Source organism: Actinophytocola sp. NPDC049390, from assembly GCF_044466355.1.
In the GTDB taxonomy this organism is placed as follows: Bacteria; Actinomycetota; Actinomycetes; order Mycobacteriales; family Pseudonocardiaceae; genus Actinophytocola.
In genome coordinates this window covers 1-56,062 of sequence record NZ_JBITMQ010000019.1, presented here as the reverse complement: position 1 = coordinate 56,062, position 56,062 = coordinate 1, and the positions used below count along the sequence as shown (strand labels likewise).

Sequence of the window (56,062 nt, the reverse complement as noted above, 5' to 3'; positions counted from 1 at the left end):
CCGTTTCTCCGCGTAGCAACGTCCCCGGCGCGAGGTCCTTGACGCACCGTCGACCGAAGAAGTCGTAGTGATCCGGATCCGCTGCGAACGCCCGCGCACCACGAGGAAGTGCGCCGACCAGCGTGGGTAACAGACCAAGATACGCATCCGGATCGAGGAAGTTGCCAGTCCCGGTCGCCTCCACCCTGACGTGTTTCATCCGCTGTTCAACCTCTCCGCCGACCCGATCACCGTGCACCGGGTCCAGTGAGGATAAGCACCGGAGACCGAACGACAGCGCCCGCCACCGGGGGCCGGGGTGGCGGGCGCTCGTGTGTGGGTCACTCGTAGGCGATGGCGGCCAGGACGTTCACCTTCGCGGCGCGGCCCGATGGGGCCAGTGCCGCTACCAGGCCTGCGACCACGGCGAGGCCGAGGAACACCGCGAGCGACACCCACGGCACGGCGACCTGACCAAGGTCGGCCACCGCGACCACGGCGGCGCCCGCGAACCCGCCGAACAGCAGGCCCAGCAAGCCGCCGAACACGGCCATCACCAGCGACTCGGACACCACCATGTGCACCATGTGGGATCGCCGCATGCCGATCGCGCGGAGCAGTCCCAGTTCGCGGGTGCGTTCCAGGATGGACAGTGCCATCGTGTTGATGATGCCGAGCACGCCGATCACCACCGACAGTCCCAACAGGACGTAGAGCATCAGCTCGGCGATGTCGACCTGGCTGGACGCCTCGGCGGCGGCCTGGGTCTGGTCCTGTACCGACACCTCCGGGTTGTCGGCGACCAGCGCGGTCACCGCCTCCTTCGCCGCGGCGACATCGGCGCCGTCGGTGAGCTTGACGTAGCCGATGGCCGGCAGCGCCGACACGAACAGCTCCTTGGCGGTCTCCGGTGACAGCACCGGGCCCCGCAGCAGGAAGTTCGGTGCGTAGCTCCCGACGATCCGGTACTCCCGCCAGCCGCCGCGCTCGGTGGCCAGACGCACCTGGTCGCCCACCCGCAGACCGCGCTCGGTCAGCGTGCCGGTGTCCATGACGACCTCGTCGGCGCCGAGGTCGGACAGGCTCCCGGCCTCCTTCTTCAGGCCGAGCACACTGGTCAGCTCCGCGAGCGAACCCGCGTTGGCCGGGCTGCCGACCGGCTCCCTGCCACCCGCACCGGACACCTGCACGGTGTCGACGTACTGGGCGGTGGCCACATCGACGCCGTCGACCTCGCGGGCCCGGTCGAGCACCGACTCCTCGAACGTCGGCATGATCCGGCCGTCCGCGTCGGTGGGCGGTCCGCCGCCCGCGCCACCCGCCCGGCCGGTGACGCCGTCGCCCGCGATCACGAAGTCGGCGACGAGGTCCGAGCCGAGCCTGCTCGTCACGTCCGCGCGCAGCGACTCCGCCACCACGCCGACCCCGCCGACCAGGCCGAGGGTGACCACCATCGTGGCGACGGTGATCGCGGTGCGCCTCGGGTTCCGTGCCGCGTTGCGCCTGCCCAGCTTGGCCGGCATCGACCAGCCGAGCAGCCGCCCGACCCCGGGCAGCAGCACCCGGCTGGCCAGGGGCGTGAGCAGGGCCAGCCCGAACAGGCCGAGCACGATCCCGCCACCCAGCGCCGCCCACTTGGCGCCGCCGAGGTCGGTGACCATGCTCGTGACCACCGCGCCGAGACCGAGCACGGCGGGCACGGCACCGGCCCACGTGATCACCGTCAGCGAGCGCTGTTCGGCCGCGGCCCCGCGCATCGCCGCCACCGGCGGCACCCGCGAGGCGCGCACCGCGGGCAGCAGCGCGGCGAGCACGGTGACCCCGATGCCCACCGCGAAGGCCAGCACCATGCCGGACACGGGCACGGTCAACGACACCGGCAGCTGGGCCCCGCTGTTGGCCTCCATGACGTTCTTCAGCAGCACCGAGACGACGACGCCGAGCCCGAGCCCGATCGCGGACGCGACCGTGCCGACCAGCACGGCCTCGACCAGCACCGAGCCGATGATCTGCTTGCGGCGCGCGCCCAGCGCCGACATCAGCGCCAGCTCGCCGGTCCGCTGCGCCACCAGGATCGAGAAGGTGTTGAGGATCAGGAACACGCCGACCAGAAGCGACAGCCCGGAGAACCCGAGCAGCACGATCCGGACGATGTCGAGGAACGCCATCGCGTCGCCGGCGGTGGCGTCGGCGAGCTCGTCCCCGGTCCGCACCACGTAGTCCGTGCCGAGCGCCTCGGCGGCCTGGTCGCGCAGCTCCTCAGGGGACACGCCGTCCTTGGCGGTCAGGGTGACCGAGCTGAACACGCCCTCCTCGCCGAGCATCAGCCGCTGCGCCACCGGTTCGGTGAACGCGACCTCCGTGCTCCCGCCGAGCGTGTCGAGCCCGTTGGTGTACCCGAAGACGCCGACGATCTCGAAGCTCTGCCTCGGCGCCAGCGTCAGCACGTCGATGGTGTCGCCGACCGCGAACCCGCCGAGCTTGGCGAGCCCGCCGTTGATCGCGACCTCGCCGTCCTCGGCCGGGCCGCGGCCCTCGCGCAGCTGGATGTTCCCGGTCTCGCCGTGCCACGCCCGACCGTTGCGCGGCGGGCCCTGGACGCTGATCGTCTTGCCGTCCGGCCCGATCGGCCGCGCGCCGTCGGCCGTGACCTCGCCGACCACGTCCGCCGCCCCCGGCAGCTTCGACAGCTCGGCGACGACGGACTCCGGCACGGGCGGGGTGAACGCCTTGCCCTGGTACTCCGAGTCGATGTTGGACTTCCCGGACACCGAGACGTCCACATTGGACGCGATGGTGCGGAAGACGGAGTCGAAGCCGCTGCCGACCGTGGTCGTGGTGATCATCGCGGCGGACACCGACATCACGCCCAGCACCACCGCGAGTCCGGCCAGCGCCAGCCGCAGCTTCCTGGCCAGCAAACCCTTCAGGGTCGCCTTGAGCATTACGTCCTCATCTCACGCGCCGAGCGAGTCGAGCGCCTTCATGGTGTCCAGCACCTCGTCCGCGTCCGGGTCGGAGAGCTCGTGCACGAGCCTGCCGTCGAGCAGGAACACCACGCGGTCGGCGTAGGCGGCGGCGGTCGGGTCGTGGGTGACCATCACGATGGTCTGCCCGAACTCCTCCACGGACCGGCGCAGGAAGCGCAGGATCTCGGTGCCGGAACGGGAGTCGAGGTTCCCGGTCGGCTCGTCGGCGAAGATCACGTCCGGCTTCGGCAGCAGCGCACGGGCGGACGCGACACGCTGCTGCTGGCCGCCGGAGAGCTCGCTCGGCCGGTGGGTGAGCCGGTCGGCGAGGCCGAGCGCGTCCACCACCTTGGCGAACCAGTCCGGATCCGGCCTGCGCTTGGCGATCGCCAGCGGCAGCGTGATGTTCTCCTCCGCGGTGAGCGTCGGCAGCAGGTTGAACTGCTGGAAGATGAACCCGATCCGGTTGCGCCGCAGGTCGGCGAGGCCCCGGTCGCCGAGGTCGCCCAGCATGGTCTCGCCGACCCAGACCTCCCCGGAGTCCACAGTGTCCAGTCCGGCCAGGCAGTGCATCAGCGTGGACTTGCCGGAACCCGACGGCCCCATGATCGCGGTGAACTCGCCGCGCCGGACGTCGACCGAGATGTCGTCGAGCGCGACGACCGACGCGGCGCCGGTGCCGTAGGCCTTGGTCACACCGACCGCGCGCGCGGCCAGTCCGGTGATCGTGTCGTTGGAGGTCATGGTCATGACGTGGACTCCCGTACCTTCCTGGCCGCCGGCTTGTCGGTTCCGCCACGCCGCCAGTTGATCCGGCCCCACGGCTTCAACACCGACAGCAGCGCGGCGAAGACGCCCAGCGCGGCCATCACGCTCAGCATGCCGAACAGACTGACGTCGACACTGGAATCAAGGGGCTGGAGCTGGCCGGCCTTCTCCGCCGCGTTGTAGACGGCGAACCTCAGGTTGAACGCGCCCGCCGCGAACAACGCGAGACCGATGACGAGCTTGACCGCCACCCACCACCACTTCACGAGGCCCCACTTGGTGCCGAGCCCCAGCACCACGCCCGTGAGCACGAGCAGCAGCGTGCCGGGCAGGAAGAACGCGGTCGCCAGCACCTCCATGGCGACGTACAGCGAATTCACCCGATCGAGGTCATCGGTGTTCATGCCGGCGACGCTCAACGCGATCGCGGCGAGGATGACGCCGAGCCAGCCGATCGAACTGATGATGTGCAGCACCATCCAGACCTGCCGGACTCTGCGCTCCATCGGCGGGATGATGGTGCGAGTCCTGCGCTGTGCGGAGCTACTCATGCCCCTGCCCCTTCTCACGGTCCTGCGGACCGGCCGGACCGGCCGGATCGATGTCGTGTCGCGCCCCCGATGGTCCCAGCTCCCACCGACGAAAACCGGCTACTGCACCCCGGCTCGACCAGTTCACGAGTCGCGCGTGCAGCAGGAGGCTGCCGAACAGGAAGAACATCGGCCCCGCCGGCCAGAAGAACGGCGCGTCGGAGGCGACCCAGCGGGTGATGAGGAAGACCGACATCACCACCGCGATCGCGGCGTGCGCCCGCAACCGGGCGGGTGCCGCGGCGAGCGGGAACCCGGCGGGCCTGCCCGGCCGCCGGCGCCGCACCTCCTCCTCCTTGGCGGGCAGGTCGGCGACGAACGCGGCCAGCTCGTGCCGGTAGCGCGTCGCGTAGACGCGGTCCAGCCGCTCCTCTGCCTCGGCCAGGGTCAGCCTGCCCTCACCGGCGGCTTCGCTGACCAGCCTGGCGACCTGCTCTCGCTCGCTGTCCGACGCTCGCACCGCCGTCGCGGGCGGCATGTCGTCCCGTGGCTCGTTCATGTCACTCATCGTGCCCGGGACGGCCGTCGCGGGCATCGCACCGGGGACGGCTTTCCCCGTACTCCACCCGACCGGTGCCGCCCCCGTCGTCTGCGCCCCGTGGAGTACTGGTCGAGCCATCTCTCGTCCGGTGTCCGCCCCCACCTGCCTGATCTACTGTGCAGACATGGCAACTTCGCCACAGCGATCCCGCGGACCAGGGTGGGGGGCACTGCCCGCCATCGCGATCGTGGTGCCCACGTCGATCATCCAGGTCGCCGCGACCGTGCCGGCCGCCCACTTCCAGGGCGCGACCGACCGGTTCGGCCCCCTGACGGTCGCGCTGCTGCTCCTCGGGCCCGCCCTGCTCCTGCTGCGCCGCCGGTACCCCGTCCCCACGTTCGTCGCCGTGGCCCTGGTGACCTGCCTGTACCTGCTGCTCGAGTACCCGTACGGACCGGTGTTCCTCAGCGTGGTGGTCGCGTTGTTCAACGCCGTCCTCCACGGGCGACGGCTCCTGGCCTGGACGATCGGGCCGGCCGTGGTGCTCGGTCTGCTGGTCGTGATGGACGTCGTCACCGACCGGTACCGGCTCGGCCTCGGCGAGTTCGCGTTCGCGGTCGCCTGGCTCACCCTGATCATGGTGGTCGCCGAGATCGTCAAGATCCGCCGGGACCGGGCCGCGCAGGAGGAGGAGACCAGGGAGGAGCAGGCCAAGCGGCGCGCGGGCGAGGAACGGCTGCGCATCGCCCGCGAGGTGCACGACGTGCTGGCCCACCACGTCTCACTGATCAACGTGCAGTCCGGGGTGGCCCTCCACCTGATCGACGACCAGCCGGAGCAGGCCCGCCAGGCGCTGGCCGCGATCAAGCAGTCGAGCAAGGAGGTGCTGGTCGAGCTGCGCAACATCCTCGGCGTGCTCCGGGACGTCGACGGCACCGGCGCGGCACCCCGGCACCCGGTGGCGAGCCTCGACCAGCTGGACCCGTTGCTGGAGCGGATGCGCGCGGCGGGTCTGCGGGTGAAGCTGACGGTGACCGGGACACGGCGGCAGGTGCCGAGCGGGGTGGACGCGGCAGCCCTGCGGATCGTGCAGGAGTCGCTGACCAACACCTACCGCCACGCCGGCCCCGCCGAGGCGACCGTCCTTCTCGACTACCGCGACGACGAGCTGCGTGTCCGGATCGACGACGACGGCCGGGGCACCGGGGCGGCCGCCGCGAAGCTCGGCAGCGGCAGCGGTCTCACCGGCATGCGCCAGCGGGCGGAGGCGCTCGGCGGTACATTGGTCGCCGGTCCTCGGCCCGGGAACGGTTTCCGCGTCACCGCGACCCTGCCGACAGGCCCGTCCGGCGGCGCCGAGCCTGCCGAGCCCACCGACAGCGACGACACGAACAGCGACGACACGAACAGCGACGACACGAGCAGCGTCAGCACGAAGGCCGAGAACGGGGCGACATGATCCGAGTGGTGCTGGCCGACGACCAGGCACTGGTGCGTGCCGGCTTCCGCGCGTTGCTGAACGCGCAGGAGGACATCGAGGTCGTCGCCGAGGCGTCCGACGGAGAAGAGGCGGTGGCCACGGCGCGGACGCACCGGCCCGACGTGCTGCTCATGGACATCCGGATGCCGAACCTCGACGGGCTCGAGGCCACCAGGCGCATCTCCGACGCCCAGGGACTCGAGGGCGTGCACATCCTCATCCTCACCACGTTCGAGGAGGACGAGTACGTCTTCGAGGCGATCCGCGTCGGCGCGAGCGGGTTCCTGGTCAAGGACACCGAACCGGTCGAGCTCATCCGCGCGGTGCGCGTGGTGGCGGGCGGCGACGCGCTGCTGTCCCCCAGTGTGACGCGGCGGCTCATCGCCGAATTCGCCACCAGGGCCAAGAAAGTCCGGCAGCCTGCGCGGCTGGACCTGCTGACCGAACGCGAGCGCGAGGTGGTCGCCCTCGTCGGCGAAGGCCTGACGAACGACGAGATCGCCGACCGCCTCGTGGTCAGCCCGGCGACGGCCAAGACGCACGTCAGCCGCGCCATGACGAAACTGGCCGCACGCGACCGCGCGCAGCTGGTCGTGTTCGCGTACGAATCGGGGCTGGTACGCCCCGGATGGGCGCACTGAACGCGGCTCCGCGACGAATTTTCCCTACTACACGGGACCCGGTCGAGTACCACTCAAGAGGTACTCGCGAATACTCCGCCAGCTAGAGGTCTTTGTCAGTTCTAGCTGTCAGAGTGGGCACGAACACGGTCCGTACACACGACCACCCCGGACGAGACGGACGACGGCCGCGCGCCGGCGTCCTGAGGTGGGAGGGTGTCAAGAAAGGGAGAAGCAATGACTTCCACGCAAGGTGCCCGAAAAGCGAACCTTGGCGTGCTGGCCGGTGCGCTCTTCGCGCTGCTGTGGGTAGCCGGGACGTTCGCGCAGGATTTCGGCGCCGACTCCAGCATCGCGTACCCGCGGCCCACCGACGAGATGTCGGCCGCGCAGGAGTGGTTCAGCGCCAACGGTTCCGCCGCTGAGACCAACGCCGCCCTGCAGATCGTGGCCGCGATCGCACTGATCATCTTCGCCGGTGTGGTCGCCAACCTCATCCGTACGGTGCGTGGTTCCGGTGCCGCCGCGAGCGTCGCGAGCACCGCGGGCGCGGTGTCCGCCGCGATGCTCATGGTCGGTGCCGCGGCACAGGCCGGCCTCGCCACGGACGCCGCCTCGGAGGGCCCGACGGCCCAGGCGCTGTACCAGCTCGCTTTCTGGACCGGTGGCCCCCTGCACGTCGCCACGCTCGGCCTGGCCGTCGTCGCCGCCGCGGTCGGACTCGCCAACGTGCTGCCCAAGTGGCTGAAGATCACGGGCATCGTCGTCGGCTCGCTCGCGCTGCTCGCCGCGCTGTCCGGGTTCGGGCAGGCGTTCGTGGCGTTCACGCTCTTCGGCCGCTACCTCAGCTTCGTCTGGCTGCTGATCGTCGGCATCGCCGCCGCCTTCAAGCGCGCGCCCGCGGGCGCACCGGCCGGGGCCGACGCGGCGGCCCGGGTCTGAGCCACACGGACCGGAACCCGGCGCGGGGTCGGCTGTCTCGACGGCCGGCCCCGCGCCACCTCCCTGCCGGGCACCGGTAGGCACGCGGGAGCCAATCCCGGACGCATGGAGACTCGCGCCCCACGACGCCGGGACACTCCGAACAGATTCTTGGTCGCAGACTAGTTCCCCGAAGACCGGGCGGCTCGTCCACTTTCGACTTGCCAACGTCGGATCTTCCGTCCCCGCCGACGAAAGGTGCGGTACATTGTCTGCGACGAAGACCACCAGTCCGAGCGGATCGGACCAACCCGTCAAGTTACTCCAAGGCATGACGGGCTTCCGCTTCCCGATCGCGATCGGCATTTTCTTCATCCACGCCACCCACCTCTACAACCCGGCGTCCGGCTTCACCACCCCGGTCACGCCGTTCGCCGACCAGGGGTTCGCCACCTGGTTATCGGAGTTCATGATTCCGATCGGGCTGCCGTTCCTCTCCCTGTTCTTCATGCTCAGCGGGTTCGTGCTGGCGTGGTCGTCGAAACCGGGTGAGCGTCCCAGTTCGTTCTGGCGCCGCCGGTTCTTCCGCGTCTTCCCTAACCACGTCGTCACGTTCGTGCTGGCGCTGATCCTCATCACCGGCGCGACCACCAACTGGCTGCCGAACCTGCTGCTCGTGCACACCTGGGACCCCAACGAGCCGCATGGCGGAGCCAACGTCATCGTCTGGTCGCTGTGCGCCGAGCTGTTGTTCTACACGATGTTCCCGTTCCTGATCCGGCCGATCCGCCGCATCGCGGACAGCCGGCTGTGGCTGTGGGCCGGTGCCGCGGGTGCCGGTGTGGTGGCGATCCCGTTGGCCGCCAAGCTGTTCTTCCACGACCCGATCCTGCCCGGCATCCTGCCGATCTCGCCGAACCAGATGTGGTTCGCCTCGCTGTTCCCGCCGTCGCGGCTCTTCGAGTTCACGCTCGGCATGCTGCTCGCGGAGATCGTCCGGCGCGGCCTGTTCCCGCACATCCGCGTCCCCGTGCTGCTGGCGCTGTGGGCCGCGTCGTGGACCGTCGCGCAGTTCGTGACCGTGCCGTGGACCTACGCCGTCGTCGGGCTCCTGCCGAACTTCCTGACCCTGGGCGCCATCGCCACCGCTGACCTGCGTGGCGTGAAGAGCATTCTCACCAGCAGGCTCGCGGTGTGGGGCGGCAACATCTCCTACGCGTTCTTCATGGTGCAGATGGTCGTCCTCTACTGGGGACGGACGCAGTTCTCCGGTACCTACGACTACCTGCCCGCCATCGGGGTGTTCATCGGCTTCTTCTTCGCCACGTTGCTCGCGGCGTGGATCCTGTTCAAGTGCGTCGAGCAGCCGATCATGAAGCACCTCGCCCGCCCGAAGCGCAAGCCGCCGCAGGCGGTCTCGCTCCCCGTCACCGTCCCGTCCGGCGCCTCGGCGACCGGCAAGGAGGGTGCGGCCGCCTGACCGTGCGGTCAGCAGGACAGCCGGCGGTGTCCCGCGGATCCCATCCGCGGGACACCGCCTCATGTGGACAGTCGACGAAGAGGGTGTCATGACGGAAACCGCCGAACCGAAGATGCTCGAGCTGCTGTTCGACCGCGACGAGTACCGCAGACTGCGTGCCGAGCGGCCCGTCGCCAAGGTACGCCACTTCAACGGCGCCGCGGTCTGGCTGGTGACCCGGTACGACGACATCAAGGCGGTGCTGAGCGACCCGAGGGTGAGCAACAACCCCCGGCACCAGACCCGGGTCGACACCACGGCCGCCCCCGGCCTGCCACCGGAGTACCTGCGCTACCTCGGCCGGTCGGTGTCCATGATGGACCCACCGGACCACAACCGGGTGCGGCGGCTGGTGTCGAAGGTGTTCACCGCGCGGCGGGTGCAGCAGCTGCGGCCGAGGGTCCAGCAGCTCACCGACGAGCTCCTCGACGGTCTCGCGGACCGCGACGAGCTGGACCTGCTGGCCGACTTCGCCTACCCGTTGCCGTTCGCGGTGATCAGCGAGCTGCTCGGCGTCCCGGAGGAGTTCCGGGAAGACTGGCGCGAGGCGCTCGAGGGCATGATGTGGGGTGCGTGGGAACAGGTCGCGCCGGGCGCGCGAGCCATGGCCGACTACGCGGAACGCGTGGTCCGGCTGCGCCGCGCGGAGCCGGGCGACGACCTCATCTCCGCGCTGGTGCGCAGCAGGGACGCCGACGGCGACCAGCTCGACGACGACGAGCTGGTCTCGCTCGTCATCACCATCCTGAACGCGGGCCACGAGACCAGCGCACAGCTCATCGCCAACGGCACGTTCGCTTTGCTGTCCCATCCGGACCAGCTGGCACGGCTGCGTGCCGACCTGTCGCTCCTGCCCTCCGCGATCGAGGAGATGCTGCGGCTGTTCGGTCCCGCCGAGCTCGCCGGCCTGCGGTTCACGAAGGAACCCGTCGAGATCGGCGGGGTGTCCGTGCCCGCCGGCGAGGTCGTCCAGATCCTCTGGGCGTCGGCGAACCGGGACGACACCCAGTTCCCCGACGCGGAGCGTTTCGACGTCGCCAGGGGGAACAACGCGCACCTGTCGTTCGGGCACGGCATCCACTACTGCCTCGGTGCGGCACTGGCCAGAGTGGAGGCCGAGGTGGCGTTCGGCACGCTGCTGCGCCGCTTCCCCCATCTCTCGCTCAGCGTGCCCGAGGAGGAGGTCGTCTGGAAACGTGGCTTCCCGCGCGGCATCAACCGGCTGGAACGACTGCCGGTGACCCTCTCCGGCGACCTCGGCTGGAGCCGCGACGTGGCCTGAGCCGTCACTGTCGACAACGGACCCCGGGAGAACGCCCGGCCGGACTTTCCGGCCGGGCGTTTTCGCGTGTTCGCGGTCGTTCGCGTATTTCCCACTGACAGGTGACTCAAGACTCAAGGTAGCGGGTAGGTAAAAGGAGACAATTATTCGAGTAATACCCGACCAGTACTCGATGTGAGGTGCCGAGCCGATGAACAAGCGTGCCGTCTTCGGCCTCTTTTTACCCCTGTATGGCAGTCAGTTCCTGGCGATCGGATTCCTGTTCACGGCGCTCGCCGCCATCACCCGAGACCGAGGTGGTTCACTCGAGGACATCGGGATCATCTATGGCATCGGGTTCATCTGGGCCCTGAAATTCCTGTGGGCGCCCCTCGTGGACCGTTACGGCTCCCGCAAGCGCGGGCACTACCGGTCCTGGCTCGTGGTCACCCAGCCGGCGGCCGCGCTCGGCATCGTGGCGCTCGCCCCGCTCGACGTCGGTGAGAACCTCGGGCTCATCGTCGCCCTGCTGTCGGTCGTCGCGATTCTCTCGGCCACACAGGACATCGCCACCGACGCGCTCGCCGTGCGGATGATGAGCGGCCGCGAGCGCGGCGGCATCAACGGCCTGCAGATCGGCGCGAACTTCGTCGGTGACGTCATCGGCGGCGGTTTCGTGCTGGTGATGTACGACGCCTTCGGCTGGGTGCCCGCCATCCTCACGCTGGCCGTCGTGGTCGCCATCCCGATCTACTTCATCCGCCGCTTCCGGGAGCCGATCGTCGAACCGGCCGACACCGCCACCCCGGCCCGGCGCCCGTCGATGTTCTCGGTGTTCCGCCAGCCGGGTGTGAAGCGGTGGGCGCTGGTGCTGACGCCGCTGCTGGCGATCGCGATGCCCGGTGCGTACGGCATGCTCGTGCCGATCCTGATCGACTCCGGGGTGTCCGTCGGCATGGTCGGCATGCTCACCAACGGCCTCGGCGGCGTCATCGGCATCGCCGCGGCGATCGGCGCCGGGTTGTGGGTGCCGCGGCTCGGTCGCAGGCGTGCCCTCGTCTGGTACGCCGCGGGCCAGGTCGTCGCCATCGCCACGATGATCCCCGTCGCCGCCGGTGGCGGCATGGCGTGGGCCCTGCTCGCCATCGTGATGGTGAACATCTTCAACTCGGCGGTCTTCGTGATCATGTACACGATCAACATGGACCACAGCCGACCGGAGACCGCGGGCTCGGACTTCACGGTGCAGACCAGCATCTCGCTCGGGCTCCGCTTCGCGGCGGCCGGCATGGTGATCGGGGTGGCCGGCGCCGCCGGGTACACCGTGGCGATGCTGGTGTGCGCGGGTGTCGCGCTGGTCGCGCTGATCGCGGTGCTCACCCTGTACCGCGACCCGGCACCGGCCGCGGTCGCACCGCCGCCCGTCGAGCCGACGCGCGACCTGGCGGAGCAGCCTGCCTGACGTGGCGTCGCCGAGTCGGGGGCGGACCGGAGAACCGGTCCGCCCCCGGCTGTTTCCTCGACGGGCTCGTCAGCGCCCTCGCGGACACTGGGACGACACCTCTAGGGAGCTGACCATGCGCTTACGTCTTGTCGTGGCACTCGGCTTCGCCGCCATCGTGTTCGACGGGTACGACCTGATCGTGTTCGGATCGGTGGTACCGGCACTGCTGCAGCACCCGGGCTGGGACCTGACCCCGGCCGAAGTGGGCGCGATCGGCAGCTACGCACTGATCGGCATGCTGATCGGCGCGATCAGCGCAGGCGCGCTGACCGACCTGCTCGGCAGGCGCAGACTGTTCATCGGGTGCCTCGCGTGGTTCTCGCTGATGATGGTCGGGGTGGCGCTCGCGCCGAACCCGGAACTGCTCGGCGTGTTCCGGTTCCTCGCCGGCCTCGGCTTCGGCGGCATCGCGCCGACCGCGATCGCGCTGGTCGTCGAGACCGCGCCGGCCGCGCGCAGGAACCTGCTCAACGCCGTCATGCTCGTCGGTTTCCCCGTCGGCGGCGTGCTCGCCGCGCTGCTCGCGGTGGCGCTCCTGCAGCCGTACGGGTTCCGCGTGCTGTTCGCGATCGGTGCGCTGCCGCTGGTGACGCTCGTCCCGCTGGCGATGTGGCTGCTGCCGGAGTCGCCCCGGTTCCGCAGGGCCCGCCTGCGGGTGCGGATGCTGCGGCCGGGTCAGCTGCTGCTGTTCTCCGTGGCCAACTTCGCGGGCTTCCTGCTGGTGTTCGGGCTCAACACGTGGCTGCCGCAGCTGATGCGCGGCGCGGGTTACGACCTCGGCTCCGCGCTGGGCTTCCTGCTGGCGCTCAACGTGGGCGGTGTCGTCGGCGGCCTGGCCGGGTCCGCGCTCGCGGACCGCTGGAGCCCGCGGTGGGTGGCGACGGTGTTGTTCGTCGTGGCGGCGGGCGCGCTGGTGTTGCTGGCGGTCCCGATGCCGGTCGTCGCCGTCTACGCGGGGGTGGCGGTGGCGGGTGCCGCGACCGTGGGCAACCAGATCGTCGTGTACGGCTACGTCGCCACCCACTACCCGACCCACCAGCGCGCGACGGCGCTCGGCCTCACCTCCGGCATCGGCCGCCTCGGCGCGGCCACCGGGCCGTTGCTGGGCGGCCTCCTGGCGACCAGCGGGCTGCCGCTGAACGTGTCGGTGTTCGCGGCCGTCGCGCTGCTCGGCGCGGTGGCGGCCGTGCTGGCGGCCCGCGGCCGCGCGGACGTGGCAGGGGAGCTCGCCCCGCCTGCCCAGCACCAGAACCCGCTCGCGGAAGCGGCCTGAACCCACCGCGACAGACACACAAGAGATTCGCCCGGTCCACATCGGACCGGGCGAATCTCTGTGTGTGGCTCAGGCGGCCTGTACGCCGTTCGTGCCCGCCAGCACCTGGGCGCGCAGCGCCTTCTTGTCCACCTTGCCCACCGGCGTGAGGGGGAAGTCCGTCACGACCTCGAGCCGCTCCGGGATCTTGAACTTGGCGACCCCCTTGGCCACGAACAGGTCCCGCACCTGCGCCAGGGTCAGCGTCTGTCCGGGGTGGAGCACGACGCACACGCAGACCTGCTCGCCGTACTCCGCGTCGGGCAGCGGGATCGCCGTCGACCGGCGGACCGCGGGCAGGGTGTCGACCACGGCCTCCACCTCGGGCGCGGAGATCTTCTCGCCGCCGCGGTTGATCAGGTCCTTGACTCGGCCCTCGACCACGAAGTTGCCGGTCTCGTCGCGGCGCACCAGGTCGCCGCTGCGGTACCAGCCGTCCGGGGTGAACGCCTTCGCGTTGTGTTCCGGGGCCTTGAAGTAGCCGCGCGGGGTGTACGGGCCGCGGGTGAGCAGTTCGCCCGTGCCGCCCTCCGGCACCGGCTGGCCGGCCTCGTCGACGATCAGGATCTCGTCGGCGTCACTGATCGGGCGGCCCTGGGTGCGCACGATGACCTCGACCGGGTCGGTCGGGCGGGTGTAGTTCAGCAGGCCCTCGGCCATCCCGTAGACCTGTTGCAGCGTCGCGCCGAGCGCGGGGCCGATCCGTGCTGCGAACAACGGGTCCATCACCGAGCCGCCCACCTGCACGAGCCGCAGTGACGACAGGTCGGCGCCGCCCGCCATCGCGGCCTCGACCCAGCGGTGTGCGATCGCCGGGACCAGCGAGGTCACCGTGGCCCGTTCACGCTCGATGACCGGGAACGCCACCTCCGGCTTGGGGGAACGGAGCATCACCACCCGGCCGCCGTGGATGAGCGTGGCCAGGATCCCCGGCGAGCCGAGGGGGAAGTTGTGGCCCATCGGCAGTGTCACCAGGTACACCGTGTCCGCGTCGAACCCGCACACCGCACCGCTCTGCCGCGCGTTGTACTCGTAGTCGTCGTGTGTCCTCGCGATGATCTTCGGGGTGCCGGTGGTGCCGCCGGAGAGGAGGAACAACGCCACCTCACCGGGATCCGGGGCGACCGCGTCGAGCCGGGCGCGCAGCGCGACCGGGTCCTCGGTGCGCGGGAGCAGCGACCGCAGGTCCACAGTGGACGAGTCGGACTCGCCCAGCACGAACACCGTGCACGTGCCCGGCAGCGAGGCGGCGAGGTCGACGGCCATCCGCTGGTGGTCGAACTTCTGCCAGCGGTCCGGCACCACGACGGCCCTCACCTCGGCGAGCTCCGCCAGGTAGCGCAGCTCGTGCTCGCGGTGCGCCATCAGCGCGAGCACGGGCGCGACGCCGATCCGCTGGCAGGCCAGGAAGAGCGCCAGGAACTCCCAGCTGTTCGGCAGCTGCACCAGGATGTTGTCCCCCGCGCGCAGGCCGAGGTCCCGCATGCGAGCGGCGAGCGCGTCCGCGTGCTCGGCCAGTTCGCGATAGCTGATCCGGGTGTCGCCGTCCACCACGGCGATCCGGTCACCGTCCCGGTCGGCCCAGGTCCACATCCAGTGGCCGAGCGGTTCACCCCGCCAGTAGCCGGCCCGCGCGTACCCCTCTGCGAGGTCCGCAGGCCATGGCGTCACACCGTCCCGCATCATGTTCCCTCCACTCACGCCGCGACCGCGGGCGCGGGCGGCGTCTCCGGCTCGTCGTCCTGCGCGGCGGCACCGTCGCCGTCCGGCGCGAGCAGTTCGGCGAGGAAGTCGCTGATCGCCTGGACCGTCGGCCGGTTCCACAGCAGGGTGGCGGGCAGGCTCACCCGGAACAGCCGCTCCAGCCGGGCCCGGACGATCTGCGTCATCACCGAGTCGAGTCCCATCTCGATGAGCGGGCGGTGCGTGTCCAGCTCCTCGACCGCCAGCTTCATCTCCGCGGCCACCTGCCCGGACACCTCGCCGAGCACGTGGTCGCGCAGTTCGTCGCCGCGCAGGTTCGCCCACGGCGCCGACGAACGGGACTGTCCGGCGGCCACCGGCTCCTCCGCGGCCAGCTCTGACAGCAGCGGCGGGCGGCGCATGCCCGGCAGGAGCGGGATGGGGCGCAGGACGGCGACGTGCGCGACGTCGTGCTGCTCGGCGTACTCCCACGAACGGAACGCCTCCGCCGCGGTGATGTCGGCGGTGCCCCGTGCCGACAGCTCGGCGTCGATGGCCGCCGACGACGTCGACATGCCCAGGCCGCGCCACGACGTCCAGCCGAAACTGATCGTGTCGCCCCGCCCGGCGGTCCGCCGGTGGGCGGCGAGCGCGTCGAGCACCGCGTTGCCCGCGGCGTAGCTGGCCTGGCCCGGCAGGCCGAGCAGCAGACCCACCGACGAGAACAGCACGAGGAAGTCGAGGCTCCCGGGCGGGAACAGCTCGTGCAGCACCTGCGCGCCGAGGACCTTCGGACGCATGACCGTCTCGAGCGACTCCTCGTCGAGATCGGCGGCCATCCGGTTGTCCAGCACACCCGCCGCGTGCACGACGCCGCGGATCGGCGGCAGCCCCAGGTCGCCGAGCGACGCGAGCTTCGCCACCTGGTCCCGGTCGCTCACGTCCAGCGCGACGGTGACGACCGTGACCCCCGCGGCCTCCAGCGCCTTGACCGACTCGATCCGCGCGGCGCCCTCGGGGTCGGTGACCGGGTCGACGGAGTCCCACGTGTTCCTCGGCGGCAGCGCACGCCGCCCGGCCAGCACCAGCCTGCGCGCTCCCCGGCCGGCGAGCCAGGCCGCCACCTCCAGCCCGAGCACGCCGAGCCCGCCGGTGATGAGGTAGGTGCCGTCCGCCCGGCACGCCACCGGCCGCCGGGTCGTCGTGTCGTCGAGAGTGGCCAGCCTGGCGACCTCGACACCGGTGCCGCGCACCGCGAGGACGTCGTCGGCAGGCCGGGCGACGAGCACCCGGCGCAGCGTGGCGAGGCTGCCGAGCGCGTCGTCCGCGGGCACGTCGACGATGCCACCCCACAGGTCCGGGTACTCGCCGGACAGCACGCGGCCGAGCCCCCACAACGCGCCCTCGCCGACGGCGGCCAGGTCCGCGGCCTCCCGCACGCCCCTCGTCAGGCACCACAGCCGGGGCCGGTGCTGCGCGGGCAGCGCGGCCAGCGTCTGCGCGGTCCTGGTGAGCAGCGAGGTCGCGGCGAGCGAGCCGGACCACGCGTCGCCGGCCTCGGCGGACCTGTCCGGTGCGACGACGACCGCCGCGGCCGGGGACAACCGGTCGGCGTGACCGGCGAGCGCGTCGGCGTCGGCGGCGGCGAGCCAGGTGATGCCCGCGTCGCTGAGGGCGCCGCCCAGCTCCTGCGCGAGCGACTGGTCACCGACGAACACCACCAGCGGCAGCCGCGCGCGGGAGCGCTTCGGCAGCTCGAAGGGCCGCCAGGTGATCTTGTGGACCAGGCGCCTCGGGCTCGCCGGGGCACCGACGTCCCCGTCGAGCACGCCGTAGCGCAGCCCGTCGAGCCGGGCGACCACGGAGCCGTCCGGCTCCGCGATGACGACGTCCACGGTGTCGGTCGAGCCGGGCCGCACCCGCACGCTGATCACGGCGTCGGCCGGTGGCCTGCCGCCGATGCTGACGTGGCGGATGTGCGCGGGCATGCGCAGGGTCGCGGGCCCGGAGAACACGACGGACGCCGCGGACAGCGCCGCGTCCAGGATCGACGCCCAGCTCTCCGGAAGGGTGCCCGCCGGGTCGGTGACGACCCGGACGAACAGCTCGTCCCGGCCGCGCCGGATCCGGTTGATCTGCCACGGGAAGCCCATGGCGGCGACGCCGATCGAGGCGAGCCGGTCGATCACGAACTCGGAGTCGAGCCGCTCGTCGCACCGCTTGCGCAGGTCGGCGAGCGGGATGGCGCGCGGGCCGGGGACGTCGGCGACGACCGGCACCGCGGCGGTGGTGTGGGTCAGCCAGCCGTCACTCTGGTCCTGGTCGCCGTCGTGGCGGTCCGACGCCAGCCGCGAGCACAGCCGCAGCGTGCCGTCCATGGCGACGACCTGCAGCTCCCTCGGGGAGGCGACGGAGACCGGCACGCGCAACGACACGTCGTTCAGGGCGTGCCCGGCCGAGGCCGCGAAGAACGTGTTGAGCAGCACCGCCGCCGGGATGATCTCGGTCCCCTGCACGGGGTGGTCACCGGGGTAGGGCCTGCTCTCCTGGTCCAGCCACGTCTGCCAGACCCGGACGGTCGTGGTGCCGTTGACGGTCAGCGGTGCCCCGAGCAACGTGTGGGTGTCCACGTCGTGCAGCCGGGAGCGGCTCTCGCCCCGGCCGGGCGTCTCCACCCGGTACTCGCGGTGCTGCCACGCGATGACCGGCAGCGACACCAGCCGTCCGCCGGAGTTCCCGACCGACCAGTCCACGGCCACGCCGTGGCAGTGCAGCGCGGCCAGGTTCTCCAGCAGGGTGGACTGCTCGGGACGGTTGCGCCGCAGCGTGTGCGCCACGACCGCGTCCTCCACGCGCTCCGCGGTGAGCACCTCGTTGATCGAGTAGGACACCACCGGGTGCGGGGAGATCTCGACGAACGCCCGGTAGCCGTCGGCGAGCGCAGCGCTGACCGCGGCGGCGAACCGCACCGGGTTGCGCAGGTTGCCCGCCCAGTAGGCGCCGTCACGCACCACGTCCGTCCTCGGGTCCTCGTGTGAGGTCGAGTAGACCGGCAGCACGGGCGTGGCCGGGGCGAGGTCCGCCGCGGCCGCGGCGAGGTCGTCGACCAGCTGGTCCATGTGGTGGCTGTGGAACGCGACGTCGGAGTTGACCCGCTGCACGTTCAGCGCGGGGTCGGTGCTCCACTGCCGCACCACGGCGTCGATCGCGGTCGCGTCACCCGCGACCACCGTCGAGCTGGGGGCGGCGGCGATCGCGGCGCAGACACCCTCGTGCCCGGCAAGTCTGCGCTCCGCCTCCTCGAACGGCAGGTTGACCATCGCCATCCCGCCCATGCCCGCGACCTTGCGCAGCAGGGTGGACCGGCGGCAGATGAGGCGGGCGCCGTCGGCCACCTCGAGCACGCCCGCGACGACGGCCGCGGCGATCTCGCCGACCGAGTGGCCGATCACCGCGGCGGGGCGCAGGCCGCGCGAGTACCACACCTCGGCGAGCGCCACCTGCGTCGCGAAGATCAGCATCTGGATGCGGTCGGTGTCCCGCAGGTCGCCTTCCAGCAGCGCCTTGCGCGGGGAGACGCCCATCTCCTCCAGGCAGATCGGCTCGAGCTCGTCGAGGACACGGCCGAACGCGGGCTCGGTCGCGAGCAGCTCGCGGCCCATGCCGATCCACTGCGAGCCGTGCCCGGAGAACACCCACACGGCGCCCTTGGCCGCGCCCGGCAGCGCGCGGCCGGAGGTGATTCCGTTGCCCGGCTCGTCCGTCCGCACCTGGCGGAGCTGGGCGACCAGCTCGTCCTGGCCGGCCGCGACGACGCCGGTGCGGTGTTCGAGGTGGGAGCGGCGCTGGGTGAGCGTGTGGGCGAGGTCGGCCAGCTCGGCGCCACTGGCCCGCAGGCCGTCGGCGGTGAGCCACTCGGCGAGCGACCCGGCGTACTCGCGCACGGCCTCCTGCGACCCGCCGGACAGCGGGTAGACGCGCAACGCGGTGCCCCGGTCCGGCGCCGGGAGCGCCGTCTCCGGCGGCGGCGCCTGCTCCAGCACGAGGTGCGCGATCGTGCCGCCGTAGCCGTAGCCGGAGACCCCGGCGCGGCGCGGGCCGCCGGTGCTCGGCCACGGGGTGAGGTCGGCGACCACCCGCAGGCCGGACCCGTCCCACGCGATGTCCGGGTTGGGGGTGTCGAAGTTGATGCTCGGCGGGATGGCCGCGTGCTCGATCGCGAGGACGGCCTTGAGCACGCCCGCGATCCCGGACGCGGCCTCCAGGTGGCCGATGTTCGTCTTCACCGACCCGATGAGGCACGGCCGGTCGGCGGGCCTTCCGGTGCCGTAGACGGCGGCGAGCGCGGCGGCCTCGACCGGGTCGCCCGCCCTGGTGCCGGTGCCGTGGGCCTCCACGTAGTCGACCGACTCGGGTGCGACGCCCGCCTGCCTGCAGGCCACCCGCAGCATCTCGGTCTGCGCATCGCCGCTCGGCGCCATGATCCCGTTCGTCTTGCCGTCCTGGCTCACCGCGCTGCCGCGGATCAGCGCGAGCACCCGGTCGCCGTCGCGCCGCGCGTCCGACAGCCGCTTGAGCACGACCATGCCGCAGCCCTCACCCCGGCCGTAGCCGTTGGCGGACGCGTCGAAGGACTTCGAGCGGCCGTCCGGGGCGAGCGCGCCCGCGGTGTCCATGACCATGGTGAGACCGGGGGCGACCATCAACATCACGCCACCGGCGATCGCCACCGGCGTCTCGCCCGCCCGCAGGCTCTGGCACGCGAGGTGCAGCGCCACCAACGACGACGAGCACGCCGTGTCGACGACCATGCTGGGGCCGTGCAGGTCGAGCGCGTAGGAGACCCGGTTCGCCACGGCGCACATGGACGACCCGATGCCGGTCCACGCCTCGATCCTCGGCAGGTCCTCGAGGAGCTTGCGACCGTGGTCGTCGCTGTTGACACCGATGTACACGCCCGCGTCGGACCCGGCCAGGTCCCCCGGCACGATGCCGGCGTGCTCCAGCGCCTCCCACGCCACCTCGAGCGCCATCCGCTGCTGCGGGTCCATCAGGGTGGCCTCGCGCGGCGACACCCCGAAGAAGGCGGCGTCGAAGTCGTCCACATTGGACACGAAGCCGCCGAGCCGGGAGACCTTGCGCAGCGCGGCGGCGTTCTCCCCACCGGTCTCGTAGTGCGCCCAGCGCTCCGGTGGCACCTCGCCGATCGCGTCGAACCCCGCCGCGAGGGAGTTCCAGAACGCCTCCGGCGAGTTGACGTCACCGGGTAATCGGCATCCCATTCCGACGATCGCGATGGGCTCCGGTCCGTCGACTCCGCTCGAGGTTGCCATGGTCGCTCTCGTCCTCCTCAGCGCGCGAGACCTGGAACCAGGACATTCTGTGTTCACCACGTCCCGGCGACATCGGTCGGCGATCCCGGCCCGGCTGGGACAAGACCCCCGCCACGTCGTGTTCGCGCGCTCTGCCGCGACTCACCGGCCCCGTGTTTCGCTGGCCGCCATGACGGAAAACGACGTCCTCGCGACGCTGGACAGGTTCGCGGCCGCGGAACGCACCGCGGACACCGAGACTCTCGACGGGCTGCTCACCGCCGACTTCGTCGGCATCGGCCCGCTCGGGTTCGTGCTCACGAAGGAGCAGTGGCTCGACCGGTACCGCAGCGGTTCGCTGGTGCCGTCGGCGTTCGACCTGGTCGACGTGAGCGTCCGGCGCTACGGCGGCACCGCGGTCGCCACCGCCGTGCAGAAGCAGGAGATGACCTACCACGGGCACCCGGCGAACGGCGAGTTCCGCGCCGTCCTCGTGCTGTCCGAAGTGGACAGCGGGTGGGCACTGGTGCACTGCCAGGTCTCCGGCCCGCTCGGCCCGCCGCCGAGCCGTCCGCCGAACTTCAGCGCGGCGCAGAGCCAGGCCACCTCTTGAAGCCGGTTGCACCAGCCCTTGAGGCGCTCTCGGTACAACTGTAGGTGATTTCCTTTCCTCCCTTAGGAGTCTTCATGTCGGAAACGAAGCCGTTCCTCTGCGGGCCTTCCGATGGGCGCGCCATTTGGCATTTCGGGTCGCTGGTGGTGTTCAAGGCAACGGGTGAGGACACGAACGGCCAGTACTGGCTGGCGGAGATGTCCTGCAACCGCGGCTACGGCTCGCCGGTGCACGTGCACGGCAACGAGGACGAGCTGTTCCACATCCTCGAGGGCGAGATGAGCATCGAGGTCGGCGGCCAGCTCTTCCACGCGACGCCCGGCTCGTCGGTGTTCCTGCCGCGCAACGTCCCGCACTCGTACAAGGCCGAGTCCGACACGGTCAAGACGCTGGTGCTGGGCACCCCCGCGGGCTACGAGGGGTGGTTCATGGAGACCGGCACCCCGGCGGAGCGCCTGGAGATCCCGGCCTTCGACCCGAGCACGTTCCCCGACTTCGGCGCAGTCATGGCGTCCACGCAGAAGTACGGCGGCCAGGTCCTCGGCCCGCCTCGGGATTGAGGCTTCCCACCCATGACCATTGACGTGCACGGGCATGTCACGCCGCCCGAGCTGCTGAAGAAGTTCCCCATGCCGCCGGTGCTCGGCGACGTCGACGGGATGATCGAGCGCAAGGCCGCGCTCGGCATCACGACGACCGTCGTCGGGAGCCCGGTCGGCTACGGCACGATGCTCCCGGTCCCCGGCAACGACAACTACAACCAGTCGCCGGCGGACCTCGCGCGTTTCCACGAGTGGGTGGCGGAGACCGTGCGGGCGAAGGCGGGTGCGCTGACCGGGTACGTCTACGCCAACCCGTTCTCCGCCGACGACGTCGCGCGGGCAGCGGAGTGGTTGCGGGAGAAGGAGTTCACCGGGCTGATCGTGAACTCCTCGGTGCGCGGGGAGTTCCTCGACGACGCGCGCTCCGACGACTTCTTCGCGATGGCCGAGGAGACCGGCGCGCCGGTGCTGCTGCACCCGCCCGCCGTGCCGGTCGCCGCCGGGTCGATGAAGAAGGTCGGCGGGATCGAGCACGTCGTGCGGCCCTGCGACATCACCATGGGTGTCGCCGCGATCCTCCTCGCGGGACGGCTGCCGCGGTTCCCCGGGCTGAAGCTCATCGCCCCGAACGCGGGCGGCGCCTTGGCTCTGCTGCGGGAAAAGCTCGACATGGCCCAACGCCGGGACAATGTAGACGGTCCGCCGATCAGCGAGCAGCTGACAAAGATCTATGTCGACACGGCGACACCGTCCCTGCCCGCGCTGAAGGCGGCGCTGGAGGTGTTCGGGCCCGACCGGCTGCTGTTCGGCACGGACTCGCCGCCGCTCGCCACCTCGCTCGACGCGGCGCTCGGCATGGTCGACGCGCTCGGCCTGTCCGATGTGGACGCCGTGCTGCACGACAACGCTGCCGCGCTTTTCGGTCTCGGCCAGGAAGAACTGAGGAGAGCGTCATGAACGTTCTGGTGGTCGGGGGGTACGGCGGGCTCGGTTCGGTGATCTGCGAACAGTTCGCCGAGCAGGGCGCGCGGGTCGCGATCGCGGGCCGGTCGTTCGACAAGGCCACCGAACTGGCGGAGAAGCTGCGCGCGGGCGACGCCACCGCGATGGGTGTCGCCGTCGACGTCACCGACCCGGCGTCCATCGACGCGGCCGTCGCGACGGTGGTCGAGGCGTGGGGCGGCATCGACGTGCTGGTGAACTCGGCCAGCAAGCTGATCACCGTGCCCGCCGAGCACTTCGACCCCGTGCAGTGGGCGTCGGTGGTCAACGCGAACCTCGTCGGCGCGTTCCTGCTGTCCCAGTCGGTCGGGCGGCACATGCTCGAACGCGGCGAGGGCCGGATCATCCACCTGTCCTCGGTGCGCGGCGACGCGGGCGGCCGGATGGGCTTCTCCGCGTACGGCGCCAGCAAGGCGGGCGTGAACCTGCTGGTCAAGCAGCTCGCCACCGAGTGGGGCGGGCGCGGGGTGACCGTCAACGCGGTCGCGCCCGGGTTCATGCGGACCGACTTCGTCGAGCAGGCACAGCAGAACCCGCAGTTCGTGGCCCGGCTCCAGCAGCGGATCCCGGTCGGCCGGTTCGCCGAGCCGGACGAGGTGGCGAGCGCGGTCATCTACCTCGCGCAGCCGCTCGCCCGGTTCGTGAACGGGCAGGTCATCTACGTCGACGGCGGCGTGACCGCCAGCCACTGAAGCACCAAACGGAGGTTGAGGGAATGTCCACCTGGCACGCGCTGTACTACCCGATCAAGGAAGGCAGCGAGGAGATCGTCAAGGAGCTGTTCCGCAACAGCGGCAGGCCGAACTTCGAGATCACCGGCCCGGACGGGCAGGTCGTCGGCAAGCTGCTCGCCACCATGGCGTTCGTCGGCACCGGTGTCGCGATCCGCGTGATCGAGGTCGAGGGGCCGCTGCCGGTGGTGGCCGCGCACATGAGCAGGCAGCCGGAGGTGCGTGAGTTCGAGCGGCAGCTCGAGGAGCACCTGACCGAGGGGCGCGACATGGTCACCCCCGAGGGTGCGCGGGCGTTCTTCCAGAAGGCGGGCATGGAGAACGTGCTGAACCGGCGTGCGCCGGGTGCGGCGGCGGCCTGATGGAGATCGGGGTCGCACTGCCGAGCACGGTCCGGGAGACGCCGGGAGACGCGCTGGTCGAGTGGGCCGTCGAGGCCGACCGCGGCGGGTTCTCGAGCGTCGCCGCGCTGGGCAGGCTGGTGTACGACAACTACGACGGCGTGGTCGCGCTGTCGGCAGCGGCCGCGGTCACCGAGCGGGTGAAGCTCGTGACCGCGATCCTGCTGTCGCCGCTGCACGGCAACGCGGCCCTGCTCGCGAAGCAGGCCGCGAGCCTGGACCGGCTGTCCGGCGGTCGGCTCGTGCTCGGCCTCGCGGCGGGCGCGCGCCCGGACGACTTCAACGCGTCCGGGGTGCCGATGAAGGGCCGCGGCCGGGTGCTGGAGCAGCAGATCGCCGAGGCCAAGGCCATCTGGGCGGGCGAGCGGCGCGGGTTCGCGGGCGGCATCGGGCCCGCGCCCGTGTCGCCCGGCGGCCCGCCGATCATGCTGGGCGGGCACTCGCCGAAGGCCGTCGAGCGGGCGGCGCGGCTGGCGGACGCGTGGATCTCCGGCAGCGGCGGCGTCGAGATGTTCGCCGGTGGTGCGGCGGCGTACCGGGCGGCCGGTGGCCGTGGCCGGCTGGTGGCGCTCACGTACTTCTCGCTGGGTGCGCACGCCGACGAGCTGGCCGACCGGTACCTGAACGACTACTACGGGTTCGCCCCGCCGTACGCGCAGATGGTGCTGCGCGGCTCGGCGATCGGCCCGGCCCGGCTGCGGGAGACGCTCACGCGGCTGGAGGAGGCGGGCTGCGACGAGGTGCTGCTCGCGCCGTGTTCATCGGGGCTTGACCAGCTGAAAGAGCTGCGTGAGTTCATCGGTGAGTAGTCTGGACACATGTTCGTGAAGGTCTGTGGGCTCCGCACGTCGGCGGACGTCGACGTCGCGGTGTCCTCGGGCGCCGACGCCGTCGGGTTCCTGTTCGCGACGAGCCCGCGCCAGGTCGACCCGGCCACCGCCCGTTCACTCGTGGCGGTGGCCGGTCCCACGTTGACCGTCGGCGTGTTCCACAAGCAGCCGGTGGACGAGGTCCGCGCGATCGCGGAGGCCACCGGTGTCGGCGCCGTCCAACTGCACGGCGACTACTCGAAGGACGCCTTCACGGCACTGGCCGACCCGCGGTGGCAACTGATCCGCGCGGTGCCGTTCTCGGCGCCTGACCTGCGGGTCGGCGCCTACGGGGAACAGTTCCTGCTCGTGGACGCGCCACGCGCCGGGTCGGGCGAGTCGTGGGACTACGGCTCGGTCGCGGGCCTGCGCGGGCAGTGGCTGCTGGCCGGGGGCCTCACACCCGATTCCGTAGCCGTCGCCGCCGGGACGTCCGGGGCCTGGGGGGTCGACGTCTCCAGCGGGGTCGAGTCCAGTCGCGGCGTCAAGGACCACGGGCTGATCAGGGCTTTCGTGGCGGCGGCCAGGGTCCGGTCCTAGCACCGCCGCGATCGAGCAGCGTCAGGAACTTCTCCGCGCACGTGCGGTAACCGGCTTCGAGCGTGGCCGGGTCGGCGGTGACGCCCAGGTGCGGGATGCGCGCGACGTGCGGTTCGAGGCTGTACCAGCCGTCGTACCCGGCGTCCGCCAGCAGCCGCAGGCAGTCGGCCACCCCCACCTCGCCGTCGCCCGGAACGGCGAACTCGGCGCCGTCTTCGGTGCGCACACCGTCCCGCACGTGCACGTGCGCCACCCACGGCAGCACCTCCCACAGGAACGGCAGCGCGTCGTAGCCGTGGGCGAGGCCGTTGCCGGTGTCGAACAGCAGCCGCAGGTTCGGGCTGTCCACCGTGGTCACGAGCTCGACCGACGCCGCCGCCGACCGGGACGCCCAGCCGTGACGGTTCTCGTGCAGCAGCACCACGTCCAGGTCCTCGGCGAGCCGGGTCAGCCGGGTGAGCCGGGCCAGCGCGGCCTTCCGCCACTCCGCGTCGGGCCTGCCGTCGTTGGGGTACGACATGACCCGGAGGTGCCGGCAGCCGACCAGGCTCGCGATCTCCGCGGTACGCCGCAGGATCGCGAGGTCCAGGGCACGTGGCGCGCCGATCGAGGCGCCCCGCCCGCCGATCGGCGTGGCCACGACCGGCACCTCCAGACCGGACGTGAGGACGCGTACCGCCATCAGCGCGGCCTGCGCGTCGGTCAGTTCGTACAGCCCGCGCCCGTCGACGGTGCGTAGCTCAAGACCGTCGAGGCCGAGTGCGCGGTGGATGCGGATTTGGTCGGCGAGGCTCGCGGCGGCCTCGTCGCCGACCCCGCTCACCCTGGTCACGACCCGCTCCGGAAGAAGCGGGTGACCAGCTCCGCCACTCGGTCCACGTCGGACAGCGGCTGCTCGGGGTACAGCGGCAGCGCCACACACTCGCGGGCCAGCCGTTCCGCGTTCGGGAAGTCGCCGGGGCCGTGGCCGAGGTGCGCGAACGCGGGCTGCAGGTGCAGCGGCTTCGGGCAGTGCACGACGGTCTCGACGCCGTTCGCGGTGAGGAACCTCCGCAACCGGTCCCGTTCCGGCACGCGGACCACGTACGTGTGGACCGCGCGGTCCCCGAAGCCGGTCGGTGCGGCGACCTCCTGCGGCAACGCGGCCGTGTACCGCTCCGCGCGCTGCCTGCGTGCCGCGAGCTGCCGGTCCAGTGTGGGCAGCCTGCGCAGCAGGAACCCGGCGACGATCTCGTCCATGTGGCAGGCGAATCCCACCCGGTCGTGCCGGAACGGAACCGTGCCCTGTCCGTGGTCGCGCAGCGCGCGGACGGTCGCGGCCAGCTCGCCGTCGGCGGTGACGACCATGCCCGCGTCCCCAGGCCCGCCGAGCGGCTTCGCCGGGGAGAACGAGAACACGCCCACGTCACCCGCGGTGCCCGTGCGGCGGCCGGAGACCGTGCCGCCGAGCGTGCCCGCGCTGTCCTCGACGAGCGCCACACCCCGCCGTGACGCGAGCGTGCGCAGCCGGGTCATGGGCGCGACCTGGCTGAACAGGTGCACGGCCATGATCGCCCTCGTGCGGCCGGTGATCGCGGTCGCCGCGGCGGCCGGGTCGAGCGCGTGGTCGACCAGGTCCACGTCCGCGAACACCGGGGTGGCGCCGGTCAGCGCGACCGTGCCGGCCGGCGAGACGGCCGAGAACGCGGGCGTGACCACCTCGTCGCCCGGGCCGACGCCCAGCGCGGTCAGCGCGAGGGTGAGGGCGCCGGTGCCGCTCGCGCAGCCGACCGCGTGCGTGATGCCGACCTGTGCGGCGATCGCGGCCTCCAGCGCGGCGACCCGGGAGGCGAGGACGAACTCGTCGGACTCCCCGACCTCGTGCACCACGTCGACCAGGTCGTCGACCCAGCCCTCGTACCGGCGGTCGAACCCCGCGAAGGGGATCGTGCTGGTCATCGGGCCCGCCGCGGATCGTGGCAGTCGCGGACCAGGTCGGCGACGTGGTCGACCTGCTCGGCGGCCAGGTCCGGGTAGAGCGGCAGGGCGAGGGCACGTGTCGCCGCCGCCTCGGCGACCGGAACGGGGTGGCGGGCCAGGTGGGCGAGCGCGGGCTCCCGCGGCACGGGCCGCGGGTAGTACACCTTGGTGCCGACCCCGTACCCGGCGAGGAACTCGGCCAGCTCGTCGCGGCGGTCGGTCTCGATGAGGTACACGGAGAACGTCAGGCCGCCGTCGCCCTTGGCCGGTGCCAGGTAGGGCGTCTCGACGACCTCGGCCAGGCGTTGCGTGTACCGCTGCGCCAGCACGCGGCGGCGTTCGACGTCGTCGTCGAGGTGCGCGAGGCGGGTGACGAGGACGGCGGCCTCGATCTCGTCGCAGCGGCTGTTGTAGCCGAGATCCTGGTACTCGTGGCCGTCGTCGGTGGTCTGCCCGTGGCGGCGCAGGCGGCGGACGCGGGCGGCGACCTCGTCGTCGTCGGTGAGCACGGCGCCCGCGTCACCGAGCGCGCCGAGTGTCTTGGTGGGGAAGAACGACAGCGCGCCCGCGGTGCCGAACAGTCCCGCGTGGACACCGCCCTGCCACATGCCGATGCCCTCCGCGCCGTCCTCCAGGAGCAGCAGGCCGTGGCGTTCGGCGACCTCCGCCAGCTCGACCATCGGGGCGAGCTGGCTGAACAGGTGCACCGCCAGGATCGCCCTGGTGCGGCCGGTGATCGCGGCCTCGACCTGGTCCGGGTCGAGCGCGTACGAGCCGGGCAGGACGTCGACCATGACCGGCGTGGCGCCCGCGTGCAGCACCGACGACGCGGTGGCGAAGAACGAGTAGGCGGGGACGATCACCTCGTCACCCGGCCGGATGCCCGCCGCGCGCAGCATCATGATCAGCGCGTCCGTGCCGTTGCCGACCACGATGACGTGCTTGGCGCCCGTGTACTCGCACAGTTCCTGTTCGAGCCGCTCCGCCCAGACGCCGGACGTGAACCGGCCGGACGCGGCGATCTCACGGATGCGTGGTTCGAGCACTGGCCAGTCGCGGCGCATCGTCGTCGCACCGGAGAAGAAGGGGACGCCCTGAGTGTGGTGATTGGCTCCGCTCATGCCGCGAACTCCTCGTCGATCGTGCGTGCGTGCTGGGTTGCTTCCTGGACCAGCTCGGCGACCCGCACGTGCAGCGCGAGGTCCCCGGGTGGCGGCGGGCCCTCGCCCGCGAAGTACGCGTAGGCAGCCGTCAGGAACCGGGTGACCGGCCGGTCCCGGATCAGCTCACGGTCGTGGCCGGGCAGGATCACCTGGCCGGTGTGGTCGTCGGAGCCGAGCGGGTGGTGGGCGACGAGCGTGCCCCGGGTGCCGGTGACGCGCAGGCGCCGCAGGCCGACCGGGCCCGTCAGGTCGGACATGAGCCGGGTCGTGACGCGGTTCGGCTGGCGCAGCGTGACGTCCACGCCGCCCGCGCCGGGCAGCTCGGTGCCGTCCGGCAGCGGCATGCCCCACGTGAGCGTGTCGGCCGGCTCGCCCGGCCCACCGCCGAGGTGGAGGGCGAGCAGGACCTGGTGCGGCAGCGCGACCTCCGTGGCCGGTGCCGGGTCGGCGGACCGGTTGGCGCGGGGCTCCATCCACTCCATGCGGATCGAGCGGACCGCGCCGATCACCCCGTCGGCGACGGCCTCGTCGACGCGGCCGGTGACCGCGCTCGTCAACCACCCCGCGACCGGCACGATCCGCGTCCGCCCCGCGAGCGCGGCGACGGCACGGACGTCACCGGCGGCCGGCTTGTCGAGCACCACGTTCCGCGCGCCCGCGGCGACGAGCGCGCCGATCACCGCGTGCTGCTCGGTGACCGGCGTGGCCACGTGGAACACCGCGCGGCCGGGATCGACCCGCGCCAGCGCCGCGGCCACCGTCGGCAGCCACGTCACGCCGGGTGCGGCGGCCGGGCGCGGGTCGGCCACGACGACCTCGGGCCGCCCGAGACCGCGCAGGGCGCGGTGGAGGTCCCGCCCGGCGCGGCCGTAGCCGACGATGACGGGAATCGTGTTGGCGATGATCTGGTCGAGGTGCATCTGTCGTCCCCTCGCAGGTGATGGCCGCCGCGGCGGGTGCTACGGCCTGGTGGCCGCGTCGGTGCCCTCGTGCGAGGGGAGCCCGAGCGCGTCGATGCGCTCGGGCGCCATGGCGAAGTGGAAGTCCACACCGGGGACCAGCCCGCTGCCGCGCGAGAGCCGGGCGGCCAGCTGCGCGACGGTCTCGGGCGGCACCATCGACTGCAGGACGACCAGCGCACCGGCCCGGATGAGCGGCGCGACGAGGTCCGCCGCCGCGTCCACGTAGGTCAGGTCGGCGTCGCCACCGTCGGCGGTCGGCGTCGGCGCACAGATGACGTACGCGTCGAGCCCCGCCAGCCTGCGGGGATCCACGGTGGGCTCGAACCACTCGGCGGTGGCGACCAACTCGTCGTCGGCGATGCCCGGCAGGTAGGACCGCCCCACCAGCAGGTCGGAGACCTTGCCCCGGTCGGTGTCGAGGCCGATGGTCAGCAGTCCGGATCCGGCCAGCGACAGGGCCAGCGGCAGCCCGGTGTACCCGAGCCCAACGACCCCCACCGTGCCCGGGATCTGTCGGTTGATCGTCGCGGTCATCGCGCTCCCTTTCCCGTAGGTACTGATGCCAGGGTCAAGGCGCGAGTCGAGAGCCACTCGAAGGTGGTTCAAGGCGAGCAGGGGCACAGAGAGACACAGAGGGGGCGCGTCAGCGCGTGTGCCGTGTGGACGGGTAGGTCAGCCGAGGAGGGCGCGGGCGGCCGGGACGACGTCCTTCGCGAAGCGTTCGACCTGGTCCACGGTGCCCTGTTCCGGCCAGAACACGAAGCAGCGGAACGGCTGCTCGGTGGCGAGCCGGGCGATCAGGGACGCCCACTGGTCGGCGGTGCCGCGGACCGGGGCCGAGCCCTCGCGGGCCTCGGTGCTGTCCCGGTCCCCCGGGGTGTCGGTGATGGTGCCGACGAGCTGGGCCATGCGCAGCACGTCGGCGGGGTCGCGGCCCGCGTCGGTGGCGGCCCGCGAGATCGTCTCGTTGCCCTCGGCCCACGCCTCGTACGGCAGGTAGGACGGGATCGGCGCGGCCCAGCCGTCGGCGAGGCGACCGGTCAGCGCGAAGCTGCGCGGGCCCTGCGAGCCGACCCAGATCTGGATCGGGTGGGCCGGGAGCGGTCCGGTGTGGACCTCGGTGACCGAGTGGTACTCGCCGCGCACGTCGGCGGTGCCCGGCGTCCACAGCGCACGGAGCACGGCGATGGCCTCCTCCAGCGCGGCCATGGCCTGCCGTGGGCTCAGTCGCTGCACACCCATGGACTCGATGCCGTGCCAGTTGCCGCCCGCGCCGAGGCCCAGTTCGAACCGGCCGCCGGACAGCACGTCGAGGGTGGCCGCCGTCTGCGCGAGCATGGGCGCGGGGCGGAGCGGCAGCGCGGCGACGTCCGGGAAGAACCGGAGGCGCTCGGTGCGGGCCAGCAGCGTCGCGATCAGCGAGAAGCTCTCGACGAGCGGCGGCGCGTACGGGTGATCCTGCACGCCGACCAGGTCGAGGCCACCCCGCTCGGCGGCGTCGACGACCGCGAGGTGCGCCCGGAGGTCCGCGGTGGGGAGCAACGAGAAGCCGAACTGCATGCCGTCAACGTAGTGCGTACCCCACCGCCACGAGCCACAGGAGGGTCGGGAACCGTCCGATGGGGATCAGCAGCGTCGCCGCCTCCGTGACGAACGTGAACAGCGACAGCACCGAGAGCGCGGCGAGCACCCACCCGATCTGCCGCAGCACCTTCGGCAGCACGCCGGTGAGGCAGAGCCCGGCGACCATCACGCCGCCCGCGGCCACGTGCCCGAACCCGCCGAGCCCGAAGAACAGCAGGTGGAACCCGCGGCGCGCCTCGGGCGATGCGATGACGCCGTCGTAGGTGAGCACCCACTGGGTGAGCGCGTTGACGGCGAGCAACCCGGCGGAGAGGTACCCACCGGCGGCGGCGATCCGGGCGCCCGGCACCCGCTCCGAGATGACGGCGGTGAACACGAGCAGCGCGAGCGCCGACAGGAACTGGGTGAGCGCGATCCAGCGCAGGGCACCGGCGTTGTCGGCGTAGTAGCGGGCGATCTCCCCGTCGTCGATGAACGGCGACGAGTACATGCTGCCCGTGAACACGAGCCCGATCAGGAGGCTGACGAGGAACAACCCGAACATGGCCACGGCGGGCGGCGCGGTGCGGGGTGGGGCGAGTGTGGTCGTCATGGCAGGGCCCGTCCTTTGAGTCAATACGCGATCTCGACGGTGTGGCGGAACGCGGCGGGGTCCGCGGCGTGGGTGAGGCAGTAGTGGGCGACGTCGGCGCGGGAGATCGACCAGCAGCGGCGCAGCTTCTCGTCCACCGCGGTCCGGTACCGGCCGGTGACGGCACCGTTGGTGAGGCGAGCGGCGCGGACCAGGGTCCAGTCGAGGTCGCTGCCGCGGACCGTGTCCTCCATGATGGCCATGTCGGCGTACGGCTTGGCGAGGACGCGGTGCAGGATCGCGGCGACGGTCCGCTCGGTCAGCCGTCGCGGCAGCTCCAGCGACGACGTGGAGACGACGAGCAGCCGGGACATCCCCGCGTTCCGCATGGCGGCGACGATGTTGGCGGTGCCCTGCGAGTAGACGGTCGTGGCGTGCCGGTGCATGCCGATGCCGAGCCCGGAGACCACGACCTCCGCCCCGTCCACGGCTTCGGCGACCGCCACGGGATCGAGCACGTCCCCGCCGACGACCGTGATCTCGTCGCCGAACTCGGCGAGTGCCTCTGGCTTGCGCGCGAGCGCGGTCACCTTGTCACACGCGTCGAGCGCCTGCCGGATCACCGACAGCCCGGTCCCCCCGGTGGCCCCGAACACTGCCAACCGCATGTCGCCCTCCAGTGTGCGATGCGCAGCGCGAGATGCCGGGCCCCGCTCCCGCGGGGCCCGGCTCCCGGCTCACGCTGCCTTCGGTTCCGTCGTCGCCGCCGCCAGGGCCGCCGTCAGCTCGGCCCGGGACGCGCCGGGCAGCTGCGGTGGCGGCCCACCCGCCATCGCCGCCCCGATCCGCTGCGCCATCTCCTCGTTGGCGTACAGCTCGGCGGGCGAGACCAGCGACATCATCACGTGCGCGACCCGCCGCCACACCTCGACGTCCTTCAGCGACGCGGCCACCGCGGCGCCGAAGTGGACCACGCCCGGCGGCGGCATCTGCGGCCGCTGTCCCGCCGCCACCGCCTCCCAAAGGCCCGCGCGGCCCCGGTCGTTGGCGATCGCCTCGCCGAGGAACGGCGCCAGCAGCGCCTTCGTGGCGCCCGCGAAACGGGCCGCCTGCGTGCGGTCCACCGTCGGGTGCGCGTCCAGCAGGTCGGCCAGCTCGTACACGTGCGCCAGCGCCAACGACACGCCGCGCCCGTTCGCCGGGTTCGTCGTGCACACCGCGTCGCCCAGGCCGTAGAAGCCCTCGGTGAGCCGCGGTGCGCCCGGGTCGACGAAACGGGAGCTGTTGTCCAGCCCGCCCATCGCGTACACCGGCGAGATCGGCTCCGAGTTGCCCGGCGCGACCCAGCCGGCCAGCAACGGGGTCGCGCGGATCGCCGCCGTGAACGCGGCCTCCTCGCGCAGCGACTTCATCGGCTTGTCGTCCGGGAGGACGCCGACCGAGATGGAGAACGTGTCGCCCTCACCGAGGAACAGGACGGCCGTGTAGCTGTCCCACATGCCACCGGCACCGAAGCCGCGGTTCAGCGGACCGGGCGGCGCGGGGGTCAGACGCCGGTAGTACCTGGTGTAGTACGTGATCCGGCAGCTCTCGCTCTGCGCCTCGGGGACCGGCAGCCCGGCCTCCTCCAGCCACTTCGCCGACGACGTCTTGCGGCCGCTCGTGTCCAGGACCAGGTCGGCTGCCAGCTCCGTGCCGTCCGACAGGCGCACGCCCGTCACCCGGTCGCCGGAGGCCACGAGACCGCGGACCGTCGCGCCCGTGCGCAGCGAAACACCCTGCCTGGCAAGGGCCTTGGTCCGGAGCACCCACTCGAACGTCGACCGGCGCACGGTCAGCATGTTCAGCAGGTCGTCCGACGGGACACGGTCGACCGGGCCCAGCGTCGGCGGGGTGAAGTCCGCCAGGTTCACCTCACCCGCGCCGGCCTCGACCAGCGCGGTGTACACGTCCGGCAGCTGCGCGCGCAGGATGTTCGTCCCGCGCGAACCGAACGCGTGCGAGTGCGCGGCCTGCGGCACCGTCGGACGCGGCCAGCCGTTCGCCGCCTCCTCCAGAGTGGACGGTGGCTCGGCCGTCTCGCGTTCCAGCACCAGCACCTCGTGCCCGCGGTCCGCCAGCGCGGCCGCGGCCGCGAGACCGGTGACGCTGCCGCCAACAGCGATGATCCTCATCAGGCGTTCCAGAACTCGTCGAGGGCGTACACGTCGTTCGGGTAGGTCCAGAACTCCTTGATCTTGCCGTCGACGATCTTCGCCACGTTGATGAACGGCATGTCCAGCACGAGACCCTTGCGCTCATAGTGGGTCTCCAGGATCGCGAACGCGTAGTTGTCGCTGCCGCCGATCTCCTTGACCTCCATGCGGAGGTTGCCGTTCGTCAGCTCCCACATCTTGTTCGCGAACGCCGTCGAGTCCTCGATGCCGACGTGCTCACCGGACAGCGGGTTGCGGCCCGGGTAGTGGTGCACCGAGTCCTCGTGCCAGTACGTGCCCGCGGTCTCGACGTCGCCGGTGCCGAAGGCGGCGTACACCTTCTCCATCAGCTGGACGTTGGGGTTCTCCGACATGGTCAACTCCTCAGGATGCCTTGCTGGTGACGGAACTCGGGAGGGTGGAACGAACGGCGTCGGCGATCTTGGCGGCGTCCGGCGGGAACGCGTCCTCCAGCGACGCCGCGAACGGCACGGGTGCGTGCGGGCTGGTGACGGTGCGCACGGCGGCGGACAGCGACGAGAAGCGGTTCTCCGCGACCGTGCCCGCGATGTCGGTGGCGATGGAGCAGCGCGGGTTGGACTCGTCGACCACGACCAGCCGCGACGTCTTCTCCACGCTCGCGTACACCGTGTCGAAGTCGAACGGCGACAGCGTGCGCGGGTCGATCACCTCGGCCTCGACGCCCTCCTCGGCGAGCGCCTCGGCGGCCTTGGTCGCCTCGTGGACCATCCGTCCGATCGCGACGATCGTGACGTCGCCGCCCTCACGCACGACCGACGCCTTGCCCAGCGGGATCGTGTAGCGCTCCTCGGGCACGACGCCGCGGCTGCCGAAGTACAACAGCTTGTGCTCGAAGAAGATCACCGGGTCGTCGTCCTGGATGGCCGACGCCATCAGCCCCTTGGCGTCCACCGGGTTCGACGGCGCGACCACCTTCAGGCCGGGGATGTGGGTGAACAGCGAGTACAGCGCCTGCGAGTGCTGCGCGGCACGGCGCATCCCGGTGCCCCACATGGCACGGATCACCAGCGGCACGGCCGCCTTGCCACCCACCATGTACCGCAGCTTGGCGGCCTGGTTGAGGATCTGGTCGAAGCACACGCCCGCGAAGTCCACGAACAGCAGGTCCGCCACCGGCCGCAGCCCGGTCGCCGCCGCGCCGACCGCCGCGCCCACGAACGCGGCCTCGGTGATCGGCGCGTCGAAGATCTGGTTCGGGAACCGGTTGTGCAGGCCGCGGGTCGGGCCCCACGCGTGGCCGAGCGTGCCGTCGCAGCCCGTGCCGCCGATGTTGTCCTCACCGAACACGACCACCGACGGGTCGTGCTCCATCTCCAGCGCCAGCGCCTCGTTGAGCGCCTCCAGGTAGGAGAGAACGCGTGGTGTCTCGGTCATGTCTCTCTCCCTCAGTACGACACGTAGACGTCGGTCAGCAGCTCGGACAGCTCCGGCTCCGGCGCGGCCTTCGCGGTGGCGACCGCCAGCTCGACCGCCGCGTCCACCGTCACGTCCACTTCGGACAGGTCCGGCTCGGCCAGCCCCGCCTTGGCGGTGAAGAGCGTCAGCGGGTCCTGCTCGGACCGCAGCCGCTCGACCTCGCCCTCGCCGCGGTAGCCCTGCTGGTCGAAGCCCTCCATGTGGCCGAAGAACCGGCCCGCCTTGCACTCGATGAGCGACGGGCCGCCACCGGACCGCGCCCGCTCGACGGCCTCCTCGGCGGCCGCGTGCACGGCGAACCAGTCGGTGCCGTCGACGGTCGCCGCGGGGATGCCGTACGCCTCCGCACGCCGCGCCACGTCGAGCCCCTTCAGGTGGTAGCGGGTGCCCGTGGCCTGTGCGTAGAAGTTGTCCTCCACGACGAACACGACCGGCAGGTTCCACACCGTCGCGAGCGTGAGGCTCTCCGCGAACGACCCCTGGTTGGCCGCGCCGTCCCCGACGAACGCCACCGACACCTGGTCGCGGCCCAGCACCTTCGCCGACAGGGCCGACCCGCACGCCAGCGGCGCGCCCCCGGCCGCCACCCCGTTGGCGCCGAGCATGCCCTTGGAGAAGTCGGCGATGTGCATCGAGCCGCCCTTGCCGTTGCACAGGCCGCCCGCCTTGCCGTACAGCTCCAGCATCATCGCGGTGATGTCGCAGCCCTTCGCGATCGCGTGGCCGTGGCCGCGGTGCGTGGACGCGATGTAGTCGGACTCACGCAGCGCGGCGCACACACCGGCGGCGACGGCCTCCTGGCCCGCGTACAGGTGGACCGCGCCCGGGATGCCCCCGTTCGGCAGCTCCTCGTGCACCCGCTCCTCGAACGCGCGTATCGTGCGCATCACCCGGTACGCCTCGAGTAGTTCTGTCTGCGCCATAAGGGGAATTCCTTTCGGGCCCGCGAAATGCCACCGCTGACGGTAGGTCCGATTCGCCCGGTGCCCGGGAATCGTCGACCGCGTCTCGACCGGACGTCGGCCCGTTCTGTCAAGGGCTCGTCAGTGGGCGGGAAACCGCTCGAGACTCGACGTAGGCTCGACCGTGGCTGGGTGGCCGGCCACTAGGAGGAGGTCTCTCAATGCGTTTCGACACTCTCGCGGTCCACGGGGGCGAGCGGGTGCCGGGTCCCGAGGGCTCGGTCGTGTTCCCGATCTTCCAGGGCACGGTGTTCACGAGCGAGCCGGGCGAGTCCTACCACGACATCAAGTACCACCGGTTGAACTCGACGCCGTCACAGACGTACCTGCACGACAAGCTGGCGGCGCTGGAGGGCGCGCAGGCGGCGGTGGCCACGTCGTCGGGCATGGCCGCGGTGACGACGATCCTGCACACGCTGCTCGGCAAGGGCGACCACCTGCTGGTGGGCGACGTCCTGTACGGCGGCACCCACGACTTCGTCACCGGGCACGCGGAGCGCCTGGGCTGGGAGTACACGGTCATCGACCCGCACGACCCGTCGTCGTGGGCCGTGCGGGACAACACGAAGGCCGTCCTGGTGGAGACCATCACGAACCCGATGATGCGGGTCGGGCGGCTGCGGGAGGTCGTCGCGTTCGCGCGCGAGCACGGGCTGGTCAGCGTCGTGGACAACACGTTCGCGTCGCCGGTCAACTTCCGGCCGGTCGTCGCGGGCTTCGACCTGGTGTTCAACAGCGCGACGAAGTACCTGAACGGCCACTCGGACGTGGTCGCGGGCGCGGTCGCGGGCTCGGCGGAGCTGGTCGAGAAGGTGCGGCACACGCAGAACCTGTACGGCGGTAGCCTCGACCCGCACGCCGGATATCTGCTGGCACGCAGCCTGAAGACGCTCGGTGTGCGGGTCCGGCAGCAGAACGCGAACGCGCTGGCACTGGCGACGTTCCTGGCCGAGTCGCCGAAGATCGCCGGGGTGAACCACCCGGGGCTCGCGACGCATCCGGACCATGAGCATGCGCGTGAGCTGTTGAGCGGGTTCGGCGGGATGCTGAGCTTCCGGCTCGCCGGTGGGGTGGCCGCGGCGGAGGAGTTCATGGCGGCGCTCACGCTGCCTGCCGTGGCGCCCAGTCTCGGTGGGGTGGAGACGTTGATCACCCGGCCGGCGGTGACGTCGCATGCGGGGATGTCGCCGGAGGACCGTGTCGCTGTGGGTATCACGGACGACCTGATCCGTCTGTCGGTCGGTATCGAGGACGTGGAGGACCTGTTGGGCGACTTCGCTCAGGCTCTCGACAAGATGTGAGGGGCCTCACGATTCGAGCGTGCTGAGATTTGGTATGGATGGACGGCCTGGGGCCCGCGTCGCGGGCGGTGCAATGCCCTGAAAGACGCTTTCGGGGCGTGGAATGTCCCGAAAGCGTCTTTCAGGGCGGTCAGCGGTCGCGGAGGGCGGTTTCCACCGCGCCCACCTTGTCCGCCAGCAGGCCCAGTGCGCCCACCGCGCGCACCATCGGGTCGTCCTCCGCACCGCCCAGGGCCTTGTTGCGCAGGAACGCGGCCTTCACGTCGGCCCACCGGGTGGCCTGTTCCGGGGTGAGGCGGCCGCGCAGCTCGGCCAGCTTGAGCAGGTTGGCCTCCGCGCCCGCGGTCAGGGTCTGCGCCTCGCCGAGGTAGTGGTCGTCGATCAGCGTCTCCAGCTCGGCGTCGTTCATCACCGGGACGATGCGTTCCGCCAGCTTGTTCATGTTGCGGTACGAGCCCTGGAGCTGGAACGACGGCTCCACCCGCGACGACTCCGCCTGAGCCGCCGACGCGATGTACGCCTGGTTGTTCGCGAGTACGACCTGCTGCACGCGCAACAACTTGCGCAGCACCGACGTGATCTCGTCCAGCTCCACCGCCGAGTACGGGTGCGACAGCTGCTCGGACCGGACCTCCTCGCCGCGTGCTAGACGGATCAGCTGCTCGATGTCGCCGCGTTCGCGGGTGGACAGCGGGGCCAGCACCTGGTTCGACGTCAGCGAGTTCTCGATGTAGCTGAGCGCGAACAGGTCCTCACGGCCCGACAGGACGTCGCCGAGGTTCCACACGTCGGCGCGGTTCGCCAGCATGTCCGGAATCCGGAACCGCTTGCCCTGCTCGGTGTACGGGTTGCCGGCCATGCAGACCGCGAACCGCTTGCCGCGCAGGTCGTAGGTCCTGGTGCGACCGTCCCACACGCCTTCCATCCGGCGCTGCGCGTCGCAGAGCGAGATGAACTTCTGCAGCAGCTCCGGGTTGGTGTGCTGGATGTCGTCCAGGTACAGCAGCGCGTTGTTGCCCAGCTCCAGCGCGAACGAGATCTTCTCGACCTCCTGCCGCGCGGTCGCGTTGGGCGCGTCCGCCGGGTCCAGCGACGTCACGTCGTGACCGAGCGCCGGGCCGTTGACCTTGACGAACACCAGGCCCAGCCGGTTCGCGACGTACTCCATCAGCGTCGTCTTGCCGTAACCGGGCGGGGAGATGAGCAGCAGCAGGCCCATCTGGTCGGTGCGCTTGCCGTCGCCGGTCGCGCCGAGCTGCTTCGCCAGGTTGTCACCGATCAGCGGCAGGTACACCTCGTCGAGCAGCCGGTTGCGCACGAACGCGCTCATGACCTTCGGCTTGAACTCGTCCAGCCGCAGCCGGACGCGTTCGCGGTCGAGCAGTTCGTTGCGCTGCTTCTGGTACGCGCGGAACGCGGGCACCCGCTCCAGCCGGAACCGGCGCGTCCGCGCGAGCGTCTCGTCCAGCCGCAGCGTCATGCGGCGGTCGGCCACGCGCGGGTGCGCGCCCAGCAGCCCCTCGACCGTGGCGGACACCGCCGCCGACGAGTCGTGCCGCGGCAGGTCGCACAGCAGCAGCGCCACCGCCTCCGGCAGCTCCTCGGCGGGCAGATCGTCCGCTGTGGACACGAACGCCGTCAGCCACGCGGTCGCCAGCTGGTGGCGGGCCACCACGTCCTCGCCGAGGGCGCGCAGGTCGTCGTCGAACTCGCGGCGGCCGCCCAGCTCGCGGCGGAACCTCTCCACGATCGTCCGCGCGCCCGCGCTGGTCACGAAACCGGCCGGGGTCGAGCCCAGCTCCTCGAACAGGTACTCGGCGGCCAGCCCGGTGTCGCCCTCGGCCAGCGGGGACTCGGCCATGGCGGACGCGAACTCGTCGCAGAGTGCCGCGATCGCGGCGACCGGGCCGAAGGCGGCGCGGGCCCGTGCGAGCGACGCCGCCCGCGTGGTCCAGGCCTTCCGCGCCTCCTCCGGTGCGCCGAACGCCCAGAACAGCTGCGCCAGCGCGCGGGCCGCCGGTGGGTACCGCAGCAGGCCGGCACCGGCCCGCAACCGGACCAGCACCTCCAGGATCGCGGCCGCGTCGTGGTCGTGCACGCCGCGCTCGTAGCCCTCGTCGTAGCGGGACTCGGCCGCCGTGCGCACGAGCGCGAGGAGGTCCGCGTCGTCCGGGACACCGGCATCGAGGACCGACGCCGCCAGGTACTCGGCGCGGTAGACGTCCGCCGACTCCGACACCAGCAGCTGGCTCCAGAACGGCTTCGTCTCCAGGAACGCGGGGTCGCGGACCGGGGTGCGGAAGTCGGTACCGGTGACGGCGAGCGACATGCCGCCGTCCTTCGGCACCAGCGTCAGGTCGATGGCCTGCGTGTTCACCGCGAACCGGTGGCGACCCAGCCGGACGGTCTCGCCGCCGTCACCGAACAGGTCGGCGCGGTCCCGCAGCGACCGGCCCGCCTCCTGGCGGGCGGCCTTCAGACGGCCGTCCAGCTCCTCGGCGCGGACGGCGTCGTCGAGAGCACGCAGCTCCGACGCGACCGAACGGACCTTCGCGACCATCGGGTCCGACGCGAAGTACGTGTTGATCTCGTCCAAACTGGACAGCGTGGCGACGCGGCGGTTGATGCTGGTCAGCACGCGTTCCGCGGAGTCGACGAGGCGGTCCGCGCGGCGGGACTGCTCGTCGACGAGCGCCTGCTTGCGCGAGGAGAACGCCTCGTAGACGTCGGTGCGCTTGGCGGTCAGCTCGGCGAGGAAGTCGTCGAACTCGCTGAACCGGGACTCGAGGTTCTCCAGCTGCAGCAGCAGCCTGCCGAGCTGTTCGTCGCAGCGCTGCGGCGTGTCCGCGACCGCGAGCGCGCCCGTGATCGACTGGCCGAGCAGCGCGAACTCCGCGGCGAACGCGGCGCGGCCCTCGGTGGCGAGCAGCTCACGACGGCGTCCGTCCACAGTGGCCCGTGCCCGGTTGACGCCGCCGAGGACCTCGCCGATCCGCTCCAGGATCTGGGTGCGCACGGTGGCGTCGGCGATCTCGAGCGAGCCGACGACCTCGGTGACGATCTCCAGCCCGGCCGCCTGCTCCGCCAGCCGCTCGACGACCGGGCCGGCCTCGGCGACGGTCGTGATCGCGGCCGCGTCGGCGACCAACGCCTCGACCTTCTCGTGGTAGCCGGTGAACGCGTCGTCGCCACGCAGGAACTCGACCGCCCGCTTGGCCGCGCTGTCCAGTTCGGACTCCAGCGTGGCGGCCAGCTCGTCGATCCGCGCGGTGTCGACGTACCGCAGCTCGCGCAGCGTCACGAGGTGGCCCTGCGCGCGGCGCAGCGACGCCAGCTGCTGGACCCACTCGTCGGCGGACTTGGGCGCCTCGCCGCGGACCCGCCGCACGAGCGACGCGATCTCGTCGCCCGCCTTGCCGAGTTCCGCCGCGGCGGTGTCGGTCAGCGACTGGACGTTCTCGAACTCGGCCAGCACCTGCTCGGCCGTGGCCCGCACGTCGGTGAGCGCGCCGCGCAGGTCGCCCAGCTCCTGCTCACCGAGCCAGTGGTAGCTGTCGAACGCCCGCGCGCACGCCGCGATGAGGCCCTCGAACACGGCCGTCGACGGCGCCATCTCGTCGATCATCCGGGTGACGGAGAGGCAGTCGGAGATGCCGCGGACGAGGTCCGCGTTGCCGACCCGCTCCAGCGGGCCCGTGCCGACCGGCTGTGCGGCCGCGTACGAGTCCGACACGAACGGCGTCTGCCACACCTGCATGGGGTGCACCCGTGTCGGTTCTTCCGACGTGGCGCGGAACGCGACCAGCGTGCCGTCCTCGAACAGCGAGTAGCCGTGGCACGGCAGCGGGTTCGCGACCTCCTTGCGGATCACGTTGTAGGGCAGCAGCAGCGTGCGGCCCTCGCGGCGGGCGTGGAAGGCGTACAGCACGTCCTCGCCGTTGGGCGACCGGATGACCCGCTCGAACTCCAGGTCGTCGGTCTCGGTGTTCTCGAACGTGCGGGACACACCGGTGGCCAGGTAGTAGCCGCCGGGGAAGATGATCCCCTGGTCCTCCGGCAGCCGCTGGCACGCCTGACCGATCCCGTCGAGCCGCACCACCGTCTTGGTGCGCGTGTTGAACACCAGGTAGCGGTGGACCTTCTCGTTGTACGGCAGGATCCGCAGCAGGATCAGCGGGCCGACGCGGGCGTACCGGACGTCCGCGTCCGCGAGGCTCTGCAACGGCTCGTCCACCGGCTCGCGGTAGATGCCCTCGCCGACCTCGGTGTTGTTCTCGATCTTGATCGTGAGGTCGCCGTTGACCGTCTCGATGAACAGCTCGTTCTCGATCGAGATGTGCGGGTGGCGCCCCAGCACGTGGTCGTCACGGCTGGTCTCGGTCCACTCGAAGTCGTGCGAGGACGGGAACACGTGGTCCCGCTCGCCCGCGTTGTCCACGTAGGACAGGGTGCCGTCGGCGCCGACCAGCCAGCGCAGGACCTTGATGTCCTCGGTGCGCGGGCCGGTCTGGAAGATCGCGAGCAGCTTGCCCTCGATCGGCCGCAGCTGCAGCAGCCGCGTCTCCCGGTAGTACTTGTACAGCTCGGTGAAGTCGCGGCGGAACCGCTCGTCGGCCAGCAGCTCCGGGCGTTCGGCGGGTGCGTCCTCGAACCGGAACGCCTCACCGTCGCGGGTGAACCGGTGCAACGAGAACACGTCGTCGATCGTGGTCTCGGGCTTGAGGCCGATAAACACGTTGTAGCCGAACAGCATCAGCCCGCTGGCGCCGCCGTCGCTGTCCGGGATGGACACGACGTCGCGCGGCACGCAGTTGTTCTCGGTGCGGATCCGCTCGCCGCCCACGAGCCGCAGTTCGGTGCTGCCGAACACCTCGAGGCGGCGGGTGTTGAGGGCCTCGGCCCGCCGAGCAAGCTCTCCTGCCTGCTCGGCGAGCCGCTGCCGCAGCACCTCGTAGGTACGGGCGTCCAGCCCGTCCTGTGCGGGGGCGGGCGCGTCGACTGTCTGCGTCACGGCTGCGGGGCGATCTCAGGCACCCGCTCGACCGGCGCCGCCGCCATGGGGGCGCCGCTCAGCAGCTCCTGGATGCGCGAGGCCTGCGGGCCGCCCTCCTTCATCATCTTCATCAGGGCGGCCGAGATCGACAGGTTCTTGACGTCGTCGCTGCCCAGCGAGGACAGGATCTCCTTGAGGTCGTCGGCGAAGTTGGCCGAGCCGTTCAGCCACGGGCCGGCCAGCTTCTGCGCGACGTCGGAGCCGTTGACGAACCCGTCGACGCTCTTGCCGAGCGTGATCGAGCCCATCAGCTTGTCGAAGAAGATGCTGTCGCCGCCGACGATGTCGATGTCGGCCTTCTCCAGCCCGGCGGAGAGCACCATGGCTTGCGACTCGGCGACATCGCGCTGCGCCTGGATGCCCGCCATCCGCAGGTCCTTCTCCATCTCCAGCCGCAGGCGGAACTCCTCGTGCTCGCGGGTCGCGTCGTCCAACGCGGCCATGGCGGCGGCCTTCTCGGTGAGACCCTCGGCCTCGCCCTTCAGCTTCTCGCGCAGCGCGTCGGCACCGGCCAGAGCCTTCTCACGCTCCACAGTGGCCTCCGCGACGCCGCGCTTCTCCACGGATTCGGCGGTGGCGAGGCCCTTCTCCCGCTCGACGACCGCCTCGGCGCGGCCTTCCTTCTCGATGACCTCCGCGTTGCGCTCGCGCACCTGCACCTCGGCGAGGCCCTTCGCGGCGGCCTCGGCCTGGACGCCCTCGGCGAGACGGATCTTGGCGCGGGCCTCGAGGTCGGCGGTCTGCTGACGCGCCTCGGCGAGCGTGAGCTCCTCTCGGGCCTTGTGCTTGGCCGCGGCTTCGGCCGCCTCGGCGGCCTTGATGTCCTTGACCAGGTGCTCCTGCGCCTCGGCCTCGGCGGCGATGATCGTGGCCTGCCGCAGCCGCTCGGCCTCCTCGACCGCGCGGAGGCGCTTGATGTTCTCCTCCTGCTCGGCCACGGTCTTGTCGACGGCGACCCGCTCGCGCACCACCTCGGCGACGGAGCGCTTCTCGACCTCGACCTCCTTCTCCTTGGCCGCGTTGGCGAGCGCGATCTCCCGCTCGCGCGCCACGACCTCGAGCTGACGGTCCTTCTCGATGCGCTCGGACTCGATCGCGATGACCCGCTCGCGGTTCTTCTCGGCCACGGCGATCTCGCGGGCCCGGTTCTGGTCCTGGATGCCGAGCTGCTCGTCGGTGCGCAGCATCGCGGCCTGCGACTTGAGGCGCTCCTCGGCCTGGACCTTGGCGGTCTCGGCCTCCTCGCGGGCCTTCATGGTCTCGATCTCGCGGCGCTGGCGGTTCTCCGCGTCGGCCTGGCGGCGCTCCAGCTCGAGGATCGCCTCGCGGGCGTCCACGTTCTGCTTGGTGATCTCCTTCTCCTCGTTGCGCTGGAACTCGTTGGTCCGCACGTGCTCGATCGCCGTCAGCTCGGTGATCTTGCGGATGCCCTGCGCGTCGAGGATGTTGTTGGAGTCCAGCCGCTCCAGCGGGGTCTGCTCGAGGTAGTCGATCGCCGCGTCCTCGAGGCTGTAGCCGTTGAGGTCGGTGCCGATGACGGCGAGGATGCGGTCGCGGAACTCGTTGCGCTTCGTGTAGAGGTCGACGAAGTCCAGGTGCTTGCCGACGGTCTTGAGGGCCTCGGAGAACTTGGCGTTGAACAGCTCCTGCAGCGTGCCCTGGTCACTGGCGCGCTGGGTGCCGATCGCCTGCGCCACCTTGATGACGTCCTCGCTGGTCTTGTTGACCCGCACGAAGAACGTGATCCGGATGTCGGCGCGGATGTTGTCCTGGCAGATCAGCCCCTCCTGACCGGTGCGGTCGATCTCGATCGTCTTCACCGAGATGTCCATCACCTCGGCCCGGTGCAGCACCGGCAGCACGACCGCGCCGGTGAACGTGACGTGCACGTTGCGTGCCTTGGAGACGATCAGCGCCTTGCCCTGGTCGACCTTGCGGTAGAGCCGGCTCACGGCGATCAGCAGGATCAGCAGTACGACGAGCGCGACGCCGCCTGCGATGAGGATTGTTTCCATTCAGATTCCCTTTCAGGCAGGCGCGACCCAGAAGAACTCGCCGTCGATGTCGTAGTCGAAGATCAGGGCCCGGCGGCCGTTGGTCAGCTCGTGTTCACCGGTCTGTCGCACTTGGATGATCGCCGTGGACCCGTCGGCGGCCGTCACCTCGGCCTGTCCGAAGTCGCCGGTGACGCGGCCGGTGCGGATGACGCACTCACGGCCGACGAAGTCGTTGCGGGACGCCTCACCGCCCGGGGCGTACAGCTTCCGCAGGGGCACGGCGACGAGCCGGGCGGCGAACAGCCCGGCGACGACACCGACCACCAGCACGCCGATGCCCAGCAGGGTGTGCACGACCGCGACGTCGGGGATGACGAGACCACCGACGAGGGTGACGAACCAGGAGACGACGATCATCACGGAGGCGGTCACCGTGACCGGCACGCCGCCGAGACCGAGCCCGTCGCCGACGTCGAGGTCCCCGATCTCGACGTCGAGAGTGCCGACGAGCACGAGCAGCCAGTAGAGCAGGACGGCGGCGAGGAGGAAGGAGAAAACGACGGCGGGGAACGACAAAGCGGCAGCCACGAAGTCGCCCATGTGCCTTTGCCTCCCCACCCGGACGATCTCCCACCGACCGTCGCGGCGAGACTATATCCAGGTGAGGAGGCAGTTGAGGGCGGGAACGCCCGAAATTGCGCCCTTAGTGCGCCTTCGTGTGCTGTCGGGAACGGCTCAGTAGCGAAACGCCACCACCCGCGAAGATCACCTGCAGCGCGATCTCGGTCCAGTCGATGCCCGGCGTGTCCGCCACCCCGATCAGCGACGCCACCCCGGTACCGGCCACCGCGGCGACGATCCCGACGAGGATCGTGACGAGCAGCGACATGTTGTGACGCCCGGGAACGACGGCGCGCCCGAGCCCGCCGATGACGGCCCCGAAGATGATGGCCGAGATGAGTCCGGTGATCTCCACAGTCTTCCCCTTTCTCCTGAAACCAGGATCGCGCCGGGCGCGCATTCCGGGATCGGGAGAATTCCCTGAACCGTCTCAGGGTTGGCGGTCCCGGGAGACGTGCGTCACGATCGGGACCATGCTGGACCGATTCGAGACCGCGACCCGCCTGCCCGCCCAGAACCTCGACCGCGCCCGCGCCTTCTACGCCGAAAAACTCGGCCTCACACCGGCGGAGGAACGCCCCGGCGGCCTGCTCTACCGCTGCGGCGGTTCGAAGTTCGCGTTGTTCGCGTCGGCGGGCCGGCCGTCCGGCGAGCACACCCAGATGGCGTGGACCGTCGACGACATCGAGGCGGTCGTCGACGAGCTACGCCGCCGGGGCGTGGAGTTCGAGCGCGTGGAGATGCCCGGGTTGCGGACGGTCGACGGCATCACCGAGGTCGAGGGCAACTATCCGTCGGTGGGCACCGGAGAGCGGGCCGTGTGGTTCCGCGACAGCGAGGGCAACCTGCTGGGCATCGGCCAGCCGATCCGCGCGCAGAGCTACTAGGTCGGGGCCCGCTTCGCGGGCGGTGCAATGCCCTCAACGTCCCAAATCGACCGTTGATCAAGCTCGGCCATGCACAACGCGGCCCGCGGCCGAAAGCAGCGTTCAGAGCCCTTCGAATAGCGAGACACGACCCACCAACAAGCCGCTGACCTGCGAAAACGTCCCTCCCAGGACGTAATCTCAGGCCCCACCCATTCCCGGGGGCCACCCGCCATGCCAGTCTACCCGTAGGTGCCGACAGGAACGGGGTGACGACGGTCGGCTGTGGATAACCCGACCACCTGTGGACAACTAGAACGACTCGCGGTTGTAGGCGGCCAGGCGTTCGGCGAGTTTCTTGTCGTCCCGGTCCGCGGCCGGGACCAGGATCTCCGCGACCACGTCGGTCAGTTCCGCCATGCGCTGGTTCAGCCGCCTGGCTTCCTGGACCTCGCGTTCCAACGACGCGACGCGCTCCCGCAGCCGCCGGATCTCCTCGTCGACGCCGACGATGCGGGCGACACGTCTGCCCTGCTTCGCCACCACGGCGCGCAGTCGCGACTTCACCGCTTCCATGTTGCCACCAGCCTGCATACGTGCGGATCCTCATCCTTGTAGACGGCGTACCCGTAGCCCTCTTCGCGGTGCTCGACGGCGCCGCCCCACGACTCGATCTCGGCGGCGACCTGGTCGCCGGGCAGGTACTTGCGGAAGTGCTCTCCGTACACCTTGGCCGCGGCCGCGTTCTCGTCGGTGCGGAACTCGAGGTAGAACCGGCCGCCGCGGCGCAGGCACATGCTCGCGAGGCGCCACAGCGCGTGCCGGCCCGCGTCCTCCAGCGCGTGCACCAGGAACCGGGCGTAGAGCGTCGGCGGCTCGGCGCGGTGGGCCAGTTCGCCGCCCGCCGCGAGGACCTGGCGCAGGTCGTAAAGGTTGAACGTGCGGAACTCGGCCGGGAGGTCCTCCGCGCGGGCGGTCTTGCCCGCGCGTTCGGTGGCGGCCGGGATGTAGTCGAGGCCCAGCACGTTCCTGCCCTGCCGCGCGAACCACAGCGAGTCGCGGCCGGTGCCCGAGCCGATGTCGACGAGGGCCCGGCCGTCGGGTTCGCGTGCGTGCACCCACTCGGCGAACGCCGACGGCTGTTCCGACACCGTCGACTGCGCACGGCCGAAGTAGAACGGCCACCAGTGGTTGCGGTTCAGCACGTTGCCGCGCGTCCAGCCGTCGAGCCGCCGCCGCACCCACGGCGGGGTCTCGAACTTGAACGACGGGTCCGGGATCCGCCAGTGCGGGCCGTACGTGATCGCCAGCAGCGCCTCGGGGTCGGCGGGCGCGACGATGCGGCGGCCCTCCAGTTCGACCTCGCCGAGCGGCAGGATCACGGACCGGTCGAAGTCCTTCGCGTGCACCTCGGGCATGAGGTAGAAGGTGCCGTCGACGACGAACCCGGCGAACACGTCGATCGCGCGGCCGCCTTCCGGGTCGGGGACGATCACCTTGAAGTCGGCCGCGGAGAAGCGCCACGTCCAGTAGCCGGCGCGGATCATCACCCGCTCCAGCGCGAACGACTCGCGCGCCACGTCCGCCGGGCTGGTGTGCCGGGAGAGGTACGCGACGTCCGCGTCCGAGTCGTGCGGGATGAAGTGCCCGTCGCGGACGGCGCCGAGGAGCGCGCCGAACGCGAGGAACGCGTCCACGCAGCCTTCGTCGCGCAGGCGCGCGAGCACGTCCTCGATCGCGTCGAGCAGCGTCTCGCGGGTGGCCTCGCCGCGGTGGGAGAAGCCGCACTGCATATCGCCGCCCTTGTCGACGATCAGCGGCCTGCCCTTGCCGTCGACGATGCGCACGCGGTGGTCGGTGTCGTCGAACCGCACGTCCCCGCTGAACAGGACTTTCTCGCCGAACCGTTCGCGGACGGTCACCGCGCCGGTGCCGCGCAGGAACGGCCGCAGGTTCACCGGCCACGGCGCCAGCCGGTGACCGTTCTCGAGGCGGGTGTCCCGCTCGGCGTTGAACGACCACGTCCACTGGTCGTCGAACAGCACGTCGACGACGGACCTCTGGTCGGTGGCGACACGGACGCCGTCCTGGTCGACCACCGGAGCACGACTGTGTGTCCCATTCATGATTCGGAAAACTCTAACAGCGGGTGAACGGAAGGTGGAATCTCTGCTGTCAGGTCACCGAACGTATCCGGTACACGAGGACCGACCCGGCCACTCCCACCAGCGCGGACAGCACGTACAGCACCGGATACCCGCCGAGGTGGGTGACTATGGGTGCCGCCAGCACGGGCGCCAGCACCTGCGGCAGCGAGTTCGCGATGTTGATCACGCCGAGGTCCTTGCCCCGGTCACCCGCGGCGGGCAGCACCTCGGTCATCAGCGCGAAGTCGACCGACAGGTACACGCCGAACCCGAGCCCCAGCACGGCCGCCGCGACGATCGCGCCCGGCCACGTCGGCCAGAACGCGAGCACCAGTGACGCCGCCGCCATCACGTTCCCGGCCCAGCACACGAACACCCGCCGCCTGCCCACCCGGTCGGACCAGACACCGCTGACGACCACAGTGGACAGCAGGGTGGCCGCGTAGATCGCGGTGAGGACGAAGACGCCGCCGTCGGGGTCGTCGTAGCCGACCTCGTCCTGCAGGAAGTACAGGAGGTAGACGATCGCGACCGAGTTGCCGAGGTTCAGCAGGAACCGGGTGAACCAGGCCCAGCCGAAGTCCGGGTACCGCCTGGGGTTGATCCAGAAGTCGCGGATCCGCAGCCGTGGCCGGTCGACCGGGTCGATCACGGTGTCCTTGCGCAGCAACAGGTACGGCACGGTCGTGACCACCAGGAACGCCGCGCACACCAGGTACCCCGCCGCGATCCCGCCGACCGCGGCCGCGAGCCCGGAACCCACGACGATGCCGAGCGTCTGCCCGACCCCGAGCCAGCCGCCGACCATGCCGCGCTGGCGGTGCGGCACCTGGTCGGGCACGGCCGCGAACAGCGCCGCCTGCATGGCGTTCAGCGTGAGCTGGGCCGCGCACCAGCCGAGCGTCATGATCACGATGTTCGGTGCGCCCGCGAGGATCGCGAGGCTCGCCACCCCGCCCGCCGCGCCGAGCGCGGTCCACGGCAGCCGCCTGCCCGCGCGCCACGTGGTGCGGTCGGAGATCGCACCGAACAGCGGGTTGGCGATCACGGACACGGCGGCACCGAGCCCGGAGACCACGCCGAGCGCGACCTCCTTGTGCTCGGGCACGAGCGCTTCGGCCTGCAACCCGAGCAGGACCTGGATGGGCCCGTAGAACGCGGTGAAGAGCCCGAGGCTCGCGAGGGTGACGAGCGCGGTCCACCGCCGGGGAACGGCAACCGTCGGCTCGGTCAGCGCTGGGCTTTGATCAGGTCTCGATACCAATGGAAGGAGTCCTTCTTCGTGCGGGCGAGGGTGTCGTAGTCGACGTGCACGAGCCCGAACCGCTGCGAGTACCCCGCCGCCCACTCAAAGTTGTCCACAATGGACCAGACGAAGTACCCGCGCACGTCGATCCCGTCGGCGATCGCCTGGTGCGCCGCCCTGATGTGCCCGTCGAGGAAGTCGATGCGCCGCTTGTCGTGCACCTCGTCGTGGTAGGCGCAGCCGCTCTCGGTGACGTACAGGGGCGGCAGGCGCTCGCCGTACCGCGCGGCCAGCATGGCGAGGGTCTCCCGCAGCCCGTCCGGCACGACGGGCCAGCCGAAGTCGGTGACCGGGCAGCCCTCGATCGCCGGGAAGTCGAACGGCAACCCGGACGGCATGGCCACCCCGTCGATCACGGTCTCCCGGCCGGACGGCGCCCCCACCCTGCTCGGCAGGTAGTAGTTGACGCCGTACCAGTCCAGTGGCGTGGCGATGATCGCCAGGTCCTCGGCGACCGGGCCCGGCATGGCGGTCGCGAGCTCGTCGGTGGGATACCGCCCGGTCAGCACCGGCGCGGCGAACATGTCGTTGACGAGCGTGTCGTAGAGGTCCGCGGCGCTGCGGTCGGCCGGGCTGTCCGACGCGGGCCGGACCGGCACGTGGTGGTTGGCGATCCCGACGCTCGTGGCGCCACCGGCGCGCAGCGCGCGGGTCGCGAGCCCGTGCGCCAGCAGCTGGTGGTGGGCGGCGGGCAGCGCGTCGAACATCAGCTCCCGCCCCGGCGCGTGGGCCCCGACGGCGTACCCGAAGAGCGTGACGACCATGGGTTCGTTGAGCGGCATCCACATCCGCACCCGGTCACCGAGCCGCGCGACGACGGCCGCCGCGTAGTCGGCGAACCGGAACGCGGTGTCGCGGTTGAGCCAACCACCGTCGTCCTCCAGGGCCTGCGGGGTGTCCCAGTGGTAGAGCGTGACCGCGGGCGCGATGTCCTTGGCGCACAACTCGTCGACGAGCCGGTCGTAGAAGTCGAGGCCCTCGGCGTTGACGTCGCCGCGCCCGGTCGGGAAGACCCGCGGCCAGGAGATCGAGAACCGGTAGGCGCCGACGCCCAGCTCGGCCATGAGCCCGACGTCCTCGCGGTACCGGTGGTAGTGGTCGGTGGCCGTGCGGCCGGTGTCGCCGCCGAGCACCTTGCCTGGCACCGCGGCGAATGTGTCCCATGTGGACGGACCGCGACCGCCGTCGTCGACGGCGCCCTCGATCTGGTAGGCCGAGCTCGACACGCCCCAGAGAAAGCCGTCGGGAAACCGTGGCAACGTCATCGCGATCCCTCTCCGGAGCACGGGCGGAGCGCGAGACAGCTTGGACGCTGGACGGTTCCCGGTCAAGCCTCGGGACGGATACCGAGACCACTCCGAGGCCACTCAGAAGCCAGCACGGCCCACACCTCGATGTCGTGCCGCACGCCGTGCAGCGGGGCCGCCTCCCGCAGCACGCCTTCCTTCGTCATCCCGAGCCTGCGCGCGACCGCGCTGCTACGCGTGTTGCCGGTCGCACAGCGCCATTCGACGCGGTGCATGCCACGCACCCGGAACGCCCAGTCGATCATCTCTGTCGACGCACGGGTGATCAGCCCGCGCCCGACGGCCTCCGGCGCGAGCCACACGCCCAGCTCGCAGTTGCCCATCGCCTGATCCCACACCCGGAACAGCACGCCGCCGACCAGCTTGTCGCCGACCCAGATGCCGAGGATGCGGCCCTCTCCGCGGGCCTGCGCGTCGGCGTACCGCTGCAGCAGCTTCTCGGCGCCGTCGACCTCCGCCGCGCTCGCACCCCACGGCAGCCACCGCAGCAGGTGCTCCTGGGCGGCGGCGACGTGCGCGGCGAACTCCGGCGCCCGCCACGGCTCGAGCGCACGCAGCTCGGCGTCGTCGGTCAGCGACCTGGACAGCATGGGCACCTCCGTACCAAACGTTTGTTATGTACCCTAGCCGTCATGCCGGCGAAGGGCGACCACGTTTCCAGGAGGGCGGACGTAGCGGCGGCCGTGTGGCGGGTGCTCGCGAGCCGCGGCTTCGACGGCCTGACGCTGCGCGCGGTCGCGACGGAGATGGGCGCGTCGACTGGCCTGCTCACCCACTACTTCACGAACAAGCGCGACCTGGTCCGGTACGCGCACGAGATCGCGGCGGAACGCACGGACACGCGGCCGCTGCAGGCGGCGGACGAACCCGGTCTCGCGGCGCTGCGGGTCGCGTTGGTCAACGTGCTGCCGCTGACCCCGGAGGCCACCGCGATGAGCCGCGTGTGGGTGAGCTTCTGGGACGCCGCGCTGGGTGACGACCTGCTGAGCGAGGCGCAGCGTGCCCGGTACGAGCGGTGGCGCGGCCGTCTGCGGGCGTGTGTCGAGGCGGCACAGGAACGTGGCGAGCTGCCCCCGTCGCCGCCGGAGGACGTGGCGGTCGAGGCGGCGGCGTTCGCGCACGGCCTTGTGGTGCAGGCACTGTTCGACCCGGACCGCCTTCCCGCCGACCGGCAACTGGCGTTGCTGGACAACTTCCTGGCGGGCCTCACAGGTCGGCGATGACGGCGTCCTCCAGGTCGGCCCAGGTGAGCGTGTGCCGCACCCACTCGGGTGCGGGACCCTTCTGCCGCCCGAACAGGTAACGGTGCGGGACGACGTCGAGCAGCGCGCGGTGGACGTCGATCCGGTCGTCGACCATGTGCGTGATCCTCAGCGACGCGCAGTGGCCCGCCTTCTCCTCCCGCTTGCGGCAGAAGCGGACGTTGCCGCGGGGGACGCCGGTGCGGGCGTGGAAGTCGTGGTGGTCGAGCCAGGCGAGCGTGCGTTCCTGGATGCGCGGCCCACACTTGGAGATCACCCAGACCCGGCCGCCGAACGCGCCGACGAGGCGGGGCAGCACGTCGAACGCGCCGTCGGTGGCCGGGGAGGCGAGGGCGTCCTCGAAGCTGCCGTCCAGGAACACGGTGTCCTGCAGGCCGTCGGCCGCGGCGGCACCGTGGACGACCCTCCCGAAGTCGACGCCGAGACGTGGTTGGTTCTTGTTCACGCCCGTCACGCTGCCGCACCGAACACTCGAACAGAACTATTGATACGTCGCGCAGCTATAGTTCAAGACTATGGTGTCAACCGACGCGCTGGCGGCGTTCGCCGTCTTCGCCGACCACATGAACTTCACCCGCGCGGCGGCGGCCCTGCACATCTCCCAGCCCGCCCTGCACGTGAAGATCACCAAGCTGGCCGCCACCGTCGGCCGCCCCCTGTACCGGCGCAACGGCCGCACGCTGACCCTCACACCGGAAGGCGAGGCGGTCGCCCGGTTCGCCCGTGACCTGGACAAACGCATGTCCGCGTTCCTGGACGAGGTCCGCGCGACGGAACAGGTCCGCCCGCTGACGCTGGCGGCGGGCGAGGGCGCGTACCTGTACCTGCTCGGCGACGCCATTCGGACGTTCCGCCCGCTGAAGCTGGTCAACCGCGACAGCACCCGCATGCTGGCCGCCGTCCGCACCGGCCGCGCGGACCTGGGCGTCGGTGTGCTGGAGGCGGTCCCGGACGACGTCACGGCGGTGCTGCTGGCGTCGTACCCGCAGACACTGGTCCTCCCGGCGACGCACCCGCTGGCCGAACACGCGGAGCTGACGGTCCGCGACCTGAACGGGGTGTCGCTGGTGCTGCCGCCGGTCAACCGTCCACATCGGAAGACGGTCGAACGTGCACTGCGCGCCGCGGAGGTGGACTGGGCGCTCGCCATCGAAGCCGAGGGCTGGCCGCTGACGCTGCACTTCGTCACGCTGGGCGTCGGCCTGTCCGTGGTGAACGGATGCGTCCGCCCGCCGGCGGGCTTCACGAGCCGCCCGATCACCGATCTGCCAAGGGTTCCGTACCACGCCGTCCACCTGCCCACACGCACGGACGACGCCCGGCTGGCCGACCTGCTGGCCGCGGTCCGCGTGTCGGTGGAGCTGGGCTAGACGACCCGCACGCGGGACGGCGGCCACCCGGGCCGGAGCAGGTGGTCCCCCAGCCCGGCAACCTCCCACCCGTCGTCGGTGCGGGCCACGATCACCCCGATCGCGCGCGCGGCCGAGCCGGGTGTCAGGTAGTGGTGCCCAAGCCCGTTGACCGCGAGCCCGGCAGTGTGGAAGAGCCGCACCAACTCGAGTTCCGGCCCGACCGGCCGAGGTCGCGCGCCGACGCCGAGGTCGTCGAACGGCCCGTCCCCGAAGCTGTCCCTGATACCGCGAACGACGTCGGCGCGCATGCCGAGAAAGAGCCGATCGTCGCCCCGCCCGAGAAGAAGCCGTTCGACGAGCCGCTCCCGCTCGCCCGCCTCGCCACGAACCCACATCTGGGCCAGGCACAGCCGAAACTCCCGCCCGATCGCGTCCCAGACCTCCTCGACACGGTCGTCGAGCACACCCTCCGCCCAGTCGAGAACGAACCGGTTGGGCCCGGACACGAGCTGAGCGAACTCCTCGAGGGACAACTCGGGGTCGGTCATGCCCGCAACTATGCGACGGCCCCGGCGGCCCAGCAACCCGGCTAACCCGGCGCGGTGACGACGGGCCCGAGCGGTGCGGGCAGCTCGGCGAGCCCCCGCAACCGGGCAGGCGGGAAGTCGGTCCACCCGCTCTGCGGCTCCCGTGAGCTGTGCAGATGCCGGTCGAGGAACCGCTGCCACCGCCGCATCCCGTCGACCGCGGTGGCGACGTCCAGCTCCCCGGCCTCGATGGCGTCGCCGAACTCGTCGAGGTCGAGCGACCGCTGGTGCCGCCCGTCGACCGGCACGACGACGTCGAGGTAGAGGTCCCGGACCACAAGGACACCCGGTTCGACGGTCAGGTGCACGAGGTCGACGTACCAGCTGTCCGGCCCGGCCTCGCCCCGGTCGTGCCCGGCGTTGGCGCGCCAGGCAGGCACGGACAGGCTCACGCCGAGGTCGAGCAGCACGAACACCCGTTCCAGCAGCGAACGCCCTGGCCAGGGCACGAAGCTGTCCGGCAGCCGGAACTCGTAGGCGACCTCGTCGCCGTCCCGAACCCCGGGCAACGGCCCGAACAAGGGCACGGGGTCCCCGTGCCGCCCCCGCCACACCTCGATCCGCTCCACTCAAGTCCTCCCTCTGTCAGGCCAGCGACGCGGCGAGCACGTTGTCGAGCGACCACAGCCGTGCCGGGTCACCGCCGACGACCGGGAGCATGCGCTTCGCGTGGTCGTGCAGGGCCGTGTCGTAGTCCAGCCCGCCGGACACCAGCGTGGCCGCGGCCTCGACCAGCTCGTCGAGATCGGCCTCGATCCTGGCGCGGGACATGCTCGCCGAGCGCTCCCCGTCGTCGTCGACCATCGGCGGTTCGCCCGACATCATCGTGTAGGCGGGGAAGCGGGACACGTCCGGGACGACCGTGTAGAAGGGCACGCCGTTGAAGAAGTACTCGGGCCAGCGGTTGCCCCCGAGCGTCAGCCACGGCGTCCCCGCCGCGAGCGCGACCATGCCGAACCCGGAGTGCGGGGAGACCAGCACGTCACAGGCGGCGACGGCGGCGACCTGGTCGAGCAGCGGCTCGTCGACCACGTCGACGTGCCGGGGCATGGCGCCGCGGATGCGGTCCATCTCGCCGGCCGTGAAGGTGGTCGAGGTCCGCGCGTCCGCACGCAGCTTGCCGACCAGGCAGAACGTGGCGGTGGGAAACCGCGCGGCCAACGCGCCGACGACCAGCTCCCACGACCGCGTCGACGGGTAGAACGAACGGGGCGAACTCCCACCGGGCAACACGGCGATCCGCGGCCCGGCACCGGGGAAGCGGTGGTCCGCCGGCGGAATCGACAACCGCCAGTGCTCACCGGGAGAGTACGGGACAGGCTTGGGAAACCCCGCGAACCCCTTCTGACCGGCGAAGTAGGCCGTACTCGCGTCGAACCAGGACGCGATGCCGGGAAAGAGACTCCGCTGCGCCGGGTCGTAACCGCGGAAGTCCGAGACCACCACGTCCCACTCCGACGGCAACGCGGCCAGCGACCGTGAGTGGTCGGCCGCGGTGTCGAACACGTCCATCGGAACAGCGAAGGCCCGCTCGACGAACGACACGTGGTCGGCAAGTTCAGTGGCGGTGCCGGCGTTGAGCGCCACGGACACCCGCCGAGACGGATCCGCGGCCCGGTACCCGTTCGCGTAGTGCAGGGCCTCGATGACATGCCCGATCGGATGACAGTAGACAAAGTTGACCAACAAGCCCGACGACACCGAAGGAGACTCCCAGCCGAACCCCGACGGGACAACCGATTTCGAACGACATTCGCTCGCCTGCCCGTCCGGCGAGTTTCACAGGTATCAGGCGTTTTCAGGGATGACGTGTTCGGTGTAGCCCGCGGAGACGAGGCGTTCGTAGGCAGCCTGCACGTCGTCCGGGATGTCCTGGGGGATCGCGTACCCGCGTGCCGCGTGGAGCCGGATTCGCTGTGTGTCGCCGACCATCACGTTGATCATCCGGGGGATGTCGCCGATGCCTGCCGCGTGGGTGTCGAGGTCGACCTGCTGGGACGTGCACACCACCTCGACCTCCGGCCACAGCTTCCGGCACGTCGCGAACGCCCGGCGCTCCTGGTACGGCCGCGAGACGAGCATGACGGATTTCGGCACGATGCCCTCCGCAGCCAGCAGCTCACGCGTCAACGTCAGGTTCTCCCCGGTGTTCCTGGCCGCCGGCTCGACCCGAATCGCCTCGTCGGGCACGCCTTCAGCCAGCGCGCGTTCCCGATACCCGGGTTCCGCAGCTAATCGCGGTTCTGGGTTACGGCTGGGGTTGGATCTGCTGGTCAGTGGTCTGGAACATGGTGTGAAACACGGTTCCGCCT

51 protein-coding genes (1 of these 51 cut by a window edge) are annotated in these 56,062 nt (G+C 71.2%); 18 read left to right on the top strand and 33 right to left on the bottom strand.

Features of this window, described 5'->3' with window-relative positions; translation table 11 throughout:
- The 5 genes from ACIBVP_RS39355 to ACIBVP_RS39335 all read right to left on the bottom strand — a co-directional run.
- A protein-coding gene (locus ACIBVP_RS39355) for a hypothetical protein (protein ID WP_396111617.1) crosses the window boundary here: on the bottom strand, window positions 1-199 show its beginning. The gene continues 266 nt to the left of window position 1, outside the view; 199 of the gene's 465 nt are visible here — the first part of the coding sequence; its start codon is at window positions 197-199; its stop codon lies beyond the left edge, outside the window.
- A 121-nt stretch (window positions 200-320) separates the two neighbouring features.
- Window positions 321-2,924 carry an ABC transporter permease gene (locus ACIBVP_RS39350; protein ID WP_396111616.1) on the bottom strand — a complete coding sequence of 868 codons (2,604 nt, stop codon included), beginning with the start codon at window positions 2,922-2,924 and terminating at the stop codon, window positions 321-323.
- A gap of 12 nt (window positions 2,925-2,936) precedes the next feature.
- Window positions 2,937-3,698 carry an ABC transporter ATP-binding protein gene (locus ACIBVP_RS39345; RefSeq protein WP_396111615.1) on the bottom strand — a complete coding sequence of 254 codons (762 nt, stop codon included), beginning with the start codon at window positions 3,696-3,698 and terminating at the stop codon, window positions 2,937-2,939.
- Window positions 3,695-4,222 (bottom strand): hypothetical protein, encoded by a 528-nt coding sequence (locus tag ACIBVP_RS39340; RefSeq protein WP_396111614.1) that lies wholly within the window; start codon window positions 4,220-4,222, stop codon window positions 3,695-3,697. Before ACIBVP_RS39340 ends, ACIBVP_RS39345 begins: the two co-directional genes overlap by 4 nt.
- Before the next feature lie 37 nt (window positions 4,223-4,259).
- Entirely contained in the window at window positions 4,260-4,805 is a 546-nt protein-coding gene (locus ACIBVP_RS39335; RefSeq protein WP_396111613.1) for a DUF1707 domain-containing protein, read from the bottom strand.
- Between the two features lie 166 nt (window positions 4,806-4,971).
- On the opposite strand from ACIBVP_RS39335, the gene ACIBVP_RS39330 reads away from it, so the two are divergent.
- The 7 genes from ACIBVP_RS39330 (at window position 4,972) to ACIBVP_RS39300 (ending at window position 13,365) form a co-directional block, all read left to right on the top strand.
- Window positions 4,972-6,246, top strand: coding sequence for a sensor histidine kinase (locus tag ACIBVP_RS39330; RefSeq protein ID WP_396111612.1), 1,275 nt, complete (start codon window positions 4,972-4,974; stop codon window positions 6,244-6,246).
- The gene (locus ACIBVP_RS39325; protein ID WP_396111611.1) at window positions 6,243-6,908 is read left to right on the top strand and encodes a response regulator; all 666 of its coding nucleotides are present in this window, start codon (window positions 6,243-6,245) and stop codon (window positions 6,906-6,908) included. Before ACIBVP_RS39330 ends, ACIBVP_RS39325 begins: the two co-directional genes overlap by 4 nt.
- A gap of 216 nt (window positions 6,909-7,124) precedes the next feature.
- Window positions 7,125-7,829, top strand: coding sequence for a hypothetical protein (locus ACIBVP_RS39320; RefSeq protein ID WP_396111610.1), 705 nt, complete (start codon window positions 7,125-7,127; stop codon window positions 7,827-7,829).
- 310 nt (window positions 7,830-8,139) lie between these two features.
- Complete coding sequence (locus ACIBVP_RS39315; protein WP_396111609.1) at window positions 8,140-9,288, top strand: acyltransferase family protein; 1,149 nt, start codon at window positions 8,140-8,142, stop codon at window positions 9,286-9,288.
- Window positions 9,289-9,376: 88 nt separating this feature from the next.
- Window positions 9,377-10,609: a cytochrome P450 gene (locus ACIBVP_RS39310; protein ID WP_396111608.1), complete on the top strand. Its 1,233-nt coding sequence runs from the start codon at window positions 9,377-9,379 to the stop codon at window positions 10,607-10,609.
- Between the two features lie 190 nt (window positions 10,610-10,799).
- Window positions 10,800-12,050: an MFS transporter gene (locus ACIBVP_RS39305; protein WP_396111607.1), complete on the top strand. Its 1,251-nt coding sequence runs from the start codon at window positions 10,800-10,802 to the stop codon at window positions 12,048-12,050.
- 115 nt (window positions 12,051-12,165) lie between these two features.
- A complete protein-coding gene (locus tag ACIBVP_RS39300) occupies window positions 12,166-13,365 on the top strand; it encodes an MFS transporter (RefSeq protein WP_396111606.1) in 1,200 nt (399 codons plus the stop codon).
- A 69-nt stretch (window positions 13,366-13,434) separates the two neighbouring features.
- Here ACIBVP_RS39300 and ACIBVP_RS39295 read toward each other — a convergent pair whose 3' ends face one another.
- Both ACIBVP_RS39295 and ACIBVP_RS39290 read right to left on the bottom strand, forming a co-directional pair.
- On the bottom strand, window positions 13,435-15,090 hold the full coding sequence (locus ACIBVP_RS39295) for a (2,3-dihydroxybenzoyl)adenylate synthase (protein ID WP_396111605.1): 1,656 nt from the start codon (window positions 15,088-15,090) through the stop codon (window positions 13,435-13,437).
- A gap of 11 nt (window positions 15,091-15,101) precedes the next feature.
- Window positions 15,102-20,420, bottom strand: coding sequence for a type I polyketide synthase (locus tag ACIBVP_RS39290; RefSeq protein ID WP_396111604.1), 5,319 nt, complete (start codon window positions 20,418-20,420; stop codon window positions 15,102-15,104).
- Window positions 20,421-20,589: 169 nt separating this feature from the next.
- On the opposite strand from ACIBVP_RS39290, the gene ACIBVP_RS39285 reads away from it, so the two are divergent.
- The 7 genes from ACIBVP_RS39285 (at window position 20,590) to ACIBVP_RS39255 (ending at window position 25,097) form a co-directional block, all read left to right on the top strand.
- Window positions 20,590-21,012: a nuclear transport factor 2 family protein gene (locus tag ACIBVP_RS39285; protein WP_396111602.1), complete on the top strand. Its 423-nt coding sequence runs from the start codon at window positions 20,590-20,592 to the stop codon at window positions 21,010-21,012.
- Window positions 21,013-21,086: 74 nt separating this feature from the next.
- A complete protein-coding gene (locus ACIBVP_RS39280; RefSeq protein ID WP_396111601.1) occupies window positions 21,087-21,572 on the top strand; it encodes a cupin domain-containing protein in 486 nt (161 codons plus the stop codon).
- Window positions 21,573-21,584: 12 nt separating this feature from the next.
- On the top strand, window positions 21,585-22,511 hold the full coding sequence (locus ACIBVP_RS39275; protein WP_396111600.1) for an amidohydrolase family protein: 927 nt from the start codon (window positions 21,585-21,587) through the stop codon (window positions 22,509-22,511).
- Window positions 22,508-23,248 (top strand): SDR family NAD(P)-dependent oxidoreductase, encoded by a 741-nt coding sequence (locus tag ACIBVP_RS39270; protein WP_396111599.1) that lies wholly within the window; start codon window positions 22,508-22,510, stop codon window positions 23,246-23,248. Before ACIBVP_RS39275 ends, ACIBVP_RS39270 begins: the two co-directional genes overlap by 4 nt.
- A 23-nt stretch (window positions 23,249-23,271) precedes the next feature.
- The gene (locus tag ACIBVP_RS39265) at window positions 23,272-23,649 is read left to right on the top strand and encodes a SchA/CurD-like domain-containing protein (protein ID WP_396111598.1); all 378 of its coding nucleotides are present in this window, start codon (window positions 23,272-23,274) and stop codon (window positions 23,647-23,649) included.
- Window positions 23,649-24,497, top strand: a complete 849-nt coding sequence (locus ACIBVP_RS39260) for an LLM class flavin-dependent oxidoreductase (protein ID WP_396111597.1) — start codon at window positions 23,649-23,651, stop codon at window positions 24,495-24,497. Before ACIBVP_RS39265 ends, ACIBVP_RS39260 begins: the two co-directional genes overlap by 1 nt.
- A 9-nt stretch (window positions 24,498-24,506) precedes the next feature.
- Complete coding sequence (locus tag ACIBVP_RS39255; protein ID WP_396111596.1) at window positions 24,507-25,097, top strand: phosphoribosylanthranilate isomerase; 591 nt, start codon at window positions 24,507-24,509, stop codon at window positions 25,095-25,097.
- On the opposite strand, the gene ACIBVP_RS39250 is transcribed toward ACIBVP_RS39255, so the two are convergent.
- The 12 genes from ACIBVP_RS39250 to ACIBVP_RS39195 form a co-directional block, all read right to left on the bottom strand.
- Window positions 25,060-25,929 carry a sugar phosphate isomerase/epimerase family protein gene (locus ACIBVP_RS39250; protein WP_396111595.1) on the bottom strand — a complete coding sequence of 290 codons (870 nt, stop codon included), beginning with the start codon at window positions 25,927-25,929 and terminating at the stop codon, window positions 25,060-25,062. The genes ACIBVP_RS39255 and ACIBVP_RS39250 overlap by 38 nt on opposite strands.
- On the bottom strand, window positions 25,926-27,035 hold the full coding sequence (locus ACIBVP_RS39245; protein ID WP_396111594.1) for a DegT/DnrJ/EryC1/StrS family aminotransferase: 1,110 nt from the start codon (window positions 27,033-27,035) through the stop codon (window positions 25,926-25,928). Before ACIBVP_RS39245 ends, ACIBVP_RS39250 begins: the two co-directional genes overlap by 4 nt.
- Complete coding sequence (locus tag ACIBVP_RS39240; RefSeq protein ID WP_396111593.1) at window positions 27,032-28,177, bottom strand: DegT/DnrJ/EryC1/StrS family aminotransferase; 1,146 nt, start codon at window positions 28,175-28,177, stop codon at window positions 27,032-27,034. The genes ACIBVP_RS39245 and ACIBVP_RS39240 overlap by 4 nt, the downstream gene beginning before the upstream one ends.
- Window positions 28,174-29,139 (bottom strand): Gfo/Idh/MocA family protein, encoded by a 966-nt coding sequence (locus ACIBVP_RS39235; RefSeq protein WP_396111592.1) that lies wholly within the window; start codon window positions 29,137-29,139, stop codon window positions 28,174-28,176. The genes ACIBVP_RS39240 and ACIBVP_RS39235 overlap by 4 nt, the downstream gene beginning before the upstream one ends.
- Before the next feature lie 39 nt (window positions 29,140-29,178).
- Entirely contained in the window at window positions 29,179-29,715 is a 537-nt protein-coding gene (locus tag ACIBVP_RS39230) for a hypothetical protein (RefSeq protein WP_396111591.1), read from the bottom strand.
- A 138-nt stretch (window positions 29,716-29,853) separates the two neighbouring features.
- A complete protein-coding gene (locus ACIBVP_RS39225) occupies window positions 29,854-30,741 on the bottom strand; it encodes an LLM class flavin-dependent oxidoreductase (protein WP_396111590.1) in 888 nt (295 codons plus the stop codon).
- 4 nt (window positions 30,742-30,745) lie between these two features.
- Window positions 30,746-31,357 carry a hypothetical protein gene (locus ACIBVP_RS39220; protein WP_396111589.1) on the bottom strand — a complete coding sequence of 204 codons (612 nt, stop codon included), beginning with the start codon at window positions 31,355-31,357 and terminating at the stop codon, window positions 30,746-30,748.
- A gap of 20 nt (window positions 31,358-31,377) precedes the next feature.
- Window positions 31,378-32,004 carry an NAD(P)-dependent oxidoreductase gene (locus ACIBVP_RS39215; protein ID WP_396111588.1) on the bottom strand — a complete coding sequence of 209 codons (627 nt, stop codon included), beginning with the start codon at window positions 32,002-32,004 and terminating at the stop codon, window positions 31,378-31,380.
- 69 nt (window positions 32,005-32,073) lie between these two features.
- Window positions 32,074-33,510, bottom strand: a complete 1,437-nt coding sequence (locus ACIBVP_RS39210; protein ID WP_396111587.1) for an NAD(P)/FAD-dependent oxidoreductase — start codon at window positions 33,508-33,510, stop codon at window positions 32,074-32,076.
- A complete protein-coding gene (locus ACIBVP_RS39205) occupies window positions 33,510-33,905 on the bottom strand; it encodes a nuclear transport factor 2 family protein (protein ID WP_396111586.1) in 396 nt (131 codons plus the stop codon). The genes ACIBVP_RS39210 and ACIBVP_RS39205 overlap by 1 nt, the downstream gene beginning before the upstream one ends.
- A 10-nt stretch (window positions 33,906-33,915) precedes the next feature.
- On the bottom strand, window positions 33,916-34,947 hold the full coding sequence (locus tag ACIBVP_RS39200) for an alpha-ketoacid dehydrogenase subunit beta (RefSeq protein ID WP_396111584.1): 1,032 nt from the start codon (window positions 34,945-34,947) through the stop codon (window positions 33,916-33,918).
- An 11-nt stretch (window positions 34,948-34,958) separates the two neighbouring features.
- Entirely contained in the window at window positions 34,959-35,912 is a 954-nt protein-coding gene (locus ACIBVP_RS39195) for a thiamine pyrophosphate-dependent dehydrogenase E1 component subunit alpha (RefSeq protein ID WP_396111583.1), read from the bottom strand.
- Between the two features lie 200 nt (window positions 35,913-36,112).
- Here ACIBVP_RS39195 and ACIBVP_RS39190 point away from each other — a divergent pair, with 200 nt between their 5' ends.
- A complete protein-coding gene (locus tag ACIBVP_RS39190; protein WP_396111582.1) occupies window positions 36,113-37,252 on the top strand; it encodes a trans-sulfuration enzyme family protein in 1,140 nt (379 codons plus the stop codon).
- A gap of 130 nt (window positions 37,253-37,382) precedes the next feature.
- Here the strand turns inward: ACIBVP_RS39190 and ACIBVP_RS39185 are convergent, their stop codons facing one another.
- The 4 genes from ACIBVP_RS39185 to ACIBVP_RS39170 form a co-directional block, all read right to left on the bottom strand.
- Window positions 37,383-42,263 (bottom strand): DNA repair ATPase, encoded by a 4,881-nt coding sequence (locus ACIBVP_RS39185; protein WP_396111581.1) that lies wholly within the window; start codon window positions 42,261-42,263, stop codon window positions 37,383-37,385.
- Complete coding sequence (locus ACIBVP_RS39180) at window positions 42,260-44,320, bottom strand: SPFH domain-containing protein (protein ID WP_396111580.1); 2,061 nt, start codon at window positions 44,318-44,320, stop codon at window positions 42,260-42,262. The genes ACIBVP_RS39185 and ACIBVP_RS39180 overlap by 4 nt, the downstream gene beginning before the upstream one ends.
- Window positions 44,321-44,332: 12 nt before the next feature.
- Window positions 44,333-44,902: a hypothetical protein gene (locus tag ACIBVP_RS39175; RefSeq protein WP_396111579.1), complete on the bottom strand. Its 570-nt coding sequence runs from the start codon at window positions 44,900-44,902 to the stop codon at window positions 44,333-44,335.
- Between the two features lie 103 nt (window positions 44,903-45,005).
- Entirely contained in the window at window positions 45,006-45,278 is a 273-nt protein-coding gene (locus tag ACIBVP_RS39170) for a GlsB/YeaQ/YmgE family stress response membrane protein (RefSeq protein ID WP_396111578.1), read from the bottom strand.
- A gap of 118 nt (window positions 45,279-45,396) precedes the next feature.
- Here ACIBVP_RS39170 and ACIBVP_RS39165 point away from each other — a divergent pair, with 118 nt between their 5' ends.
- Complete coding sequence (locus tag ACIBVP_RS39165; protein WP_396111577.1) at window positions 45,397-45,810, top strand: VOC family protein; 414 nt, start codon at window positions 45,397-45,399, stop codon at window positions 45,808-45,810.
- 291 nt (window positions 45,811-46,101) lie between these two features.
- On the opposite strand, the gene ACIBVP_RS39160 is transcribed toward ACIBVP_RS39165, so the two are convergent.
- From ACIBVP_RS39160 to ACIBVP_RS39140, 5 genes are all read right to left on the bottom strand, one after another.
- A complete protein-coding gene (locus ACIBVP_RS39160; RefSeq protein ID WP_396111576.1) occupies window positions 46,102-46,356 on the bottom strand; it encodes a DUF6752 domain-containing protein in 255 nt (84 codons plus the stop codon).
- The gene (locus ACIBVP_RS39155; protein ID WP_396111575.1) at window positions 46,353-47,888 is read right to left on the bottom strand and encodes a methyltransferase domain-containing protein; all 1,536 of its coding nucleotides are present in this window, start codon (window positions 47,886-47,888) and stop codon (window positions 46,353-46,355) included. The genes ACIBVP_RS39160 and ACIBVP_RS39155 overlap by 4 nt, the downstream gene beginning before the upstream one ends.
- Window positions 47,889-47,964: 76 nt before the next feature.
- Window positions 47,965-49,200, bottom strand: coding sequence for an MFS transporter (locus ACIBVP_RS39150; RefSeq protein ID WP_396111574.1), 1,236 nt, complete (start codon window positions 49,198-49,200; stop codon window positions 47,965-47,967).
- Window positions 49,167-50,507, bottom strand: a complete 1,341-nt coding sequence (locus ACIBVP_RS39145; RefSeq protein ID WP_396111573.1) for a GH1 family beta-glucosidase — start codon at window positions 50,505-50,507, stop codon at window positions 49,167-49,169. The genes ACIBVP_RS39150 and ACIBVP_RS39145 overlap by 34 nt, the downstream gene beginning before the upstream one ends.
- A 62-nt stretch (window positions 50,508-50,569) precedes the next feature.
- Window positions 50,570-51,139 carry a GNAT family N-acetyltransferase gene (locus ACIBVP_RS39140; RefSeq protein ID WP_396111572.1) on the bottom strand — a complete coding sequence of 190 codons (570 nt, stop codon included), beginning with the start codon at window positions 51,137-51,139 and terminating at the stop codon, window positions 50,570-50,572.
- 42 nt (window positions 51,140-51,181) lie between these two features.
- Between ACIBVP_RS39140 and ACIBVP_RS39135 the strand changes: the two genes are divergently transcribed.
- Entirely contained in the window at window positions 51,182-51,772 is a 591-nt protein-coding gene (locus ACIBVP_RS39135) for a TetR/AcrR family transcriptional regulator (protein ID WP_396111571.1), read from the top strand.
- Here the strand turns inward: ACIBVP_RS39135 and ACIBVP_RS39130 are convergent.
- Window positions 51,756-52,256 carry a hypothetical protein gene (locus tag ACIBVP_RS39130; RefSeq protein WP_396111569.1) on the bottom strand — a complete coding sequence of 167 codons (501 nt, stop codon included), beginning with the start codon at window positions 52,254-52,256 and terminating at the stop codon, window positions 51,756-51,758. The genes ACIBVP_RS39135 and ACIBVP_RS39130 overlap by 17 nt on opposite strands.
- 70 nt (window positions 52,257-52,326) lie before the next feature.
- Between ACIBVP_RS39130 and ACIBVP_RS39125 the strand changes: the two genes are divergently transcribed.
- Window positions 52,327-53,181: a LysR substrate-binding domain-containing protein gene (locus tag ACIBVP_RS39125; protein WP_396111568.1), complete on the top strand. Its 855-nt coding sequence runs from the start codon at window positions 52,327-52,329 to the stop codon at window positions 53,179-53,181.
- Here the strand turns inward: ACIBVP_RS39125 and ACIBVP_RS39120 are convergent.
- The 4 genes from ACIBVP_RS39120 to ACIBVP_RS39105 form a co-directional block, all read right to left on the bottom strand.
- Complete coding sequence (locus tag ACIBVP_RS39120) at window positions 53,178-53,711, bottom strand: hypothetical protein (protein ID WP_396111567.1); 534 nt, start codon at window positions 53,709-53,711, stop codon at window positions 53,178-53,180. The genes ACIBVP_RS39125 and ACIBVP_RS39120 overlap by 4 nt on opposite strands.
- A gap of 41 nt (window positions 53,712-53,752) precedes the next feature.
- Window positions 53,753-54,319, bottom strand: coding sequence for a DUF402 domain-containing protein (locus ACIBVP_RS39115; RefSeq protein WP_396111566.1), 567 nt, complete (start codon window positions 54,317-54,319; stop codon window positions 53,753-53,755).
- A gap of 16 nt (window positions 54,320-54,335) precedes the next feature.
- Window positions 54,336-55,436, bottom strand: a complete 1,101-nt coding sequence (locus ACIBVP_RS39110; RefSeq protein ID WP_396111565.1) for a hypothetical protein — start codon at window positions 55,434-55,436, stop codon at window positions 54,336-54,338.
- Between the two features lie 102 nt (window positions 55,437-55,538).
- Complete coding sequence (locus ACIBVP_RS39105; protein WP_396111757.1) at window positions 55,539-55,952, bottom strand: YdcF family protein; 414 nt, start codon at window positions 55,950-55,952, stop codon at window positions 55,539-55,541.
- Between the last annotated feature and the right edge of the window lie 110 nt (window positions 55,953-56,062).

Bases quoted from the DNA above. Each gene is read 5' to 3' on its own strand.
- ACIBVP_RS39120 (WP_396111567.1), bottom strand. From the start codon at position 53,711: ATGACCGACCCCGAGTTGTCCCTCGAGGAGTTCGCTCAGCTCGTGTCC.
- ACIBVP_RS39330 (WP_396111612.1), top strand. From the start codon at position 4,972: ATGGCAACTTCGCCACAGCGATCCCGCGGACCAGGGTGGGGGGCACTG.
- ACIBVP_RS39145 (WP_396111573.1), bottom strand. From the start codon at position 50,507: ATGACGTTGCCACGGTTTCCCGACGGCTTTCTCTGGGGCGTGTCGAGC.
- ACIBVP_RS39140 (WP_396111572.1), bottom strand. From the start codon at position 51,139: ATGCTGTCCAGGTCGCTGACCGACGACGCCGAGCTGCGTGCGCTCGAG.
- ACIBVP_RS39215 (WP_396111588.1), bottom strand. From the start codon at position 32,004: ATGCGGTTGGCAGTGTTCGGGGCCACCGGGGGGACCGGGCTGTCGGTG.
- ACIBVP_RS39195 (WP_396111583.1), bottom strand. From the start codon at position 35,912: ATGGCGCAGACAGAACTACTCGAGGCGTACCGGGTGATGCGCACGATA.
- ACIBVP_RS39135 (WP_396111571.1), top strand. From the start codon at position 51,182: ATGCCGGCGAAGGGCGACCACGTTTCCAGGAGGGCGGACGTAGCGGCG.
- ACIBVP_RS39295 (WP_396111605.1), bottom strand. From the start codon at position 15,090: ATGATGCGGGACGGTGTGACGCCATGGCCTGCGGACCTCGCAGAGGGG.
- ACIBVP_RS39125 (WP_396111568.1), top strand. From the start codon at position 52,327: ATGGTGTCAACCGACGCGCTGGCGGCGTTCGCCGTCTTCGCCGACCAC.
- ACIBVP_RS39220 (WP_396111589.1), bottom strand. From the start codon at position 31,357: ATGACGACCACACTCGCCCCACCCCGCACCGCGCCGCCCGCCGTGGCC.
- ACIBVP_RS39210 (WP_396111587.1), bottom strand. From the start codon at position 33,510: ATGAGGATCATCGCTGTTGGCGGCAGCGTCACCGGTCTCGCGGCCGCG.
- ACIBVP_RS39175 (WP_396111579.1), bottom strand. From the start codon at position 44,902: ATGGGCGACTTCGTGGCTGCCGCTTTGTCGTTCCCCGCCGTCGTTTTC.
- ACIBVP_RS39200 (WP_396111584.1), bottom strand. From the start codon at position 34,947: ATGACCGAGACACCACGCGTTCTCTCCTACCTGGAGGCGCTCAACGAG.
- ACIBVP_RS39230 (WP_396111591.1), bottom strand. From the start codon at position 29,715: ATGACCGCGACGATCAACCGACAGATCCCGGGCACGGTGGGGGTCGTT.
- ACIBVP_RS39265 (WP_396111598.1), top strand. From the start codon at position 23,272: ATGTCCACCTGGCACGCGCTGTACTACCCGATCAAGGAAGGCAGCGAG.
- ACIBVP_RS39255 (WP_396111596.1), top strand. From the start codon at position 24,507: ATGTTCGTGAAGGTCTGTGGGCTCCGCACGTCGGCGGACGTCGACGTC.
- ACIBVP_RS39235 (WP_396111592.1), bottom strand. From the start codon at position 29,139: ATGCACCTCGACCAGATCATCGCCAACACGATTCCCGTCATCGTCGGC.
- ACIBVP_RS39275 (WP_396111600.1), top strand. From the start codon at position 21,585: ATGACCATTGACGTGCACGGGCATGTCACGCCGCCCGAGCTGCTGAAG.
- ACIBVP_RS39165 (WP_396111577.1), top strand. From the start codon at position 45,397: ATGCTGGACCGATTCGAGACCGCGACCCGCCTGCCCGCCCAGAACCTC.
- ACIBVP_RS39340 (WP_396111614.1), bottom strand. From the start codon at position 4,222: ATGGAGCGCAGAGTCCGGCAGGTCTGGATGGTGCTGCACATCATCAGT.
- ACIBVP_RS39300 (WP_396111606.1), top strand. From the start codon at position 12,166: ATGCGCTTACGTCTTGTCGTGGCACTCGGCTTCGCCGCCATCGTGTTC.
- ACIBVP_RS39180 (WP_396111580.1), bottom strand. From the start codon at position 44,320: ATGGAAACAATCCTCATCGCAGGCGGCGTCGCGCTCGTCGTACTGCTG.
- ACIBVP_RS39310 (WP_396111608.1), top strand. From the start codon at position 9,377: ATGACGGAAACCGCCGAACCGAAGATGCTCGAGCTGCTGTTCGACCGC.
- ACIBVP_RS39315 (WP_396111609.1), top strand. From the start codon at position 8,140: ATGACGGGCTTCCGCTTCCCGATCGCGATCGGCATTTTCTTCATCCAC.
- ACIBVP_RS39240 (WP_396111593.1), bottom strand. From the start codon at position 28,177: ATGAGCGGAGCCAATCACCACACTCAGGGCGTCCCCTTCTTCTCCGGT.
- ACIBVP_RS39335 (WP_396111613.1), bottom strand. From the start codon at position 4,805: ATGAACGAGCCACGGGACGACATGCCGCCCGCGACGGCGGTGCGAGCG.
- ACIBVP_RS39280 (WP_396111601.1), top strand. From the start codon at position 21,087: ATGTCGGAAACGAAGCCGTTCCTCTGCGGGCCTTCCGATGGGCGCGCC.
- ACIBVP_RS39245 (WP_396111594.1), bottom strand. From the start codon at position 27,035: ATGACCAGCACGATCCCCTTCGCGGGGTTCGACCGCCGGTACGAGGGC.
- ACIBVP_RS39345 (WP_396111615.1), bottom strand. From the start codon at position 3,698: ATGACCATGACCTCCAACGACACGATCACCGGACTGGCCGCGCGCGCG.
- ACIBVP_RS39305 (WP_396111607.1), top strand. From the start codon at position 10,800: ATGAACAAGCGTGCCGTCTTCGGCCTCTTTTTACCCCTGTATGGCAGT.
- ACIBVP_RS39225 (WP_396111590.1), bottom strand. From the start codon at position 30,741: ATGCAGTTCGGCTTCTCGTTGCTCCCCACCGCGGACCTCCGGGCGCAC.
- ACIBVP_RS39350 (WP_396111616.1), bottom strand. From the start codon at position 2,924: ATGCTCAAGGCGACCCTGAAGGGTTTGCTGGCCAGGAAGCTGCGGCTG.
- ACIBVP_RS39325 (WP_396111611.1), top strand. From the start codon at position 6,243: ATGATCCGAGTGGTGCTGGCCGACGACCAGGCACTGGTGCGTGCCGGC.
- ACIBVP_RS39290 (WP_396111604.1), bottom strand. From the start codon at position 20,420: ATGGCAACCTCGAGCGGAGTCGACGGACCGGAGCCCATCGCGATCGTC.
- ACIBVP_RS39260 (WP_396111597.1), top strand. From the start codon at position 23,649: ATGGAGATCGGGGTCGCACTGCCGAGCACGGTCCGGGAGACGCCGGGA.
- ACIBVP_RS39285 (WP_396111602.1), top strand. From the start codon at position 20,590: ATGACGGAAAACGACGTCCTCGCGACGCTGGACAGGTTCGCGGCCGCG.
- ACIBVP_RS39320 (WP_396111610.1), top strand. From the start codon at position 7,125: ATGACTTCCACGCAAGGTGCCCGAAAAGCGAACCTTGGCGTGCTGGCC.
- ACIBVP_RS39205 (WP_396111586.1), bottom strand. From the start codon at position 33,905: ATGTCGGAGAACCCCAACGTCCAGCTGATGGAGAAGGTGTACGCCGCC.
- ACIBVP_RS39190 (WP_396111582.1), top strand. From the start codon at position 36,113: ATGCGTTTCGACACTCTCGCGGTCCACGGGGGCGAGCGGGTGCCGGGT.
- ACIBVP_RS39270 (WP_396111599.1), top strand. From the start codon at position 22,508: ATGAACGTTCTGGTGGTCGGGGGGTACGGCGGGCTCGGTTCGGTGATC.